Source organism: uncultured Bradyrhizobium sp. (genome assembly GCF_964252615.1).
Lineage (GTDB): Bacteria > Pseudomonadota > Alphaproteobacteria > Rhizobiales > Xanthobacteraceae > Bradyrhizobium.
This window is the reverse complement of the sequence record NZ_CAXUNQ010000003.1, coordinates 54,542-112,212: the sequence shown is the minus strand read 5'-3', so window position 1 is coordinate 112,212 and position 57,671 is coordinate 54,542. Positions and strand designations below refer to the sequence as shown.

General features: G+C 61.6%; 45 protein-coding genes and 1 pseudogene (2 of these 46 running past the window's edge). 18 read left to right on the top strand and 28 right to left on the bottom strand.

Annotation, left to right across the window (positions count from 1 at the left end; all coding sequences use genetic code 11):
* From ACFE72_RS03085 to ACFE72_RS03075, 3 genes are all read left to right on the top strand, one after another.
* A protein-coding gene (locus ACFE72_RS03085) for an NADH-ubiquinone oxidoreductase-F iron-sulfur binding region domain-containing protein (RefSeq protein WP_375411579.1) crosses the window boundary here: on the top strand, positions 1 to 566 show its 3' end. The gene continues 1,144 nt to the left of window position 1, outside the view; only the last 566 of its 1,710 coding nucleotides appear in the window; the start codon falls outside the window, past its left edge; its stop codon occupies positions 564 to 566.
* Positions 567 to 615: 49 nt separating this feature from the next.
* Positions 616 to 3,519 (top strand): formate dehydrogenase subunit alpha, encoded by a 2,904-nt coding sequence (gene fdhF, locus ACFE72_RS03080; RefSeq protein ID WP_375411578.1) that lies wholly within the window; start codon positions 616 to 618, stop codon positions 3,517 to 3,519.
* Between the two features lie 93 nt (positions 3,520 to 3,612).
* Positions 3,613 to 3,834, top strand: coding sequence for a DUF6496 domain-containing protein (locus ACFE72_RS03075; protein WP_375411577.1), 222 nt, complete (start codon positions 3,613 to 3,615; stop codon positions 3,832 to 3,834).
* Positions 3,835 to 3,871: 37 nt separating this feature from the next.
* On the opposite strand, the gene ACFE72_RS03070 is transcribed toward ACFE72_RS03075, so the two are convergent.
* Positions 3,872 to 4,753, bottom strand: a complete 882-nt coding sequence (locus ACFE72_RS03070; protein WP_375411576.1) for a Ku protein — start codon at positions 4,751 to 4,753, stop codon at positions 3,872 to 3,874.
* Positions 4,754 to 4,899: 146 nt separating this feature from the next.
* On the opposite strand from ACFE72_RS03070, the gene ligD reads away from it, so the two are divergent.
* Positions 4,900 to 7,563, top strand: a complete 2,664-nt coding sequence (ligD, locus tag ACFE72_RS03065; protein WP_375411575.1) for a DNA ligase D — start codon at positions 4,900 to 4,902, stop codon at positions 7,561 to 7,563.
* Between the two features lie 234 nt (positions 7,564 to 7,797).
* Here ligD and ACFE72_RS03060 read toward each other — a convergent pair whose 3' ends face one another.
* Positions 7,798 to 7,962 (bottom strand): DUF3309 family protein, encoded by a 165-nt coding sequence (locus ACFE72_RS03060; protein ID WP_375411574.1) that lies wholly within the window; start codon positions 7,960 to 7,962, stop codon positions 7,798 to 7,800.
* Positions 7,963 to 8,124: 162 nt separating this feature from the next.
* Here ACFE72_RS03060 and ACFE72_RS03055 point away from each other — a divergent pair, with 162 nt between their 5' ends.
* Complete coding sequence (locus tag ACFE72_RS03055) at positions 8,125 to 8,436, top strand: polyhydroxyalkanoic acid system family protein (RefSeq protein ID WP_375411573.1); 312 nt, start codon at positions 8,125 to 8,127, stop codon at positions 8,434 to 8,436.
* A 184-nt stretch (positions 8,437 to 8,620) separates the two neighbouring features.
* Here the strand turns inward: ACFE72_RS03055 and treY are convergent, their stop codons facing one another.
* Genes treY through ACFE72_RS03030 form a run of 5 tightly spaced genes read right to left on the bottom strand, consistent with a single transcriptional unit; the run spans position 8,621 to position 20,952 of the window.
* Positions 8,621 to 11,434 carry a malto-oligosyltrehalose synthase gene (gene treY / locus ACFE72_RS03050; RefSeq protein ID WP_375411676.1) on the bottom strand — a complete coding sequence of 938 codons (2,814 nt, stop codon included), beginning with the start codon at positions 11,432 to 11,434 and terminating at the stop codon, positions 8,621 to 8,623.
* Positions 11,435 to 11,453: 19 nt separating this feature from the next.
* On the bottom strand, positions 11,454 to 13,532 hold the full coding sequence (gene glgX / locus ACFE72_RS03045; protein WP_375411572.1) for a glycogen debranching protein GlgX: 2,079 nt from the start codon (positions 13,530 to 13,532) through the stop codon (positions 11,454 to 11,456).
* 2 nt (positions 13,533 to 13,534) lie between these two features.
* Positions 13,535 to 15,679 (bottom strand): 1,4-alpha-glucan branching protein GlgB, encoded by a 2,145-nt coding sequence (glgB, locus tag ACFE72_RS03040; RefSeq protein WP_375411571.1) that lies wholly within the window; start codon positions 15,677 to 15,679, stop codon positions 13,535 to 13,537.
* Positions 15,676 to 18,984: a maltose alpha-D-glucosyltransferase gene (gene treS, locus ACFE72_RS03035; protein WP_375411570.1), complete on the bottom strand. Its 3,309-nt coding sequence runs from the start codon at positions 18,982 to 18,984 to the stop codon at positions 15,676 to 15,678. The genes glgB and treS overlap by 4 nt, the downstream gene beginning before the upstream one ends.
* A 12-nt stretch (positions 18,985 to 18,996) precedes the next feature.
* Positions 18,997 to 20,952 carry an alpha-1,4-glucan--maltose-1-phosphate maltosyltransferase gene (locus tag ACFE72_RS03030; RefSeq protein ID WP_375411569.1) on the bottom strand — a complete coding sequence of 652 codons (1,956 nt, stop codon included), beginning with the start codon at positions 20,950 to 20,952 and terminating at the stop codon, positions 18,997 to 18,999.
* Positions 20,953 to 21,161: 209 nt separating this feature from the next.
* On the opposite strand from ACFE72_RS03030, the gene malQ reads away from it, so the two are divergent.
* Positions 21,162 to 23,138 (top strand): 4-alpha-glucanotransferase, encoded by a 1,977-nt coding sequence (malQ, locus tag ACFE72_RS03025; RefSeq protein ID WP_375411568.1) that lies wholly within the window; start codon positions 21,162 to 21,164, stop codon positions 23,136 to 23,138.
* Positions 23,139 to 23,144: 6 nt separating this feature from the next.
* Positions 23,145 to 24,944: a glycoside hydrolase family 15 protein gene (locus tag ACFE72_RS03020; protein ID WP_375411567.1), complete on the top strand. Its 1,800-nt coding sequence runs from the start codon at positions 23,145 to 23,147 to the stop codon at positions 24,942 to 24,944.
* A 130-nt stretch (positions 24,945 to 25,074) separates the two neighbouring features.
* Here ACFE72_RS03020 and ACFE72_RS03015 read toward each other — a convergent pair whose 3' ends face one another.
* From ACFE72_RS03015 to ACFE72_RS02935, 17 genes and pseudogenes are all read right to left on the bottom strand, one after another.
* On the bottom strand, positions 25,075 to 25,890 hold the full coding sequence (locus ACFE72_RS03015; protein WP_375411566.1) for an HAD family hydrolase: 816 nt from the start codon (positions 25,888 to 25,890) through the stop codon (positions 25,075 to 25,077).
* Positions 25,887 to 26,405, bottom strand: a complete 519-nt coding sequence (locus ACFE72_RS03010; protein WP_375411675.1) for a gluconokinase — start codon at positions 26,403 to 26,405, stop codon at positions 25,887 to 25,889. Before ACFE72_RS03010 ends, ACFE72_RS03015 begins: the two co-directional genes overlap by 4 nt.
* Positions 26,406 to 26,439: 34 nt before the next feature.
* Complete coding sequence (gene pgl / locus ACFE72_RS03005) at positions 26,440 to 27,159, bottom strand: 6-phosphogluconolactonase (protein WP_375411674.1); 720 nt, start codon at positions 27,157 to 27,159, stop codon at positions 26,440 to 26,442.
* 20 nt (positions 27,160 to 27,179) lie between these two features.
* Complete coding sequence (zwf, locus tag ACFE72_RS03000) at positions 27,180 to 28,703, bottom strand: glucose-6-phosphate dehydrogenase (RefSeq protein WP_375411565.1); 1,524 nt, start codon at positions 28,701 to 28,703, stop codon at positions 27,180 to 27,182.
* A 5-nt stretch (positions 28,704 to 28,708) separates the two neighbouring features.
* Complete coding sequence (gene gnd, locus ACFE72_RS02995; RefSeq protein ID WP_375411673.1) at positions 28,709 to 29,737, bottom strand: phosphogluconate dehydrogenase (NAD(+)-dependent, decarboxylating); 1,029 nt, start codon at positions 29,735 to 29,737, stop codon at positions 28,709 to 28,711.
* Positions 29,738 to 29,777: 40 nt separating this feature from the next.
* Positions 29,778 to 32,630, bottom strand: coding sequence for a bifunctional transaldolase/phosoglucose isomerase (locus tag ACFE72_RS02990; RefSeq protein WP_375411564.1), 2,853 nt, complete (start codon positions 32,628 to 32,630; stop codon positions 29,778 to 29,780).
* A 200-nt stretch (positions 32,631 to 32,830) separates the two neighbouring features.
* Positions 32,831 to 33,886, bottom strand: a complete 1,056-nt coding sequence (locus ACFE72_RS02985) for a 2-oxoacid:ferredoxin oxidoreductase subunit beta (protein WP_375411563.1) — start codon at positions 33,884 to 33,886, stop codon at positions 32,831 to 32,833.
* Positions 33,887 to 34,013: 127 nt separating this feature from the next.
* Complete coding sequence (locus tag ACFE72_RS02980) at positions 34,014 to 35,861, bottom strand: 2-oxoacid:acceptor oxidoreductase subunit alpha (protein WP_375411562.1); 1,848 nt, start codon at positions 35,859 to 35,861, stop codon at positions 34,014 to 34,016.
* On the bottom strand, positions 35,831 to 37,630 hold the full coding sequence (locus ACFE72_RS02975; protein ID WP_375411561.1) for an FAD-dependent oxidoreductase: 1,800 nt from the start codon (positions 37,628 to 37,630) through the stop codon (positions 35,831 to 35,833). The genes ACFE72_RS02980 and ACFE72_RS02975 overlap by 31 nt, the downstream gene beginning before the upstream one ends.
* Positions 37,631 to 37,867: 237 nt before the next feature.
* A pseudogene (locus tag ACFE72_RS02970) lies at positions 37,868 to 38,555 on the bottom strand (hypothetical protein).
* A gap of 59 nt (positions 38,556 to 38,614) precedes the next feature.
* Entirely contained in the window at positions 38,615 to 39,634 is a 1,020-nt protein-coding gene (gene pip / locus ACFE72_RS02965; protein WP_375411560.1) for a prolyl aminopeptidase, read from the bottom strand.
* On the bottom strand, positions 39,624 to 40,832 hold the full coding sequence (gene pqqE / locus ACFE72_RS02960) for a pyrroloquinoline quinone biosynthesis protein PqqE (RefSeq protein WP_375411559.1): 1,209 nt from the start codon (positions 40,830 to 40,832) through the stop codon (positions 39,624 to 39,626). The genes pip and pqqE overlap by 11 nt, the downstream gene beginning before the upstream one ends.
* On the bottom strand, positions 40,829 to 41,146 hold the full coding sequence (pqqD, locus tag ACFE72_RS02955; RefSeq protein ID WP_375411558.1) for a pyrroloquinoline quinone biosynthesis peptide chaperone PqqD: 318 nt from the start codon (positions 41,144 to 41,146) through the stop codon (positions 40,829 to 40,831). The genes pqqE and pqqD overlap by 4 nt, the downstream gene beginning before the upstream one ends.
* 10 nt (positions 41,147 to 41,156) lie before the next feature.
* Positions 41,157 to 41,921: a pyrroloquinoline-quinone synthase PqqC gene (gene pqqC, locus ACFE72_RS02950; RefSeq protein ID WP_375411557.1), complete on the bottom strand. Its 765-nt coding sequence runs from the start codon at positions 41,919 to 41,921 to the stop codon at positions 41,157 to 41,159.
* Positions 41,918 to 42,847, bottom strand: coding sequence for a pyrroloquinoline quinone biosynthesis protein PqqB (gene pqqB, locus ACFE72_RS02945; protein WP_375411556.1), 930 nt, complete (start codon positions 42,845 to 42,847; stop codon positions 41,918 to 41,920). The genes pqqC and pqqB overlap by 4 nt, the downstream gene beginning before the upstream one ends.
* Before the next feature lie 121 nt (positions 42,848 to 42,968).
* Entirely contained in the window at positions 42,969 to 43,049 is an 81-nt protein-coding gene (pqqA, locus tag ACFE72_RS02940) for a pyrroloquinoline quinone precursor peptide PqqA (protein ID WP_072824652.1), read from the bottom strand.
* A 2-nt stretch (positions 43,050 to 43,051) separates the two neighbouring features.
* Positions 43,052 to 43,357 carry a hypothetical protein gene (locus ACFE72_RS02935; protein ID WP_375411555.1) on the bottom strand — a complete coding sequence of 102 codons (306 nt, stop codon included), beginning with the start codon at positions 43,355 to 43,357 and terminating at the stop codon, positions 43,052 to 43,054.
* Here ACFE72_RS02935 and ACFE72_RS02930 point away from each other — a divergent pair.
* The 9 genes from ACFE72_RS02930 to ACFE72_RS02890 all read left to right on the top strand — a co-directional run bounded on the left by ACFE72_RS02930 (position 43,338) and on the right by ACFE72_RS02890 (position 50,396).
* Complete coding sequence (locus tag ACFE72_RS02930; protein ID WP_375411554.1) at positions 43,338 to 43,595, top strand: DUF6894 family protein; 258 nt, start codon at positions 43,338 to 43,340, stop codon at positions 43,593 to 43,595. The genes ACFE72_RS02935 and ACFE72_RS02930 overlap by 20 nt on opposite strands.
* Positions 43,596 to 43,724: 129 nt before the next feature.
* Positions 43,725 to 45,032 (top strand): PQQ-dependent sugar dehydrogenase, encoded by a 1,308-nt coding sequence (locus ACFE72_RS02925; RefSeq protein WP_375411553.1) that lies wholly within the window; start codon positions 43,725 to 43,727, stop codon positions 45,030 to 45,032.
* Between the two features lie 107 nt (positions 45,033 to 45,139).
* Positions 45,140 to 45,706 (top strand): c-type cytochrome, encoded by a 567-nt coding sequence (locus tag ACFE72_RS02920; protein WP_375411552.1) that lies wholly within the window; start codon positions 45,140 to 45,142, stop codon positions 45,704 to 45,706.
* 74 nt (positions 45,707 to 45,780) lie between these two features.
* Positions 45,781 to 47,181, top strand: coding sequence for an amidase family protein (locus ACFE72_RS02915; RefSeq protein WP_375411551.1), 1,401 nt, complete (start codon positions 45,781 to 45,783; stop codon positions 47,179 to 47,181).
* Between the two features lie 30 nt (positions 47,182 to 47,211).
* Positions 47,212 to 47,688: a glutathione peroxidase gene (locus ACFE72_RS02910; protein ID WP_375411550.1), complete on the top strand. Its 477-nt coding sequence runs from the start codon at positions 47,212 to 47,214 to the stop codon at positions 47,686 to 47,688.
* Entirely contained in the window at positions 47,685 to 47,948 is a 264-nt protein-coding gene (locus ACFE72_RS02905) for a DUF3297 family protein (RefSeq protein WP_375411549.1), read from the top strand. Before ACFE72_RS02910 ends, ACFE72_RS02905 begins: the two co-directional genes overlap by 4 nt.
* 62 nt (positions 47,949 to 48,010) lie before the next feature.
* Positions 48,011 to 48,850 carry an ABC transporter ATP-binding protein gene (locus ACFE72_RS02900; protein WP_375411548.1) on the top strand — a complete coding sequence of 280 codons (840 nt, stop codon included), beginning with the start codon at positions 48,011 to 48,013 and terminating at the stop codon, positions 48,848 to 48,850.
* On the top strand, positions 48,847 to 49,632 hold the full coding sequence (locus ACFE72_RS02895; RefSeq protein ID WP_375411547.1) for an ABC transporter permease: 786 nt from the start codon (positions 48,847 to 48,849) through the stop codon (positions 49,630 to 49,632). The genes ACFE72_RS02900 and ACFE72_RS02895 overlap by 4 nt, the downstream gene beginning before the upstream one ends.
* Positions 49,629 to 50,396 (top strand): ABC transporter permease, encoded by a 768-nt coding sequence (locus ACFE72_RS02890; protein ID WP_375411546.1) that lies wholly within the window; start codon positions 49,629 to 49,631, stop codon positions 50,394 to 50,396. Before ACFE72_RS02895 ends, ACFE72_RS02890 begins: the two co-directional genes overlap by 4 nt.
* Before the next feature lie 147 nt (positions 50,397 to 50,543).
* Here ACFE72_RS02890 and ACFE72_RS02885 read toward each other — a convergent pair whose 3' ends face one another.
* Positions 50,544 to 51,893 carry a malonyl-CoA decarboxylase gene (locus ACFE72_RS02885; RefSeq protein WP_375411545.1) on the bottom strand — a complete coding sequence of 450 codons (1,350 nt, stop codon included), beginning with the start codon at positions 51,891 to 51,893 and terminating at the stop codon, positions 50,544 to 50,546.
* Positions 51,894 to 52,047: 154 nt separating this feature from the next.
* Here ACFE72_RS02885 and ACFE72_RS02880 point away from each other — a divergent pair, with 154 nt between their 5' ends.
* Positions 52,048 to 53,037 carry an ABC transporter substrate-binding protein gene (locus ACFE72_RS02880; RefSeq protein WP_375411544.1) on the top strand — a complete coding sequence of 330 codons (990 nt, stop codon included), beginning with the start codon at positions 52,048 to 52,050 and terminating at the stop codon, positions 53,035 to 53,037.
* A 114-nt stretch (positions 53,038 to 53,151) separates the two neighbouring features.
* Entirely contained in the window at positions 53,152 to 54,198 is a 1,047-nt protein-coding gene (locus tag ACFE72_RS02875; RefSeq protein WP_375411543.1) for a peptidase M29, read from the top strand.
* A 45-nt stretch (positions 54,199 to 54,243) separates the two neighbouring features.
* Here the strand turns inward: ACFE72_RS02875 and ACFE72_RS02870 are convergent, their stop codons facing one another.
* The 3 genes from ACFE72_RS02870 to ACFE72_RS02860 form a co-directional block, all read right to left on the bottom strand.
* Positions 54,244 to 55,227: a 3-hydroxybutyryl-CoA dehydrogenase gene (locus tag ACFE72_RS02870; RefSeq protein ID WP_375411542.1), complete on the bottom strand. Its 984-nt coding sequence runs from the start codon at positions 55,225 to 55,227 to the stop codon at positions 54,244 to 54,246.
* Positions 55,224 to 56,318 carry an NAD/NADP octopine/nopaline dehydrogenase family protein gene (locus ACFE72_RS02865; RefSeq protein WP_375411672.1) on the bottom strand — a complete coding sequence of 365 codons (1,095 nt, stop codon included), beginning with the start codon at positions 56,316 to 56,318 and terminating at the stop codon, positions 55,224 to 55,226. The genes ACFE72_RS02870 and ACFE72_RS02865 overlap by 4 nt, the downstream gene beginning before the upstream one ends.
* A gap of 112 nt (positions 56,319 to 56,430) precedes the next feature.
* Positions 56,431 to 57,671 carry the 3' portion of a class I adenylate-forming enzyme family protein gene (locus ACFE72_RS02860; RefSeq protein WP_375411541.1) on the bottom strand. 274 nt of this gene lie beyond the right edge of the window, so 1,241 of the gene's 1,515 nt are visible here — the last part of the coding sequence; its start codon lies off the right edge, out of view — the gene reads right to left on this strand; it ends in the stop codon at positions 56,431 to 56,433.

Below are 57,671 nucleotides of genomic sequence, written 5' to 3'. Positions count from 1 at the left end.
GCGCGGACTGGTGGAAGGGCAACGGCCGTAACGACCGCCATGGGCTGCGCAGCTATTCGGTATCCGGCCGTGTGAAAAACCCCGGCATGAAGCTGGCGCCGGCCGGTGTCACGGTGCGCGAATTGATCGACGAGTTCTGCGGCGGCATGGCCGAGGGCCACACGTTCCATGCTTATCTGCCGGGCGGCGCGTCGGGCGGCATCCTGCCGGCGGCGATGGACGACATCCCCCTCGATTTCGGCACGCTGGAAAAATACGGCTGCTTTATCGGATCGGCGGCGGTGATCATCCTGTCCGATCAGGATGATGTAAAGGGCGCGGCGCTGAACCTGATGCGCTTCTTCGAGGACGAGAGCTGCGGCCAGTGCACGCCCTGCCGGGTCGGCACCCAGAAAGCGGCGCTGCTGATGCAGGGCGGCGTATGGAACCGGGAATTGCTGGACGAATTGAGCCAGGCGATGCGCGACGCCTCGATCTGCGGACTGGGCCAGGCGGCCTCCAATCCGCTGACTTCAGTAATTAAATACTTCCCCGAGGAGTTCGCGCCGAAGGAGGCCGCGGAATGACAAGCATCAATTATTTGTCTGCTTCGGTGATTGCCGGTGAGGTTTCGACATGAGCAATGACAGCCCGACGCCGCAGGGATATGGCCACGATGCCAAAGGCAAGGCAGGCGGAACGTCGGCGCCCGATGGAAAAGTCAACGTTGCGCACACCGCGCCGGTCGGCAAGGTCGGCGGCGAGGGAGCCGGGCCAAAAATCATCCAGTTCGAACTCGACGGCAAACTGGTGGAAGCGAAAGCCGGCGAAACCATCTGGCAAGTGGCAAAGCGGCAGGGCCGCGAAATTCCGCATCTGTGCTATTCGCCCGAACCGGACTACCGGCCCGACGGCAACTGCCGTGCCTGCATGGTGGAAATCGACGGCGAGCGCGTGCTGGCGGCGTCCTGCAAGCGAACGCCGAGCGTCGGCATGAAAGTGAAGTCGGCAAGCGCCCGCGCCGTTGCCGCGCAAAAAATGGTGATGGAGCTTCTGGTCGCCGACCAGCCTGCGCGCGAAACCTCGCACGATCCGGATTCGAAGTTCTGGCATTGGGCCGAGAAGATCGAGGTCACGACAAGCCGTTTCCCCGCCGCCGAGCGCTGGCACGGCGATGCCAGTCATCCCGCGATGCGCGTCAATCTCGATGCCTGCATCCAGTGCGGCCTGTGCGTGCGCGCCTGCCGCGAGGTCCAGGTCAACGACGTGATCGGCATGGCCTATCGCAACCACGATTCAAAGATCGTGTTCGACTTTGACGATCCGATGGGAGAATCGACCTGCGTCGCCTGCGGCGAATGCGTGCAGGCCTGTCCAACCGGCGCGCTGATGCCTGCGGTGATGCTCGATGAGAATCAGACCCGGGTCAATTACGCCGACAAAAAAGTGGACTCGCTCTGCCCGTTCTGCGGGGTCGGCTGCCAGGTCACCTATCAGGTCAAGGACGGGAAGATTCTTTACGCTGAAGGCCGCGACGGACCGGCCAACCATAACCGGCTCTGCGTGAAGGGCCGCTTCGGCTTCGACTACATCCACCATCCGCATCGCCTGACAAAGCCGCTGGTGCGGCTGCCCAATGCGAAAAAGGACGCCAACGATCAGGTCGATCCCGCCAATCCCTTCACGCATTTCCGCGAAGCATCGTGGGAAGAAGCCCTCGACATCGCCGCCAGGGGGCTGGTGAGAATCCGCGACGAGAAGGGCGTCAAGGCGCTGGCGGGCTTCGGTTCGGCCAAGGGCTCCAATGAAGAGGCCTACCTGTTCCAGAAGCTGGTGCGCACCGGATTCGGCTCCAACAACGTCGACCATTGCACGCGGCTGTGCCACGCCTCGTCGGTGGCGGCGTTGATGGAAGGTCTGAATTCGGGCGCGGTGTCGGCGCCGTTCGCGGCGGCCATGGATGCCGAAGTGATCATCGTGATCGGCGCCAATCCGACCGTCAATCATCCGGTGGCCGCCACCTACATCAAGAACGCGGCCAAGCGCGGCGCCAAGCTGATCGTGATGGACCCGCGCCGGCAGACCCTGTCGCGCCATGCCTACAAACACCTCGCTTTCAAGCCGGGCGCCGACGTCGCCATGCTGAATGCGATGCTCAACACCATCATCGCCGAAGACCTCACCGACAAGCAGTACATTGCTGGATATACCGAAGGCTTCGACGAGCTGCGGGAGAAGATCCAGGAATTCACGCCGGAGAAGATGGCGCCGATCTGCGGCATCGACGCGGAAACCTTGCGCGAGGTGGCGCGGATGTACGCGCGCTCGCGCGCCTCGCTCATCTTCTGGGGCATGGGCATCAGCCAGCATATCCATGGCACCGACAATGCGCGCTGCCTGATCGCGCTGGCATTGATCACGGGACAGGTGGGCCGGCCCGGCACCGGCCTGCATCCGCTGCGCGGCCAGAACAACGTGCAGGGCGCATCCGACGCCGGTCTGATTCCGATGTTCCTGCCGGACTACCAGCCGGTCGGACGCACCGATCTGCGCGAGCCCTTCGAGCGCCTCTGGCATCACGATCTCGATCCCGTCCGCGGACTGACCGTGGTCGAGATCATCCACGCGATTCACGCCGGTGAAATCGCCGGCATGTATATCGAGGGCGAAAACCCGGCGATGTCCGATCCGGACGTGCAGCATGCGCGCGAGGCGCTGGCAAAACTCGATCATCTGGTGGTGCAGGATCTGTTCGTTACGGAAACCGCGTTTCATGCCGACGTGATCCTGCCGGCGTCCGCGTTCGCCGAGAAATCCGGCACGTTCACGAATACCGATCGCCGCGTGCAGTTGGCGCGTGAAGTAATCAAGCCGCCCGGCGATGCGCGGCAGGATTTGTGGATCATCCAGGAAATTGCCAGACGCATGGGCCTCGACTGGCACTACAACGGGCCGGCCGATGTCTTCGCCGAAATGACGGAAGTAATGCCATCGCTGAAGAACATCACCTGGGAGCGGCTGGTGCGCGAGGGCGCCGTGACCTATCCGGTCGACGATCCCCAAAAGCCCGGCAACGAGATCATCTTTACTGCCGGTTTTCCGACCGCAAGCGGCCGCGGCAAGATCGTGCCGGCGCATGTGATCGCGCCGGACGAACTGCCTGACGATGAGTATCCGATGGTACTGTCCACCGGCCGCGTGCTTGAACACTGGCATACCGGCTCGATGACGCGGCGTTCCAACGTGCTCGATCAGATCGAGCCGGAGGCGGTTGCGTTCATGTCGCCGAAGGATATGCGGCGCATGAAGGTATGGCCGGGTGATCTCATCCGGCTGGAAACGCGGCGTGGCGCGGTCGAGGTCAAGGTGCGTTCGGATCGAGACGTCCCGGAAAACATGGTCTTCATGCCATTCTGTTATGCCGAAGCCGCCGCGAACCTGTTGACCAATCCGACGCTCGATCCGTTTGGCAAGATTCCCGAATTCAAGTTCTGCGCGGTTCGCGCAGAGCGAGCCGAGGTGCGCAGCGCTGCGGAGTAGCAAGCGCGGATGACGGTGGGAGTGCGCGGTGTCTCCATAGATGGAACTTTACTTCACTGTGAAGTTTGTTTTCCGTCACAACGGAGAAACCTCATGGCAAGGAAATATTCCAAGGGCGCGTCAAAGAAAGTCGAAGGCGCGATGAAGAAGCGAAAGAAAGGCACCCTGAAGAGCGGCCGTTCGGGCAAGAAAGTCAAGAGTCGCAAGCAGGCAATCGCAATCGGACTCTCCGAAGCGCGAAAAGCAGGAAAGAAAGTCCCGAAGAAGAAGACCGCAAAGAAATCGAAACGCAAATCGTCGAAACGGAAGAAGTAGTAAAGAGCAGGCGGCCCGAATCGTTCGAGGCCGCCTTTCAACTCGCCTTGCGCTGTCGCGCTGTGGAGCGATGCGCCTTCTTGGCCGGGCGCGTTCGCCGCGCAGTGCCCGACGCAGCATGACCGGATCGTTTTGCCGAAGCCTTGCCCTTGAGGCTTTGCCGAAGTGCGTCCATCAGATCAATGACGTTGTCCGGCTTTTCGTCGCGCTCGGCCACTTTTACCGGTTTACCGGCAGCCTTGCGCTTGACCAGTGCTTTCAGCGCGTTTTCATATTCATCTTCGAATTTCGACGGGTCGAAATGCGCTGCCTTGCTGTCCAGGATGTGGGATGCGAGCTCGACCATGTCCTTCGAGATCTTCGGATTCTTGATGTCATCGAAATAGTCGTCTTCGTCGCGCAATTCATAAGGGTAGCGCAAGGTGGTGCCGAGCAATCCCTTACCCAACGGCTCGATGGCGATGATGTGCTCCCGATTCGACAGCACGATGCGTGCAAGCGCTACGCGATCCTTGTCCTTCATGGCGTCGCGGATCACGGCGAAAGCGTCGATTCCGGCCTTACCGTCGGGCGCGATATAATAAGGGTGGTTGAGGTAGCGCTTGTCGATCTCGTCGCGCGGCACGAAGCTGTCGATGTCAATGCTGTGGTTGCTTTCGATCTGAACCGCTTCCAGTTCTTCGGCTCCGATCTCGACATATTCGCCTTTGCTCAATTCGTAGCCGCGGCCTTTCTGGTCGCTTTCAACGACGTCGCCGGTCTCGGCGTCGATCATCTGCTGCTTCAGCCGATTGCCGGTTTCCTTGTTGATCATGTGAAAGCGCGTCTTCTCCACCGTCGTCGAGGCCGGATAAAGCACCACCGGACAGGACACGAGCGACAGTTTCAACGAGCCTTTCCAGTACGCGCGGGGGGCCATTGCATTCTCCCAAATCGTTGTGCGTTCAATCGAATTCGGTAAAACGCATTCGGGAACTTCAACGGTGATTGAGGGTTTTGGTTCCGGGGCCTAGAGTCTGGTCCCCGCTTCCGGCTTCAACGCTCATTGCCGGGTTAGGATTTTCCGTGACCGACAAGCATCTCGACGTTTACCGAAAGAAGCGCGATTTCGAAAAGACGGCGGAGCCGAGCGGCAAGACCGCCGTGGCGCCGTCGAAGCGGCGGCGGTTCGTGATCCAGAAGCACGACGCCACCCGGCTGCATTACGACCTGCGGCTGGAGTTCGATGGCGTTTTCAAATCCTGGGCGGTGACCCGCGGGCCCTCGCTGGATCCGCACGACAAGCGTCTCGCGGTGGAGGTGGAAGACCACCCGCTCGATTACGGCGATTTCGAAGGCACCATTCCGAAGGGCCAGTATGGCGGCGGTACGGTACAACTATGGGACCGCGGCTATTGGGAGGCCGACGATCCTGAAAAAGGATTCAAGAAGGGCGATCTCAAATTCACCCTCGACGGCGAAAAGCTTCATGGCGGTTGGGTGCTGGTCCGGATGCGGCACGACCGCAGCGGCGGCAAGCGTACCAACTGGCTGTTGATCAAGCATCGCGACGATTATTCGCGGGAGAACAAGGGCGACATCATTCTCGAACAGGACCAATCGGTCGCATCGGGCCGCGCAATGAACGAGATCGCGGCCGGAAAGGGCAAGGCGCCAAAGCCTTTCATGACGGCGAAGGCCGGCCGCGCCAAGGCGGATGCGGTATGGAATTCGAACCGGGGAATGGCGGCCGAGGCACGGGCCGAACGCGAGGCGCCCGAGCCCTCCGAAACAAAAGCAAATGGAAATCGAGCGTCGTCCAAGGCAAAGAAGGTCACGGCCATACCGAGCTTTATTGCCCCTCAACTTTGTGTATCCGTCGAAAAGCCGCCGCAAACCGAAGGTTGGGGTCATGAGATCAAACTGGACGGCTACCGTCTTCAGCTCCGCATTGAAGACGGCAGAGCTACGCTAAAGACCCGCAAGGGGCTGGACTGGACGGAAAAATTCGCCGCCATAGCAAAACAGGCGGGGTCGCTGCCGGATGCGCTGATCGACGGCGAGGTTGTCGCCCTCGACGCAACGGGCGAGCCGGATTTTGCCGCGCTGCAGGCAGCACTTTCCGACGGTAAGACCGGCAAGCTGGTCTTCTTCGCCTTCGATCTGCTGTTCGCAGACGAATTTGATCTTCGCCCCGCGCCATTGTCGGAGCGGAAACATCGGTTAAAGGACATGCTCGGCGACCTGACCCCGCGCAAGGACAGCTTGATTCGCTACCTCGATCACGTTGAGGCGGGCGGCGAGGCGGTGTGGCAGACGGCCTGCAAGATGTCGCTGGAAGGAATCATTTCAAAAAAGCTTGGCGCGCCCTATCAATCCGGACGTTCCGAGAACTGGACCAAGACCAAATGCCGCGCTGGCCACGAAGTGGTTCTCGGCGGTTGGAAAACCACGAACGGAAAATTCCGCTCGCTGATGGCGGGCGTGTACCGCGGCGATCATCTGGCTCATGTCGGAATGGTCGGCACCGGCTTCGGGCAGGACAAAGTCAAGCGGCTGATGCCTGCGTTAAAGGCGGCGGCATCGAATACCAGTCCATTCGGCGGCAAGAACGCGCCCAGGAAAACCCGCGACGTGCATTGGCTGAAGCCGGAGCTTGTCGCGGAGATTGAGTTCGCTGGCTGGACCGGTGACGGAAACGTGCGCCAAGCGTCGTTCAAGGGACTACGTGAGGACAAGCCGGCCCGGGAAGTAACGGCGGAGAAGCCGGTCGTGACGGAGATCGCGAAGCCCGCCCCCGGACGGTCCGCTGCACGTAAGGCGCTTGCCAAAAAGCCCGCCGGCAGATCCGCGGAAGTAATGGGCGTAGTCATTTCCAAGCCTGCCAAGCCGCTGTGGCCTGACGGCGGCGGTGGCGAGCCGGTGACCAAACTGGATCTCGCGCGATATTTCGAAGCTGTCGGTGGTTGGGTTATCCATCATATCAAGGGACGGCCGTGCTCGATCGTGCGCGCGCCCGATGGTATCAAGGGCGAGACGTTCTTTCAGCGCCATGCAATGATGGGTACATCGAATTTGCTGGAACTGGTCAAGGTGTCCGGCGACCGCAAGCCCTATCTGCAGATCGATCGCATCGAGGGCCTCGCTGCTGTTGCGCAAATCGGCGGACTTGAACTGCATCCGTGGAATTGCGCGCCGGACCAGCCAGATATTCCCGGTCGGCTGGTATTCGATCTCGATCCTGCGCCGGACGTCGGCTTTGGAGAGGTGATTGCAGCCGCCAAGGAAATGCGCGAAAGGCTGACCAGCCTCGGCCTCGAAAGCTTCTGCAAGACCACCGGCGGCAAGGGACTGCACGTCGTGACGCCTCTGTTGTATGGCGCCAAGGACAAGGTCGATTGGAAAGAGGCCAAGGCGTTCGCTCAAGGGGTTTGCCAATGGATGGCGAACGACGACCCGGAGCGTTATTTGCTCAACATGGCCAAGAAGCTGCGCAAGGGAAAAATCTTTCTGGATTATCTGCGCAACGACCGGATGTCGACGGCGGTGGCATTATTGTCGCCGCGCGCGCGCGACGGTGCAACGGTTTCCATGCCGCTGACATGGGCACAGGTCCGCAATGATCTTGATCCGAGGCGCTATACCATACGCACCGTGCCGGGGCTGCTGGCAAAAACCAAGGCGTGGGAGGGGTATGACGGTGCTGCGGCCGCGATCAGGCCGGCTATCAAGAAGCTCGCCGCGTCCTGACTGTCTTGCCCGGCTTGACCCTACTGAATTCACGCATCTCGCCCTACGCGGGATGAGCCGCGTATCCATCACCTTTAGAAGGCCTTTTAAACGATGAATTGCCGGGTCAAGCCCGGCAATGCCGATGAGATGGTGCATCCAGTGGGGCTTGACCGGGCGATCCAGAATGTCGAAACGCTGACGCTAGATCGCAAAATGGTCTAAATACCGGACCACCGGCCTGAGCGCGCCTGATTAAAGTTTGCCGAGCAGCAACAGGATCAACAGAATGACGATGATGAGGCCGAGGCCGCCACCGCCGTAATAGCCGGTGCCGTAGAACGGTCCGCCGCCGATGCCGCTAAAGCCGCCGAGCAGCGCGATGACGAGAATGATCAGGATGATAGTTCCGATTGACATGTAATATCTCCTCAGCTCGGCAGCCGGCACCTACTGCTCTGCCGTCAGCGGTGAAAACACACCGGAACTCATAAAGTTCCATTCCCCGCAGACGGGTAGCGGACTGCCCTTTTTTCAGGAAAATCTGTAATTACATGCACTTATGCATTTGAAGGATTGGTAATGCCCGCACCTCTTGTTATCTCCATTCCGCATCGCCTCGGCCGCGAGGAAGCTCGCCGCCGCCTGCAAGCCGGGCTGACCCGCGCAGCCTCGAGCTTGCCGATGCTGAAGGTCGACGAGGAGACATGGAGCGGCGACCGCATGGTGTTTCGTGTTCGCGCGCTGGGCCAAGCGGCGGCCGGTCATGTGGAAGTTGAAGACGATCACGTCCGGGTGGAAGTCAAATTGCCTTGGCTATTGCAGCGATTTGCGGAGACAGCTCAGGCCGCCATCCAGAATCGGGGCCGTCTGCTGCTGACCAAACGCGACTGAAGCGCGGTGCACCTCTGCAACAGTCGGGACCATTTCATGGCAATGCACCGCAAATATCGGCGCGTTAGGTTGATATTAACCAATTTTCGGAGAAGATCGTATTGCGGGGGGAGGGAACCGATACCTCTGAGTCGGCACGACATCCGCTAGGCCGCCCGGCCTTCGATTGATCCCGGGCGGCCTTTCATTTGGAGCCGGCTATTTTCTTGCGGGTCCGGCGTTGCGCCCCAGGTGTCCCTTCAAAACCCGCTTTCAAGACTGCTACGGGCAAATGCCTGAAAATTTCGGAAAGTGGCAGTTTAACCGCGCCCTTCTCCCCATTGATGCCTTCGACCGTGTATCCCTTCACCATGACCGCGCCATCATAGCTGCCTTCAGCGGGCCAAACCCTTCCGCCCTGCGACAGCGGCGCGAAAGATTTTCCGACGGCGACAATAGCGGCCTGGCGGCCGTGGCGCCGTGCAAAGGCTATGACGTGGTCGCGATGCGCCCCGACAACTTCCAGCGGCTGGTAATCGCCATGGGCAAAGACGTCCGCCAGCTCGGTCCGCAGCTTCAGCAGATGCCGGGTCCAGGCGAGCTTGATCCAGCCATCGCTCCAGCGCTGCACGAGGTTTGCCCAATCCGGTGAGCGGACCGATGCAAGCGCCGACGCGCGCGCCGCGAAATCGACCGGCCGCCGATTGTCGGGATCGACCAGCGAAAAATCCCAGAATTCAGTGCCCTGATAGAAGTCAGGCACCCCCGGCATGGTCGCCTTCAGCGTAATCTGGCTCAGGGAATTCAACGCGCCGAGCAGCGATGTCCGTTGCGTGAACGACCGCAGCGAATCGAGAAATTCAGCCGAACGGCTTCGATCCAGAATCCGCTCCAGAAACGTTGCTAACCCCGTTTCATAGGCTGCATTCGGATTGAGCCAGCTGGTTTCCTGCTTGCCCTCGCGTGCGGCCTTCAGCGCATAGGCCTGCATCCGCGCCAGGAATGAATCGTCAGGCTGTTCCAGCGGCCACGCGCCGACCAGGGCCTGATACAGCATATATTCGAAGGCCGCGGAGGGGCTGCGCATGCTGCCCTCGACGATGACATGCGGCGCGTTGAGAATTTTCCATCGGCCGACCGCGCTTGCCCATTCCCCGGAAAGCTCTGCAAGGGCCAGCAGCCGGGCGCGAGCATCCTCGCCGCGCTTGGTATCATGGGTGGCGGTCGCGGTCATGCCGTGCGGCCAGGCCTTGGCGCGCGTCCGCATCAGGTCGTGGAAAGCGTCGTTCGGCCGTGCCTGGGCGGCCGGATCTCCGCCGACCTCGTTGAGGGCAAGCAGCCGGTGGTAGCGGTAGAAGGCGGTGTCTTCCAACGACTTCGCCATCATCGGTCCGGTGAATTGCTGAACCTTCAACGCAAAGCGGCGAACCCGCGGCTTGCTGTGCGGCGTGCGGCCCGAAGCGATCAGGTCCAGCGTCAGCGTATCACGAAGAAAATCGAAGATGCCTTCATCCGCGCCGAACCAGTTTGCCCGTGCCTTGGCGATGGTTTCCGAAATCAGCGCACGGTCGTTGGCGGACGGCCCCGCCGAAGTGATATAGGTGCGATATACCGGGAAATGCAGCACGTAGAGTTCAAGTGCCTGCCGTAGACTGTCGGCGGAAAAATCCCGGGTCGAGTAGTGTCCGCTGGCGATGCGTGTGAGCAGGCGCGTCAGAACGGTAAATTCGCTGGTCAGCAACGTCTCGAGAACCCGGCGTTTGGCCTGCAGCAGCACAGGTTCGAGCTTCGGCGAGGTATTGCTGACCTGACGCCAAGTTTCGTCCAGCGCGTCCAAACCCTTGCCATCGACCAGCGCGTGCGTGATGACGTTCAGCCATTCGTAGCCGGTGGTGCCATGAACGCCTGCGAAACCATGCATCCGCTCGTTCTCGCCGAGGATTTTTTCGACCACCATGTAGAACGATTGCTCGGTGCCGCCTCTGGCGTCGCGGATCAGGCGCCGCAGCCGCTGGAAATATTGCGCGGGGTCACGCAGGCCGTCGATGTGATCCAGCCGCAACCCCTGCAGCTTGTCGTCCGCGATCAGTTGCTTGACCAGGCGGTGGATAGCGTCGAAAGTTCCCGCGTCCTCGACGCGCAAACCCGCCAGCGTGTTGACATCGAAGAAGCGGCGGTAGTTGATCTCGCTGGAGGCGAGCCGCCACTGGCCGAGCTTGTAGTGCTGTCGCTCAAGCAGATGGTGCAGCGCCAGTGTTTGCGAGGCGCGGCCGGGACCGGCACGGTAGGCGTCCAGTCCGCGCGCAATGATCTCCGTACCTGCTGCGATCTTCTTCAATTCAGCCTTGAATACAGGAGCGTTATCCCGCGAGGGATCGCGCGGCCCTGTATGGCGTGCCGCGAGATCCAACAACTGCCTGCCCGCTGACCCGCTTTCGACTCCGGCCTCCTTCACGATTGTACGCAGCATTTCGCCGTAGCGTTCCGGTGCGACCGGCAGGCGATGTTCAAAATACCATGCCGAAAAACTTCCCTCCTCGGCATCGTAGCGCAGTTCGATTTCACCTTTCTCCAGCGCCTCGCCGTAGGAGGAGCCGATAATCGGCAACAGCACGCCGTCGCGGGCACGGTAAGGCAGTGTATCCCAGTCGATGTCGAACGAAACGGCGTGGGGCGAGGCGGGTCCCCATTCCAGCACATCAAGCCACCAGGGGTTGTCGGCAAAATGCACGCCCATGTGATTCGGCACGAAATCGAGGATCAATCCCAGATCATGCCGCTTCAATGCCTGACTCAATCGCTCAAAACCCGCTTCCCCGCCCAATTCGGGGTTAAGAACGGTGTGATCGACAATATCGTAGCCATGCGTGCTGCCCTTCCGCGCCTTCAGGAAGGGCGACGCGTAGAGATGGGTAATGCCGAGCGTCTTTAGATACGGAACGATCGCCGCGGCGTCGTCGAAATCGAAATCCGCGGTCAGTTGCACGCGATAGGTGGCGACTGGAATGGCGGGTGTCATCATTGCGATCCCTGCTTACTCATGCCGAACCGGCAAAAGCGAGCACCGAACGCGGAGGCGCCTCGGTATCCGCGGCGGGGGCAAAGCTCGTCGGGGTCTGCTCCCGCTCGGCCGTGTTGAGTATCTGCTCCCAACTTCGGTATTCAGGCATTTTCGGCAGTTTGAATGCGATGGCTTCCGGCGCCGCGTTCAGCACGATGAATATAGGCGCCTGCCCGTATTCAACCGAGCCCAGCACATAGGCCAGAAACCGGCCTTCCGGAAAATTCCAGTCGCCTTCCTTCATTTCGTCCGCCGATGGCGTCAGCCACAATACGCCGTACGATCCGTCGGTGCGCCGACCGTCGAGCCAGCGCTGCGAGCAGATTTGCGGAAACCGCTTTCGCAACCGGGTCATGTGACCGATGAAGTCGGTGAAGTCGTTCCCTTCGCGATCAAGGCCTTCCCAGCCGACCCAGCCGATTTCGTTGTCCTGGCAATATGCGTTGTTATTGCCCTGCTGTGTGTTGCCGACTTCGTCACCGGCCAGGATCAGCGGCACGCCCTGCGCCAGCAGCAGGCAGGCGAACTGGTTTTTTCGGAGCCGACGGCGCAGCGCCACGATCGCCTCGTCCTCGCTCGGACCCTCCTGGCCGCAATTATTGCTCTGATTGTCGGTCGAGCCATCGCGGTTATTCTCGGCGTTGGCCTCGTTGTGTTTCTCGTTGTAACTGAACAGATCGGCCAGCGTGAAACCATCATGAACGGTGATATGGTTGACCCCGGCGCGGGGCTTGCGGCCGTTGCGGTTGAACAGATCGGAGGAGGCCGTCATGCGACTGGACACTTCGCCAATCAGGCTGCCTTCGCCGCTCCAGTAGCGCCGCATCGCGCTGCGATAACGGTCGTTCCATTCCGACCACTGCGATGGAAACGCGCCGACCTGGTAGCCGCCCATGCCGAGATCCCAGGGTTCCGCCACCAGTTTTACGGAGGCAAGCAGGGGATCCTGGCGGACGGCGATCAAGAATGCGCTGTTGCGGTCGAAACCGTCCGGCCCTCGCGCCAGCGTGGTGGCCAGATCGAACCTGAAGCCATCGACGTGGCAGACCTCGACCCAGTAGCGCAGCGAATCCATCACCATCTGCAGCACGCGGGGATGGGTGAGATTGACCGAACTGCCGCAGCCGGTGAAATCGTCGTAGAAGCGCGGATTGTCCTTCATCAGCCAGTAATAAGAGGCGTTGTCGATACCGCGGAACGACAGCGTCGGGCCCATGTGGTTGCCTTCGGCGGTGTGGTTATAGACGACGTCGAGCATCACCTCGATACCCGCGTCGTGCAGCCGCGCAACCGTGGTCCGGAACGCGTCGAGCGGATTGTCCTGGGCATAGCGCGGCTCCGGCGCGAAGAACGACAAGGTGTTGTAGCCCCAGTAATTCGACAGCTTTTTTTCCACCAGGGTCCTGTCGTCGACCAGTCCATGGACCGGCAGCAGCTCGATCGTGGTGACCCCGAGCCGTTTCAGGTGATCGATCATCGCCGGCGATGAAAGACCGCCATAGGTGCCGCGCAGGCCCGGCGGCACGTCCTCGCGCTGCTGAGTCAAGCCTTTGACGTGGGCTTCATAGATAATGGTGTCTTCCCAGGGGATGTTGGGGCGGACAATCTCGCGGCGTCCCCAGTTGAAAGTTTCATCGACGACGACCGCCTTCGGCATGCCGCGCGCATTGTCGCGACGATCGAACGACATATCCTCGCGCGGGCTTCCGGTGCGATAGGCAAAATGAGCGTCGCTCCACACCAGCCGGCCCGCCAAGCGCTTTGCATAGGGATCGAGCAACAGCTTGTGGGCATTGAATCGGTGGCCATGCTCGGGCGCGTAAGGGCCGTGAACGCGATAACCGTAGAGCTGCCCCGGCGAAACGTCATTGAGGTAGCAGTGCCAGACATCCTCGGTGCGTTCCGGAAGTTCGATGCGTTCCAGTTCGCGGCGGCCCTGATTGTCGAACAGGCACAACTCCACCTTCTGCGCGTTGGCGGAGAACAACGCAAAGTTGGTGCCCCGGCCGTCCCAGCTTGCGCCGAGGCGTGAGGACGTACCAGCAGACAATCGCATCCTCAGCCTTCGGGTACGAGAAATATGGCGGCCAGCGGCGGGACGGTCAGCTTGAGTTCCGGCACGAGACCATCCAAGGTCGTGACTTCACCGACGTTCCCGACATTGCTGCCGCCGTAATGCGCGGAGTCCGAATTGAGCATTTCGCGCCACTTGCCGGCGAACGGCACCCGCACGCGATAGTCGTGATATACGTTCGGCGAAAAATTGACGACGACGAGGCATCGCGCGCGCGCGTCATTTCCTTTGCGTATCCAGGCGAAAACATTGCGGCCGGCATCGTCGGTGACAGTCCATTCGAAGCCGGACTGATCGCAGTCCAGCTCATGCAGCGCCGGCAGTGTGCGATACAGTCCGTTGAGATCGCGGATCAACGATTGAATGCCGGCGTATTTCTTCTGGTCGAGCAGATGCCAGTCCAGCGCCCGGTCGTGATTCCATTCGCGCTCCTGGCCGAATTCGCAGCCCATGAACATCAATTTCTTGCCGGGATGGGCGAACATGAAGGCATAGTAGGTACGCAGATTGGCGAAGCGCTGCCAGTCGTCACCGGGCATGCGGCCGAGGATCGACCGCTTGCCGTGAACAACCTCGTCATGGGATAGCGGCAGAATGAAATTTTCCGAAAAAGCGTAATGCAGGCCGAACAGTATGTCGCCGTGGTGATGCTTGCGATGGATCGGATCCTTGCTGACGTAGTTCAGCGTATCGTGCATCCAGCCCATGTTCCATTTATAGCCGAATCCAAGCCCGCCATATTCGACCGGGCGCGATACCTGCGGCCATGCCGTGGATTCCTCGGCTGCGGTCGTGGCCTGCGGAAATTTGGCATATACCTCGGTGTTGAAGCGGCGCAGGAAGTCGATGGCTTCGAGATTTTCACGGCCGCCATATTTGTTCGGAATCCAGCCGCCCGCGGGCCGGCTGTAGTCCAGATAAAGCATCGAGGCGACCGCATCGACGCGCAGCCCGTCGACGCCATAGCGCTCCAGCCAGAACAGCGCGTTGGACACCAGAAAATTCACGACTTCGGTACGGCCGTAATTATAGATCAGCGTGCCCCAGTCGAGGTGGCGGCCCTGCAGCGGATTGGCATGCTCGTACAGTGCCGTACCGTCGAAGTTGCCGAGGCCGTGCGGATCATCGGGAAAATGGCCGGGCACCCAGTCCAGCAGAACGCCGAGGCCTTCGCGATGACAGGCGTCGACCAGCCTGCAGAAGTCCTCGGGCGAACCGAACCGGCTGGTCGGCGCGTACATGCCGGTCGGCTGATAGCCCCACGAGCCATCGAACGGATGTTCGTTGACCGGTAGAAACTCGACGTGAGTAAAGTTGAGGTCCCGGACATAGCGAGGGAGCACTTCGGCCAGCTCGCGATAGGTCAGCCACTCGTTGTTGTCGTTGCGCCGCCACGAACCCAGGTGGACTTCATAGATCGACATCGGCGCACTCAATGCATTGATGTTCGCCGGCGCCGGCCGCGGATGCGGCAACCTGGTTTCGTCAAGAACGATCGAGGCGGTGTTCGGGCGCACCTCCGCCGCAAACGCCATCGGATCGGCTTTCAGCGGAAGCTGCCCTTGCGGCCCGATGATATCGAACTTGTAATGGTCGCCGGGCGCGGCATGGGGCACAAACAGTTCCCAATAGCCGTTGCCGCGCACCCGCATCGGATGACGCCGAGCGTCCCAGAAATTGAAGTCGCCGACCACGCTGACCCGCCGCGCGTTCGGTGCAAACACGACGAACGCGATGCCGGGAACGCCGTCCAGCGTCATCGGATGCGCGCCGAGCTTGTCGTACAGCCGCTGCTGGGTACCCTCGCCGAGCAGATAAAGGTCGAAGTCGCTCAAGACCGGCGGAAAGCGATAGGGGTCGTCGAGCTCGACCGTCTTGTCCCCGAAGCGCGCTCGCAACTGATAGCGTTTTGATCCGTTCGGCAACGCGCCGGCAAACAGCCCGGCATCATGGATTCGGGTCAACGCCGCGGTCTCGCCATGCTCGCCGATGGCATCGACATCGGAGGCTTCCGGAAGGAAGGCGCGCACCACGGTCTTGCCGTCCTCCTTATGAAGGCCGAGATAATGAAAAGGATCTGAATGGCGGCCTTCCACGATCGCGTAGGCCTCCGAGGACAGTTTGGTCATGAGGCTTCCAATTGCTGTGACAGGATACGGAGCGCCCCCGTAAGCGGCACGCGCAGCCAGTCCGGCCGGTGCGCGAGTTCGTATTCGATTTCGTAAAACGCTTTTTCGAGCAGAAAGAAATTCAACAGCCGGTTTGCGGCTTCCGGATCGGTGGGCCACAATCGCGCGTCGGTCGTGGTTTCACGATAGGCGTCGAAAAACGTTCGCGTGCCAAGATTGCGCCAGCCATCGAGCGCCAAACCGAGCTTGCCATGTTCATCAGTCCCGACCTTGAGGGCGCGCTCCAGCGCCGCAGTCACCGAATAGTCGATCGAGCGAATCAAGCCTGCTACGTCGCGAGCGGCGGGCGCCTTGCGCCGGCGCTCGGCAATGGTGCGGCGCGGCTCGCCTTCGAAATCGATGATGAAAATGTCGTCCTTGGCAATCAACATCTGTCCAAGATGGAAATCGCCGTGATGGCGGATGTTCAGGATCCCGATCGTCTCGGGAAGGAGCATGTCCAGGTGAGCGCGGAGCGCCGACCGGTGCATCAGCAACTCGTCGATCAGGTGCCGGTCGGCGTCTTTCATGGTTTCGCGTTGTTGCTGCAAATCGTCGAACAGGCGCTCGGCGCGCGTCATCACATCCGCGATCCACAGTTTCACGTCTGCAGGGTTGGCGGCATCCGGCTTGAAAGCTTCGTCTTCATCGCGACTGGCGAGGGCCATATGCATTTCCGCCACGCGCCTGCCGGTCTGCGACATGTAGCGCAGATAGGCAATCTGCTCTTCGCTCTCCGAGGAACCATCGCCGTTGCCGAGCACCCGCTGTTCGTCGACAAAGCGATCGAGATAGGCCGCGGTCACGGTCCAGGCGTCGCCTTGATTCTGAACCATCGCATGAACGATGGCCACTGCGCTTGTCTGGTCCCCTTCGACCAGCTCGACGCTTCCCAACAGCGCCGGCGTATTGGCAAAGCCGACGACCTCGGTCAGGAAACGTCCGAGCTCGATCTCGGGATTGATGCCCGGTTCAAGCTTGCGATAGATCTTGATGACAAAATCGTTGTCAACCAGCGCGGTGCTGTTGGACTGTTCGGTGCTGACCGCTCGAACGTGCTCCGGCTGTTTGATCGGCCGGTCCGGCAGCTTTGCGGTCGGCCTGAATTCCAGCCGTGTGCCGTTACCCTGTTCGTCTTCGACGGTCAGGCTGTTGCGGAGATTCCGCAACAAAAGCGCGATGAAGATCTGGTCGGTCGCGACGTCGAGCAAGGTGCCTTCCCGGGCGCCCTGACGCACCGCCGCGAACGCGCGCGGATTATAGCGTTCACGGTCGAAGCGCACCCACTCGATCCGCATCGGCAGGACGTAACGCGTCTTCGCTCCGCGTTGCGTCGCCTCAAAAAAGACGATCCAAGGGCGATTGTCGCCGATATCGCAGAAGGGAATCGCGGAAGTCAGCACCGGTTGTATTTCCTTGGCTGACCTTTCCGGATACCAGCGGGTTCGCGCCAGATAGCTCGGCAATACATCGCGTTCGAATACGCTCCGGGTTCGGGCGAGCGACATCCAGGTGGCGCCGACCGGGATCACCAGCGTTTCGAACTCGGGGACAGCCGCAGTCGCCACGTGCTTCCGCTCTTCCTTTTCGCGCAACTGGAACCAATAAAAACCGTAAGGCGCCAGCGTGATCATGTAAGGCAATTCGCCGATCGCTGGAAAGTTTGTGCGACCCAGCATCTCCAGGGGAACGCGATCTTTCCAGGCGGACAGATCAAGTTCGGTCGCCTGCGCGGACCGCGACAGATTGGCGACGCAAAGAATAACTTCGTCCTGATGCTGTCTGACATAACAGAGCACCGAACGATTGTCCGGACGGATGAATGTCATGGTGCCGCGGCCGAACGCCAGCGTCGACTTTCTCACCGAGATCAGCCGCTTGGTCGCGCTCAGCAATGACGACAGGCTGCGCGACTGCGCCTCGACATTGACGGACCCGTAGCCATAGACCGGGTCCATGATGGTCGGCGCGTACAGCCGCGCGGGGTCGGCGCGGGAAAACCCGCCGTTGCGGTCCGGGGTCCATTGCATCGGCGTGCGAACGCCGTTGCGGTCGCCGAGATAGATGTTGTCGCCCATGCCGATTTCGTCGCCGTAATAGATGATCGGCGTGCCCGGGAACGACAGCAGCAGGGAATTCATCAACTCGATCTTGCGCCGGTCGTTGTCCATCAGAGGCGCGAGCCGGCGGCGGATGCCGACATTGATGCGCGCGCGGGGATCGTTGGCGTAAGTCGACCACAAATAGTCGCGCTCAACATCGGTCACCATTTCCAGCGTCAGCTCGTCATGGTTGCGCAGAAACAGCGCCCATTGACAATTGCTCGGAATATCCGGCGTCTGACGCAGGATATCGGTGATCGGAAAACGGTCTTCCTGCGCGATCGCCATGTAGATGCGCGGCATCAGCGGGAAGTGATAGGCCATGTGACATTCGTCGCTCTGGCCGAAATACTCCTGTACATCCTCGGGCCACTGATTGGCTTCGGCCAGCAGTACCTTGCCCTTCGCATAGGCATCAAGCTCGAGACGGATTTTCTTGATGACGGCGTGGGTTTCCGGCAGGTTTTCGTTGTTGGTGCCGTCGCGCTCGCACAGATAGGGGATGGCGTCCAGCCTGAAGCCGTCCACACCGGTGTCGAGCCAGCGCTTCATCACCTGCACGACGGCGCTGACCACGCGCGGATTGTCGAAATTAAGGTCGGGCTGGTGCGAAAAGAAGCGGTGCCAGTAAAACGCGCCGGCTTCCGGGTCCCAGGTCCAGTTCGACTTCTCGGTGTCGGTAAAGATGATCCGCGTACCCGGATATTTCTGGTCGGTATCGCTCCATACATACCAGTTTCGCGCGCTGGATTTGGGATCGCTGCGCCGCGCCCGCTTGAACCAGTCGTGCTGATCCGACGTGTGGTTGATGACAAGCTCGGTGATGACCCGCAGGCCGCGCCGTTTGGCTTCAACGATGAAGCGGCGAAAATCCTTCATGGTCCCGAAATCGGGATTGATCGCGCCGTAGTCGGCGATGTCGTAGCCGTCGTCGCGCCCGGGCGACGGGTAGAACGGCAGCAGCCACAGCGCCGTGACGCCGAGCTCTTGCAGATAGTCAAGTTTATCGGTCAGGCCTGCGAAATCGCCGATACCGTCATTATTGCTGTCGGCGAACGCCTTGACATGGAGTTGATAGATAATCGCGTCCTTGTACCAGAGGTCGTCGGCATCGACGGGGGCATTGGGCAATTCGCTCGAATCAATCGATGGCATCACGTTCATGGCCGGCCCCCCTCAAGCCAGGCAACGAAAGAGCAATGCCGGGTCTCGTGTCGGATCGATCCGCAAATGGATGCCACCCCATTCCACCGCACGCCGTTCCCCGGTAATCAGGTCTTCAACGGCGGCGACAGGTTTGCGTTCACCGCCGACATCAACCTGGATGTCACCGATCGGGAACCAGAACTCGTGCACATCGCGCGACAAGGCAATCGCGGTGACGACTGTATTCATACCGTCGACGGATGCTTTCACAAAGCCGATGACATTGCCGTCATCCACCGGGATGAAGCGCACGTTGGTGGTTTGCTGCAGCGCCGTGTTGGCCCGCCGCGCGCGATTGAGATCGCGGATGTAAGGTTTTATGTTTCCTGGCCTGTCCCAGTCCCGAATTTTTATCTCGTATTTCTCGGAATCCAGATACTCTTCCTTGCCGGGGATAGGTTCGTGCTCCAGCAATTCAAAGCCGTTGTAGATGCCATAAGTGCTGGACAGCGCGGCGGCGAGTGCTGCGCGGGATTTGAACATCCATGGTTCCCCGCTCTGCAGATGATAGGGTAGGATGTCCGGCGTATTGACGAAGAAATTCGGGCGATAGAAGTCGTGTTCAGGATAGGCCGTCAGCTCATTCAGATATTGCTCAAGTTCCCATTTCTGGGTGCGCCACGTAAAATACGTGTAAGACTGTGTGAATCCGAGCTTGGCGAGACCTTTCATCAGTTTCGGGCGCGTAAAGGCTTCGGCAAGGAAGATCACGTCCGGGTGCTGCAGTTGAATCTCATGGATCAGCCATTCCCAGAACCGAAATGGTTTGGTGTGCGGATTGTCGACACGGAAAATCTTCACGCCCTGATCGATCCAGAACAGCACGACGTCGCGCAGCGCATTCCACAGCGCCCCGGCGTCTTTCGAAGCGAAGTCAGGGTTGACGATGTCTTCGTATTTCTTGGGCGGATTTTCCGCATAGCGCATCGAGCCGTCCGGTCTGCGCTTGAACCACTGCGGGTGCTGCTTCAGCCACGGATGATCGGGCGAGCATTGCACCGCAAAGTCGAGTGCCACTTCCATGTCCAGCGAATTGCATGCCGAAACGAATGCGCGAAAATCTTCCAGGGTGCCCAGTTCCGGGTGCACCGCATCGTGGCCGCCTTCGGCCGCACCGATGGCGTAGGGGCTGCCGGGATCGCCGGCTACCGCCGTCACCGCATTGTTGCGGCCCTTGCGGTTCTTTTGGCCGATAGGATGAATCGGAGTAAAATACACGACATCAAAACCCATCGCCGCCACATCCGGCAGCCGCGCGATGCAATCCTTGAACGTGCCGTGCTGTCCCGGCGTCCGGCCCTGGCTTCGCGGTACCATCTCGTACCACGCGCCGGTCCGCGCCCGCGGACGGTCCACCATCAATGGAAAGAGCTGCGAACGCGTCAGGTCGGAGCGCAGCTGGCTCTCGGCCATGGCGTCCTTGAGTTCGGTTGTCAGCAGCGGCGCGACTTCCCCGGTCTGAAGGTAGGCTTCGCACTGGCGCAGAATCACCGTGGCTGCCCCTTTGCTCCCGGCCTGGGCCTTGGTGAGCATGCCCGCACCTTCGATTGCATCGAGGGTTAAATCGGCACCGGCCTTCTGCTTGAGCTCAAAACCATGGCGCCAGGTTGCGAACTCATCAGTCCAAGCCTCAATGGCATAGACATAGCGGCCAATCGCGTCGGGAACGAAGGATCCGCCCCAGCGGTCGTTGCTGTGAAGCGTCATCGGAACGCGCCGCCAGTCACGGTCGCGCTCGCGTCGCCAAACCAGCGCCGCGGTGATCACGTCATGTCCGTCACGATAGATGTCGGCCCAGACGTCGATCCGCTCGCCGACGACGCGCTTCACGGCAAAGCGCCCGCCATCGATGACGGGATACACGTCTTCAATATGAAAAGCCCCGCCGGCTGCGACGCTCTCGACAATTTGGGTTGTTCTGTTCACGCTGATGCCACTGACATGAGACGACGTCCCAATTCATTGCGGGAAAAGAGACGGTCCGGACATAGTACAAAGCATCGCGGAGGTATTGGTTCCCCCGGAACCGTTTGAGGCTCGATGGAGTTGAACACGCCTATCCTCTTCCTGTATCTCGACAATTTCTACAGAATTTCGCAACGCTTGCCACTCGTTGCGTGCAAACAGCGTGCCGAATGGACCTTTTCGCCAAAGCTGCCGAACGCGGGATCCAGACCGAATTCATCGACGGTCAGGGTAACCGGCGGGTCACCGATGCTGCCGCGCTGGAAATCGTCCTGGATGTCCTACCGGCTCGAGCCCCGCACCGCCTGCTGGGCCGGCCGGTGGTGGTACGGGCGGGGCAGTCCTCGCACACCCTCCTTCCCGAAGCTGTCATATTCCCGCTACGCTGGAAAATCGTTGCCGATCTTAAGGTTATTGCCCAAGGCGAAACCGGCGACCGGGTCATGACATGGCCGTCCGATCTCCCGGTTGGAACTTATCGCCTGCAACTGAGCGATGCGTCTCCATTAAGCGACGAGGTAGCATTTATCGTTGCGCCGGCCCAAAGCTTCGATGGAGACTTCGACCGCTCCTGGCTACTGGCGGTGCAACTCTACAGCGTGAGATCGTCGCGTAACTGGGGAATCGGGGACTTTACCGACCTCGAAGGGCTGATCGACCTGGCCTCCGGGCTGGGAGCAGGCGGGGTCGGCCTCAATCCGTTGCATGCGCTGTTCGATGATCGGCCGGGCGACTGTAGTCCCTATTCGCCGAACAGCCGGCTGTTTCTTAACGCGCTGTATATCGACATCGAAAAGCTCCCGGAGTTTTCGCAGCGTAAGTTCGCCGGCGTCGATGCGATCGCGCGGGTCAGGCAAAGCGGCATCATCGATTACGCCGCCGTTGCGGAGCTGAAATGGCGCGCGCTGCGATCGGTTTTCCCAGCGTTCAAGGCGGGTACGAAAACCGAACGCCATGCAGCCTTTGCGCGATTTTGCGCGGAGCGCAGCCCTTTGCTGTCGCGTTTTGCCTGTTTCGAAGTCCTCAGACATAAATTCAACCGGCCCTGGTGGGAATGGCCGGCAGAGTGGCGATATCCGGACGATGCGCAATGCGCGAAGCTTCGCGCCGGCCCCGACGCCGTCGAAATCGAATTTGTCGAATTCGTCCAATGGATAGCGGACCGGCAGTTGCAGGGATGCCGGGATTTGGCAGCGCGGCGGGGCATGAAGGTCGGGCTGTACCTCGACGTGGCGGTTGGCGTGCAATCCGACGGATTCGACGCATGGAATGAGCAGGTGGCGATTTCCCGCCATCTTGCGGTCGGCGCGCCTCCGGATGCGCTCAACACCGCCGGCCAGAATTGGGGGCTGGCCGGATTCAATGCCGCGGGCCTGGAAGTTCAATCGTTCGAACCATATCGAGAAATGCTGCGCGCTTCGATGCGCCATGCCGGCGCCATCAGGCTCGACCACGTTCTCGGTCTAAAGCGGCTCTATCTCGTACCGCACGGCTTTGCCGCCCATAACGGTGTCTACGTGCAGATGCCGTTCGAAGCGCTGCTGGCGGTGACGGCGCAGGAAAGCGTAGCCAGTTGTTGCGTCGTGATCGGAGAAGACCTCGGCACCGTGCCGGAAGGCTTTCGCGAGCAGATGGCGGAGTGGGGCATCTGGTCGTATCTGGTGATGATGTTCGAGCGCGACAACCGCGGTTCGTTTCGCGGGGTCGATCACTATGCGCCCAACGCCCTTGTTACTTTCAATACCCACGATCTGTCGACCTACGCGGGTTGGCGCGGCTTCAGCGATCTTGCGCTGAAACGGTCGCTCGGAATCGATCCCGGCGAAAGCGACGATGCGCGATGGCATGCGCTGGGGATGCTGACCGATACGCTGCGCCACCATGCCATCGACCATGATGACCTGTACGCGGTTGTGAAATTTCTTGCGCGGACCCGGTCCCGCCTCCTCGCAGTCTCACTCGAAGACCTGCTCGGGGTGATCGACCAGCCCAACATCCCCGGTACGGTCGACGAGCATCCGAACTGGCGCCGCCGGCTGCCGATCGCGGTCGAGGAGATGGCGGCTGCGATCGACGTCGCCGCGCTGAAGGCTGCGACGGGCGGGCGGACGCAGGAAACAACGGTTCAATTCGCAGATCGCCGGTGATCAGATTTGTCCAGCAGGATTGAAGACTACGGCTTGATCGGCGATTGCGAAACTGCCGCGCTGGTCGGCCGCGACGGCTCGATCGATTGGCTGTGCTGGCCCGCGTTCGACTCCGATGCCTGCTTCGCCGCGCTGCTCGGAACGCAAAAGCACGGCCGGTGGAAGATTGCGCCGTGCGATGCTGCAAAGACCACCAGGCGGTATCGCGCAGACACGCTCATTCTCGAAACCCGCTTCGAAACCGCAGGCGGGGCTGTCACGCTAATCGACTTCATGCCGCCGCGCGGGCAGGCCTCCGACATTGTGAGACTGGTTCGCGGCGAAACCGGCTGCGTGAAGATGCGGATGGAGCTGATCATCCGTTTCGGATTCGGCCGCGACATTCCCTGGGTGAAACGCACCGATGAAGGGGCGCGGTTGGCGATCTGCGGTCCCGACATGCTGGTACTTCGCACGCCGGTCGAAACCCATGGCGAAGACATGACAACGGTGGCCGACTTCGAGGTCGGCGCCGGCCAGACCGTGCCGTTCGTCCTTACCTACGGTCCGTCGCACCTGCCCGTGCCGGCGCCGATCGACCCCGAGCAGGCGCTGCGCGACACCGAGGGATTTTGGTCGGAGTGGTCGGGCCGCTGCAGTTATCAAGGCGGCCACCGCGACCTCGTGATGCGCTCGCTGATCACACTGAAGGCGCTGACCTACGCGCCGACCGGCGGCATCGTCGCGGCGCCGACCACCTCGCTGCCCGAAAAGCTCGGCGGCGCACGCAATTGGGATTACCGCTTTTGCTGGCTGCGCGACGCTACCTTCACGCTGCTGGCGCTGATGAACAGCGGCTACACCGAAGAAGCCCTGGCGTGGCATAACTGGCTGCTGCGTTCCGTGGCCGGATCGCCGGCCGATATGCAGATCATGTATGGCATCGCCGGGCAGCGGCGGCTGTTGGAATGGGAAGCGACCTGGCTGCCGGGTTATGGCGGCGCGCAGCCGGTCCGCGTCGGCAATGCCGCGCATGCGCAATTGCAGCTCGACGTCTATGGCGAGCTGATCGATGCGTTTCACCAATGGCGCATGGGCAAAATCGAACTCGATCAGGGAACGTGGGCGCTGGAATGCAAGGTGCTGGATCATGTCGCGGAAGTCTGGGACCAACCGGACCACGGCGTCTGGGAGCGCCGAGGCGACGGCAAGCATTACGTTTCGTCGAAAGTGATGACCTGGGTCGCATTCGACCGCGCCATCAAGAGTGCTGAGAAGTTCGGCCTGGAAGGGCCGCTCGACCGATGGAAGATGCTGCGCGACACCATCTGCAAGGACGTCTGCGATAAGGGTTTCGATGCCGGGCAGAATACATTTGTCGAATCCTATGGTTCGAAACTGTTGGATGCGAGCATTCTGCTGCTGCCATCGGTGGGATTTTTGCCGCCGCGGGATCCCCGGGTCAAAGGCACGATCGAGGCGATCGAACGCCATCTGATGCGGGACGGTTTTGTGCTTCGCCACGATCCCCGCGAAAATTCCGATCCGCAGCGGCCGAGCGAAGGCGCGTTCCTCGCGTGCAGCCTGTGGCTGGCCGACGCCTATGTACTGGCGGGAGAACTCGGCAAGGCGCAGAACCTGTTCGACCGCGTCGTTGCAGTAGCGAACGATCTTGGTCTGCTGGCCGAAGAATTCGATTCAGGGGAGGGGCGCCAGACCGGGAATTTTCCACAGGCGCTGACTCACATCGCCTTGATCAATACGGCACATAATCTCAGTGGCGCTAAGGAGGTGGTTGAGAAGCCGGTTGTGCAGCGAGCGAAGTGATCGCATCATCCTGAGAGGATGCAAGTGTGAATTCCAGAACAGGCTTGCTCAACATGAGGCAATCACATCGCCGGCGATGCGCCCCACACGCTTGCGACCATTCTTCGAGAAACCGCCAAGAGGCCGCTCGTCAGGATGACGTCGGAGTTTGTTTCAAGATAAATTCGATCGCACCGGCAAAACCTTCCTCCTCGTTGGATCTCGTGACATGCGATGACTGTTGCTTGACGTCCTCGGTCGCGTTGCCCATCGCTATGGAAAGACCGCTCTTCTTGAACATCGCAAGATCGTTCTGCATGTCGCCGATGGTAGCTATTGCGTCCGTCGATATGTTCAGACGTCCGGCGATCGTCTCGACGAACGTACCCTTGTCCCGGCCGGGCGGCGTGATATCGAGATAGTAGCTCTGTGACCGGATTGCGGAGGCCTGCGTACCCAGCGCCTTCTGCATTGCGGTCTCGCAGCGTTGCAGCAGCGTCGCGTCGGCGCTGGCGCCGACGATCTTGCAAGCGGTTGCCATGAACGGCGCAAAATCATTCGCGAACGTCGGATCGAATTTGATGGTGTCGCGTTCGTGCGGCACGTATCTGCCGTCGTCGCGGCGAACGATCCACCGCTCGCTGGTGAACAGCCAGACATCGACGCCAAATTCGTCCAGCACCTCGATGCTGCGGCGAACCGCGGCATCAGGGATCAGATGCTGCTCGATCGGATTCAACTGCGAATCGACGATCGAGCTGCCGTTGAACGGTCCAATCGGCAGTGTAATCCCGAGCGGCTCGATCAGAAACCGCATGCCGCCCGGCGGCCGGCTGCTGGTGATAGTGAAGCCGACGCCGCAATCGTGCAGCCGCCGGACCGCACGCCGGGCGCCGTCGGTCAAACGCTTGTCGTGGGTCACCAGCGTGCCGTCGACGTCGGAGACGACCAGCGCGATGCGGTTCATGATTCGCGCCCGTCGCGGGAGCGCTGATTTGTGGGACCGGGCTTCAGCTTGCCGACAATGTCCTCGACGATCATGTCAACCGGGGCGTCGATCGGCGCGTCGATGACATTCTCATCCGGGCTCGGCGGCTCCAGGGTCCTGAACTGGCTGTCCAGAAGTCCGGGCGGCATGAAATGATCCTTTCGTACGGCAAGGCGGCGCGCGATCAACTGCTGCGTTCCATTGAGAAAGACGATGCGCACGTCGTCCCGCCCCCGCGTCAGGACATCGCGGTATGCCCGTTTAAGCGCGGAACATGCGATCACGAGGTGGCCAGCGTCTCCGCATACCCGCTCGATCTCATCGGCGATGGCGTTCAACCAGGGCCAGCGATCGGCATCGGTGAGAGGATGCCCGGCGCTCATCTTCTCGACGTTGCTTTTCGGATGAAACCGGTCGCCGTCCTCGAAGGTCCAGTGCAATCGCTCCGCAAGCCTGCTCGCAATGGTCGTTTTGCCGGAACCGGATACGCCCATAACGACCAAAGCGCATGGCGGCTTGTCGCATTTTTCAGCCACGGAAATTCTCCGGCAACGCCGCGCGATCTGCCAGCCAGGTCGTCTCGCCGACGGAAGCCGCACGCCCTGCCGGGAGGTCTTCGCCCGCCAACACCCGGCTCACAATGGCGCGCTTGTCCTTGCCGCTCACTTCGAACAGCATTTCGGCGCAGGAGGCGAGCGCGGGCAGGGTCAGCGTAATCCTCGGCACGAACGGCTCGACATGGGCCTCAGGGACACTCACCACCCAGCGCTCCGTTTCCGCCACAGCGGGATATCCCGGAAATAATGACGCCGTATGACCGTCGGGACCTATGCCCATCAGCACGGCGTCGAACAAGGGGCGCGCCGGATCGAGCCGATCGGCGGAATAAAAGGACCTGAGCCTGGCTTCGTACAGCCGAGCCGATTGCTCCGGAGTTGCGGCGTCGGTAGGGATGGCGTGGATGTTGGCAGGCGGTGCGCAGTGGTCGAGAAAAATCCGGCGCGCCGCACCCATGTTGTTGAGGGGGTCGTCCGCAGGTACAAAGCGTTCGTCTCCGATAAACCAGTGCACGCGATGCCACGGGATCCTCGTCCGATAGGCGTCGGTTCCGAGCAGTTCATAAAGCCGTTTTGGAGTGGCTCCGCCGGTCAGGCAAATCGCGATGCGGGCGCTGTTGAAGTCGATCCTGGCGATCACGCGTTCCGCGGCAATGTTGGCAAGCGCCTCTGCATCGGCAACCACGATCATCCTGCGACTGTCATCAGCGATCATGCGATCCGACCGAACTTCCGCCAGTTACGGCCGTCGCGCGTCAGCAAGGCTTCAGCATTGGCCGGCCCTTCGCTGCCGGCCTCATAGCGTTCCAGTCCATCGGCACCCGCCTTCTTCCATGCATCGAGGAACGGTTGCACCGCCTGCCACCCGGCTTCGACGCTGTCGGCGCGCTGAAACAGAATATTGTCTCCGATCATGCAGTCGTAGATCAGCGTCTCATAGCCAGTGCTCGGTTCGGCTTTGAAGTAATCCTTGTAGCGAAATTTCATCTCGACGCCGTCGATGGAAATCGTCGGGCCCGGCACTTTGGTGTTGAACTGCAACGCGATGCCCTCGCTCGGTTCAATGCCCAGCACGAGGTAATTCTGCGACAACTGCTCTACCGGCGTATTGCGGAACATCGCGAACGGCGCCTGCTTGAATTTGATCGCAACCTCGGTGCGCTTGGTGCCCAGCGCCTTGCCGGTGCGCAGATAAAACGGTACGCCGGCCCAGCGCCAGTTGTCGATGACGAGTTTCAAGGCGACGTAGGTTTCGGTGGTGCTGTCGGATTTGACGTCCTTAGTGCTGCGATAGTCGGTAATGTCGGCGCCGCCGATCCGGCCGCCCCAATATTGGCCGCGTACCGAGTTCTGCAGCGCATCCCGCTCGCTCCAGGTGTGGATCGCCGCCAGCACTTCGGCCTTCTCGGAACGAACCGCATGTGCATCGAACCGTGCAGGAGGTTCCATCGCGACCAGCGACAGCAGTTGAAACAGGTGGTTGGGCACCATGTCGCGCAGCGCACCGGTGGCGTCATAGAAGCTGCCGCGATGCCCGACGCCCAGTTTTTCGTCGACCGTGATCTGGATGTGATCGATGTGATTGCGGTTCCAGATCGGTTCGAACATCCCGTTGGCGAAACGCAGCACCAGGATGTTTTGAACGGTTTCCTTGCCCAGATAATGGTCGATGCGGTAGATCTGGTGCTCGTCCATGATCGTCAGCAGTTCACGGTTCAACGCTTTTGCAGATTCGAGGTCGGTCCCGAACGGTTTCTCCACTACCAGCCGCCGCCATGTCTGCCCGTCTTCCCGGAGCAGGCCGGCGCGTCTGAGTTCGCGCGCGACCGGCGCGAACGCATCAGGCGGGGTTGCCAGGTAGAACAGGCGATTGCCGCCGGTTTGTCGAGTGGCTTCGAGTTGTTCGATCTGCGCTCGCATCCGATCGATCGAGCCGGGATCGGTTGGATCGCCAGCAATACAGGTTACGCATTCCAGCAGGCGTTCAGCAACGGCGTCATCGACCGGGCGGGTTGCGAATTCGCGCAGCCCTTTCATCAGGCTGTCGCGCAGAGCCCCGCTTGACATGGGCTTGCGCGCAATTCCGACGACACAGAATTTGTCGGGCAGCAGGTCGGCGGCCGCCAGATTATAGAGCGCGGGCGTCACCAGGCGGTGGGTAAGGTCTCCGGTAGCGCCGAAGATGATCATGGAACAGGGTTCGGGTTTTCGCTGATTCGAGGGATCGGTGGTCATAAGCGTTAAGCCTTTGGCTTGATAATCTCGGGCGCAGACTGGCGCGCCGCGTCGGGATGCTGCTGCGGCTCCTTATGGCCGCCAAAGCCGGCGCGCATTGCCGAGAGAATCTTTTCTGCGAAGGTGTGCTGCTGCCGCGAACGGAATCGCGCGAACAGCGCCGCCGTAAGCACTTCGGCCGGCACCGCTTCATCGATCGCGGCGTTGACGGTCCAGCGGCCTTCGCCGGAATCCTCGACAAAGCCAGAATAACTATCGAGCGTATGGTTTTCGGCAAGCGCCGATGCGGTGAGATCGAGTAGCCATGACGGAATCACGCTGCCGCGCCGCCATACTTCCGCAATGTCGGCGACATCGAGATCGAAGCGATGCTCCGCAGGCAACGCATCGATGCCGGCGTTCTTCAGAATATCAAAACCCTCGGCGTAGGCCTGCATCAGACCGTATTCGATGCCGTTATGCACCATCTTGACAAAGTGGCCCGCACCAACCGGGCCGGCGTGGATATAACCCTGCTCGATGCGCGGATCTCGTCCCGTGCGTCCTTGCGTGCGCGGGATATCGCCTGGCCCCGGTGCCAGCGTCGCGAAGATCGGATCGAGCCGGTCGACGACGGCCTTGTCACCGCCGATCATCATGCAGTAGCCGCGATCGATCCCCCACACGCCGCCGCTGGTGCCGACATCGAGATAGTGCAGACCGAGCTCCTTGAGCGCCTTGCCGCGCCGGACGTCGTCCTGCCAGAAGGTATTGCCGCCATCGATGACCGCGTCGCCGGTTTGCAGCAGGTTGGACAACGCATCGATGGTTTCTTCCGTGATCCGGCCCGCCGGCAGCATCACCCATACCGTCCTTGGCCTGTCCAGTTCGTCAACCAATTTCTCGAGCGTGGCGGTCCCAACCGCGCCGTCGGCGGCAATCGTCGCCACCGCCTTCGGGTCCTTGTCATAGACGACGGTACGGTGCCCATTTTTCATCAACCGCCGGACGATATTGCCCCCCATCCGGCCAAGGCCGATCATGCCAAGCTGCATTGCCGCGCTTCCTCGTTTCATGGAGCAAACCTGGACCGCTCTAATTCAATGCGCTGATGATCGCGGCGTTGAGCATTGCGAGTCCGGATTTCAGGTCGCCTTTCAGATGAACTCGCAGTGCGCGCCGGCCGCGGTCCGTCAGTACCTCGAAATCGCCGCGCGCCTGCGCCGCCTTGATCACGCCGAAGCTCGCTTTCTGACCCGGCACGGCAAGATCCGCGGCATCGTCGGCGGTGATTTGCAGGAACACGCCGCTGTCGGGCCCGCCTTTGTAGGCTTGCCCGGTGGAATGCAGAAAGCGCGGCCCGAATTCCGCGCAGGTCGCGACCCGGCGCCGATCGCGAACCGCAAGCCGCATGTGCTGCAGCAGCTCGATATGGCGGGGATTACGTTCGATGTAGGCGAGCAGGGCGACATAGTCGCCCGGCCCGGACCGGGCGAACTGCGCTTGCAGCCAGGAATCGAGATCGCCGTCGGCGCCGGCCTTGCGCAACGCGATTGCATTGACTGTATCGGTGTAGAGGTCGGCCTGCGCCGTAGACAGGACCGGCTGTTCTGCGGGCAGCGTGCCGGCCTTCTCGAATGCGGCGACCAATTCGCGGGTCTTGATCTTGGCGGCTTCGACATCGGGCTGATTGAAAGGATCGATGCCGATAATGGAGCCGGCAACCGCGGTCGCCATCTCGAAGCGGAAAAACTCCTGGCCGATATGGTCGATCGATTTCAAGTCGATGCGGACAATCGGATGCCCCGCCTTTTCCAGCTCGGCGAGCCTGCCGTCGTGTTTCGGGTCGTTTTCGCCCTCGGTGCGCAAATCGATGAAGAACCGGTCGTTTCCGTAAACGCTGGGGTCGCCAAGCTCTTCGCCATCGATCGGAATCAAACCCTTGCCGTCCTTTCCGGTCGACTCGGCGATCAACTGTTCGGCCCAGGCGCCGAAATCGGCAATTTTTTGCGACGACAAAATCGTCACCTTGTCGCGGCCTTCAAGCTCGGCCGCGCCGAGGGCGAGGCCGAGCTGTACGCCTGGGTTTTCCTTTGGCGGTACGTCGGACCCGCACGACCGCACCATCGCCAGCGTTGCGTCCAGTATCTTCTTAAGATCGACGCCGGCCGCGGCGGCCGGCACCAGTCCGAATGGCGACAATACCGAATAGCGCCCGCCGATCGTCGGATCGCCGCGAAAGATGCGTGCAAATCGCAGATCTCTTGCGGCCTTTTCAAGGGAAGAATCCGGATCGGTAACCGCAACGAAATGTCCCCCGGCGGCGCCGGCGCCGATTGCGTTGCTCACCTGCGCGAAGAAATAGTCCTTCATCACGTTAGGCTCGGTAGTGCCGCCGGATTTGCTGGAAACGATGAAGAGCGTTTTGGCCGTATTGACCGCGTCGCCCATCGCGCGCACCTGCGCCGGATCGGTCGAATCCAGCACATGCAGCTTTGGGAAACCGGGCCTTTGTCCGAACGTTTTCGCGATCACTTCCGGCCCCAGGCTCGATCCCCCCATTCCGAGCACGACCGCGTCGGTAAAACCCTGCTGCTTTACCCAGTTTGCAAACCCCTCGTAGTCCGCCAGCTTGTTTTGGCTGGCGGAGGCGCTGTCCAGCCAGCCCAGCCATTTGTCTTCATCGCTTCCAGTCCAGACCGACCTATCGTGCTGCCACAGCCGGCGGATCTTGCCGGAGGCGCGCCATTGTTCGGTGCTGGTTTCAACCGCTTTGGCAATCGTCGCGCCGAGGGCAAGTTTTTGCTGATCGATCCTGCCGGCGATCGCCGCCGCGCGTTTGTGGGCCACCGCGCCGTACAGCTTGTCGGCGGCGTCGGCAAACTGCTTGACGCCGTCCTTGACCAGATCGGCGGCGATCGCATCGAGCGAGATACCGGCCTTTTCGAGGCCTGCGAGCGTCTGCCTGGCGCTCTCGATGTCCTCTTCCAGGCTGTCGCGCACCTTGCCGTGATCGCGAAACGCATCGAGCGTCGCGGGCGGCACGGTATTGACGGTGTTTTTGCCGATCAGTTCCTCGACATAGCGTACGTCGCGATACTCCTTGTTCTTGGTGCCGGTCGAAGCCCACAGCAGCCGTTGCGGTTTTGCGCCTCTGGCTTGCAGCTTCTGCCAACGCGGTCCGGAGAATAATTCCCTGTAGTCTTGGTACGCCATTTTGGCGTTTGCGATCGCGACTTTTCCCTTCAAGGCCTGAAGCCGCGCCTTCTCGGTCGGATCATTGGCTTTCGCAATCCTCTCGTCGAGCTGCTTGTCGACGACGCTGTCGATGCGGCTGACAAAGAAGCTGGCGACGCTGGCGACACGAGACGGATCGCCGCCGCCGGCAATGTACCGTTCGAGGCCGGCAAGGTAGGCTTCGGCGACCTGTACATAGACCTTTTGCGAAAACAACAACGTGATGTTGATGCTGATGCCCTCGCCGATCAGATGCTCGATCGCAGGAAGCCCCTGCGGCGTCGCAGGCACTTTTACCATCAGATTATCGCGCCGGACTTCCTTCCAGAGACGCTCGGCTTCGCGGATCGTCTCCTTGGTGTCGAGGGCGAGATACGGCGAGACTTCGAGACTGACGAACCCGTCGTCCCCCTTCAGGCGATCGTAGACCGGCCGCAATACGTCGGCGGCGTGCTGAATGTCCTGGACTGCAAGCTGCTCGAACAATTCGGCGACCGGACGGTCGCCGCTTCCCAGCGCTTCGCCGATCGCGCCGTCATATTCGTCCGAACTGCCGATCGCCTTTTCGAAGATCGACGGATTGGACGTGACACCCTTCACGCCGTCGCTGTCGATCAGTTTTTTGAGGTCACCCTTGGCGATGAAGCCGCGGGCCAGGAAATCCAGCCAGACCGCCTGGCCGTGCGCTTCGAGTGCTTTGACGGAATTCATGGTGCCTTGTTCTGTTCGATGTGATGCAGGGCTGCTTCGGTCCCGCCAGGGAAACGCTGGCCACGGATGATGCGGCTGTGGTGTTACGCGTCAGGTGCGCACGCGTTCCATCATGACGCGTTTTTGAACACGCGTCACCGTCTGTGCCGCTTTTCGATGCGGCTGGCCCGGCGGTCTCGGCGCAAACCGGCGGAACGCAATCAACGCAGGCTGGCGTTGAACCTGTCCAGTGCCGCCGAGCCCGGACAAAGTGCCGCCTCGTCCAGTTGGTTGAGCGGCGTCTGCACCGTGTCGAGGTGCGCATGCAGGTCTTCCGCCTCGGGGTCGACGTAGAGCAGGCCGGTGACGACTTGGCCCTTGGCGGCGTGCTTTTGCAGGAACGCCAATGCCGCAAGACGGTCATGCGCCTCATAATCCGCATCGAGCTTGCGCAGCGCCAGCCGGGTGCCGTCGTGCTGTTCGACGATCTGTACCGATCCCGGCGCGTAGTCGACGGTGATCGGATCGCGGCCGCTGATGACGTCAAGACGGTTCACTGCGTCGTTATGCTCCCGCACATAATCGAAGCTTTTGGTCGACCCGGCATGGTTGTTGAAGGCGACGCACGGGCTGACCACGTCGATGAACGCCGCGCCCTTGTGCCGGATGGCCGCCTCGATCAGCGGCACCAGTTGGGCCTTGTCGCCGGAAAAACTCCGCGCCACGAAGCTCGCGCCAAGCTGCAGCGCGATCGCCACCAGGTCGATCGCGTTGTCGGTATTCATCACGCCTTTCTTGGATTTCGAGCCGCGGTCGGCGGTGGCGGAAAATTGCCCCTTGGTCAGGCCGTAGACGCCGTTATTCTCGACGATATAGGTCATGTTGACCCCGCGCCGGATCGAATGCGCAAACTGGCCGAAGCCAATCGATGCCGAGTCGCCGTCGCCGGATACGCCGAGATAGATCAGGTCGCGGTTGGCAAGATTGGCGCCGGTCAGCACCGACGGCATGCGGCCGTGAACCGAATTGAAGCCGTGCGAATTGCCGAGGAAATAATCGGGCGTCTTTGACGAGCAGCCAATACCGGAAATTTTGGCGACGCGATGCGGCTCGATCGAAAGGCGGAAACAGGCTTCGATGATCGAGGCGGTGATCGAATCATGGCCGCAGCCGGCGCACAGCGTCGAGACCTTGCCTTCATAATCGCGATGGGTATAGCCGAGGTCGTTCTTCGGCAGGCCGGGGTGCTGGAATTTCGGTTTGGCGATGTAGGTCATGACAATACCTTCCGTCCATGTTTCGTTATGGCGGGGCTTGTCCCGGCCATCCGCGTCCTGGCCGCGAAGCAAGACGTGGATGCCCGGCACAAGGCCGGGCATGACGACTGATAAACCGAGCCCGTCGTCACGACTTTACCTTCCGCAGCGGCCTTACCTTGAGCTGGGCCTGGTGGTCGCCTATGGCCCCGGCGATGAAGCGCGCGGTGATCGGCGTGCCGTCGTAATGCAGGATCGGCACTAGCCGGACCGGGTCGATGCCGTTTTCATTAACGATCAGCGAGCGAAGCTGGGCGTCGCGGTTCTGCTCGACCACATAAACAAAATCATGTTCGGCGAGGAAGCTCGCGACGCTGGAGTGGAACGGGAAGGCGCGGATGCGCAGGCGGTCGAGCTGGTGCCCGCGCGCCTCGAGCAGCCCGATCGCCTCGTCCATCGCCGGCGAGGTCGAGCCGTAGTAGATCACGCCGTATTTGGTGGGCTTCTGCGCATTGGCCTGCAACGGCCGCGGCACCATATCCTGGGCGGTTTCGAATTTGCGTAACAGCCGCTGCATGTTGTCGGCGTAGACCGCGCCTTCCTCGGAATAGCGTGCATAACGGTCGCGCGAGGTGCCGCGGGTGAAGAACGAGCCCTTGGCGGGATGGGTGCCGGGATAGGTGCGGAACGGGATGCCATCGCCGTCGACGTCGAGATAGCGCCCGAAGTCGCGGCCGTCGTCCAGCATCTCGGCCGTCATGACCTTGCCGCGGTCGTACTGCCTGGCATCGTCCCAGCGCAGCGGATGGCAGAGCCGGTGATTCATTCCGATGTCGAGGTCGAGCATCAGGAAGATGGTGGTTTGCAGGCGTTCGGCGAGATCGAACGACTGCGCCGCGAATTCGAAGGCTTCAGCGGGGTCTTCCGGAAACAGCAGCACGTGCTTGGTGTCGCCGTGCGAGGCGTAGGCGCAGGCGATCACGTCGCATTGCTGGGTGCGGGTAGGCATGCCCGTCGACGGGCCGGCGCGCTGAACGTTCATGATGACGGCCGGAATCTCGGCGAAATAAGACAGGCCGATGAATTCCGTCATCAGCGAGATGCCCGGGCCGGAGGTCGCGGTAAAGGCGCGGGCGCCGTTCCAGGATGCCCCGATCACGATGCCGATGGAGGCAAGTTCGTCCTCGCCCTGCACGATGGCGTATTTCGCCTTGCCGGTTTCGGGATCGTGGCGCAGCTTCTTGCAATGGCTGGCGAAGGCGTCGGCGAGCGACGACGACGGCGTGATAGGATACCAGGCGCAGACGGTGGCGCCGCCATAGACCGCACCGAGCGCCGCAGCACTATTGCCCTCGATGAAGATGCGGTCGCCGACCTTGTCGGCTTTCCTGATCCGCACGCCGATCGGACACTTCAGGTTCTTCAGCGCCCAATCGCGCCCGAGGTGCAGCGCATGGACGTTTGAGGACAGCAGCTTTTCCTTGCCCTTGTACTGCTCGGCGATCAGTTGTTCCACCAGCTTCGGATCCATGTCGAGCAGGGCGCACAGCGCGCCGAGATAGATGATGTTCTTGAACAGCTGGCGCTGGCGCGGATCGGTGTAGGTCGAGTTGGTAATGGCGGTGAGCGGTACGCCGATCACGGTAATGTCGGCGCGGAACTTCGACGCCTGCATCGGCTTGGTCGAATCGTAGAACAGGTAGCCGCCGGGCTCGATCGAGGCGACATCCTTTTCCCAGGTCTGCGGGTTCATCGCCACCATCAAATCGACGCCGCCGCGCGCGCCGAGATGATTATCCTCCGTGACGCGAACTTCGTACCACGTCGGCAGGCCCTGAATGTTGGAGGGGAATACGTTGCGCGGAGAAACCGGCACGCCGTGGCGCAGGATGGAGCGGGCAAACAATTCATTGGCGCTCGCCGAACCGGAGCCGTTGACGTTGGCGAAGCGAACGACGAAATCGTTTACGCTGCTGATCGGGCTTTGGACTGACATGATGGTCCCGCATGAGTCATATCGATGAGATATTTTTGCATATCCCACGCGCCGGTAGGACAACGTTCGGCACACAGGCCGCAGTGCAGGCAGACGTCCTCGTCCTTCACCATCACCCGCCCGGTTTTGAGGCCGTCGGCAAGATAGAGGGCCTGCTCGGGATGTGGCGAGGGCGCCTTCAGCCGCTGCCGCAGGTCGGCTTCCTCTCCATTCTCGGTGAAGGTGATGCAATCCATCGGGCAGATGTCAACGCAGGCGTCGCATTCGATACACAGGGGAGCGGCGAACACGGTCTGGATGTCGCAATTCAGGCAGCGCTGCGCCTCGCCGAGCGCGAGCTTGACGTCGTAGCCGAGTTCGACTTCGGCCCGGATGTCTTTCAGCGCGACGACCTTGTCACGATGCGGCACCTTGAAGCGTTTGTCGCCGGAGATGTCGTTGTCGTAGCTCCACTCGTGGATGCCCATCTTCTGCGATGAGATGCGCACCTCGGGAAGCGGGCGCTCGGTGATGTCCTCGCCGGAGAGCAGCTTGTGGATGGAGAGCGCGGCGTCATGGCCGTGCGCCACCGCCCAGATGATGTTTTTTGGTCCGAACGCGGCGTCGCCGCCGAAGAATACTTTTGGGTTGGTCGAGGCCATTGTGGTCTTGTCGACCACCGGCATGTTCCACTTGTCGAACTCAACGCCGCAATCGCGCTCGATCCACGGGAAGGCATTCTCCTGGCCGACGGCCACCAGTACGTCATCACAGCCGATGGTCTGGTCCGCTTCCCCTGAGGGCACCAGCTTGCGCCGGCCGTTGGCGTCGTATTCGGCCATCACCCTTTCGAAGGTAACGCCGGTGAGCCTGCCGTTGTCGTGCGTGAAAGCTTTCGGCACCATGAAATTCAGGATCGGAATGTCCTCGTGGATGGCGTCTTCTTTCTCCCACGGAGAAGCCTTCATCTCCTCAAAACCGGAGCGGACGATCACTTTGACGTCCTCGCCGCCGAGACGGCGCGCGGTACGGCAGCAGTCCATCGCGGTGTTGCCGCCGCCTAGCACGATCACGCGGCGGCCGATCTTTTCGACATGGCCGAACGATACGCTGGAAAGCCAGTCGATACCGATGTGAATGTTTTTCGCAGCTTCCGTGCGGCCGGGAATATCGAGTTCGCGGCCGCGCGGCGCGCCGGAGCCGACGAAGATCGCATCGTAATTTTCGCCGAGCAGTTTTTTCAGGCTGTCGACGCGGTGGCCGCCTTTGAACTCGATGCCGAGGTCGAGGATGTAGTCAGTTTCTTCGTCGATCACCGAATCCGGCAGGCGGAACTTTGGTATCTGCGTCCGCATCATCCCGCCCGCCTTGGGGTCGGAGTCGAACACTGTGCAGTGGTAGCCGAGCGGCGCGAGATCGCGGGCGACGGTGAGGGAGGCGGGCCCGCCGCCCACGATCGCGATGCGCCTGCCATTCTTCGGCGACGGCTGCGGCATGAGATGCCTGACGTCATCCTTGAAATCGGCAGCGACGCGTTTCAGGCGGCAGATCGCAACCGGTGTTTCCTCGACGCGGCCGCGGCGGCAGGCCGGCTCGCAAGGCCGGTCGCAGGTGCGGCCGAGAATTCCCGGGAACACATTTGATTTCCAGTTGATCATGTAGGCGGCGCTATAGCGACCTTCGGCGATCAACCGGATGTACTCGGGCACGGGCGTATGCGCGGGGCAGGCCCATTGGCAATCGACAACTTTGTGAAAGTAATCGGGAGCCGAAATATCAGTCGGTTTCATTCCTACCTTGCCCGCGAGGATGTGACGATCGACGCGGCCCTTGATGTTTCCTGAACGCTCATAACCGGCGTTCTTGTTGTGCTAAGCTATATCATGGGGTTACTGAATCGGCGCCATTCAATATGATCGGCGCCGCACTTGAAAGCCATTTTTACTTAATTGTCATTTCGCCGTTGGTCTGGAACCCTGCGTTAATACCGGCCTGTTCATGTGGCAGTGCAATATATTTGTGATGCTTCACCCGCAAGCTTCGATCGGGATGTCGGTCTTCGCCAGATCCCACATCAGATGGTAGATGCCTGACGAAATCACGGTTGCAGGGTTGAAACCGGCGGCATCGGCAAAGCGCGTTGCAACAATCGCCGAGACGGTACTCATATGCGTCCCGTCGACCAGGATATACCAGTCGCCCGGCGCCTGGGCTGATGGTCGACGATGTGTCGTTGATTGGTTTGGAAAGCTCCGGATCGCTTTCGATCAGGTGCATGGAGATGATGCCGTCGAGCCCGGCCGGGTCGAGCTGATCCGTCAACACCGCGCGCAACGTGTCCTTGCTTTCCGCGGAGGGGCGAAGGCGGACGATGCCCAGCGCCGCGCCGCGGCCCTGTCCGCGGCTGATCGTGACATGGGCGACGGCGCGAATCGTGTTTTTGAAATGCGCCAGAGTCGTTCTCGACCAGGGGGTTGGATTCGCCAGTACGGTGCGATAGGCCGGACTGTCCAGCACGGCAAAGGTTTCGGTGGAATAGAGGCAGAGATATTTCGGGCTCGCCGCGTGCGCGACGTAGCGCCGGGCTTCAAGAAAGCCGTCGATCGCGACGCGCTCCTGAAGATGCTCGCCATCGTACCAGAGATTGAAGTCGCGCTCGTTGGCCGGATCGACGTCCATCGACGTCAGCAGCATTCCCTTTCCGGCCAAAGGCATTTGCGAACTCCTGGTCATGCTCAAACCGTCATCCTTCGAGACGCGCGCAAGCGCGGTCCTCAGGATGACGGTGTTGCGCGTTGCTGCAAACTCCCGCCGGGCTGCGAAGCGAGGTCGGCAATGGCTTTCACCACCGCGTCCCTGACACCGGAATCGTACAGCGAGTGACCGGCGCCTTCGACGATGCGAATCTCAGCATCCGGCCACGCCGCCGCCAGCCCATGCGACGTCGACGGGGGGCACAGCAAATCATAGCGGCCCTGCACGATGATGCCGGGAATGCCCTTCAGCATTCCAGCGTTCGCCATCAGCTGACCTGGATCCATGAAACAATCATGGTGGAAATAATGCGCTTCCATGAACGGGGTCGAAGGTAACGGGCGGGTCGATCTGAGAGAAGCAAAATCGAGCCGCGTCCGTGAAGGCGCATGTTCGGATAGAATCCGCTCAGTGTCATGCCATGCGCGGGCAGCCGGGCCATGCACCGCAGGATCGGGGTCGAGAATTCGACGCCAATAGGCGTCGAGCGGTCGCTTAAGTTCCGCCGGCGGCAACAAGCCGAAGAAATCGGCACCCAGACCGGGATGCAAACGGGGCAGGGCCTGCAGAAAGGCCTGTTCCAGTTCGGCCCGGGTGCCGAGAAACGTCGCGCGCAGCACGAGGCCGCTCACGCGCGCCGGATGTGCTTCGGCGTAGGCCAGCGCCAGCGTCGCACCCCATGAACCACCGACGATCATCCATTGTCGCAATTCCAGACTTTTGCGGATCGTTTCCATGTCCGCGATCAGATGAGACAACGTATTCGCTTCAAGGCGTCCCTTCGGCCGGCTGCGTCCGGCACCGCGCTGGTCGAACAACACCGCATGAAAGCGCTCGGGGTCGAACAGCCGCCGGTGATCCGGCTGGCAACCGCTGCCGGGCCCGCCGTGCAGATAGACGGCGGGAATACCGTCGCCGCGTCCAACGGTTTCAACATAAATCTCGTGGCCGTCGCCGACCGGGAGAAGCTGCGATGTCAGCGGCGCGAACGGATCGGGCCGGTTGCTGGCGGATTTACCCGCCTCGGCGTCAGGCGCCATATTCGCCGCCTGGCTCGGGGCTGCCGCCGGCAAAATTGCGGTAGATGAAACGGCTGTTATCGGCGGCAGCCTCGAACTCGGCGGCCTTGAAAATCTGCTCGTGCATCGGCGACAGCGTGCAGGCCGGATCGGTATTGCCGGCATCGCCGGTCAGCGCAAAAGCCTGGCAGCGGCATCCGCCGAAATCGATTTCCTTGAATTCGCAACTCCGGCACGGCTCGGGCATCCAGCCGGTGCCGCGATAGCGGTTGAAGGCTTCCGAATTCTGCCAGATCCAGGCGATCGAATGATTGCTCCGTACCGACTCGAATTCGAGACCGGTGATGGTTTCGGCGGCATGGCAGGGCAAAATCTTGCCCGACGGCGAAATGTTGAAGAATTGACGTCCCCAGCCGCCCATGCATTTCTTCGGCCGCAGCGCGTAATAATCGGGCACCACATAGTCGATCGCCAGGATGCCCTTGAGCCGTATCTGCGCTTCTTCGACGATGCGGCTGGTTTCCTCGATCTGTTGCAGCGTCGGCATCAGCGCGGCGCGGTTCTTCAACGCCCAGCCGTAATATTGCACATTGGCGATTTCGAGCCGGTCCGCATCAAGGTCGACCGCCATCTGGATGACGTCGGACAATTGATGCAGGTTTTGCCGGTGCATCACGGCGTTGACCGTGAGCGGCAGATCGAGTTCGCGGGTCCAGCGCGCAACTTCGAGTTTTTTCTGGTGGGAATTCTTCAGGCCGGCGACGCGATCGGCTACCACGGGCTCATTGCCCTGGAAGCTGATCTGCACGTGACATAATCCGGCATCGGCCAGTGCCTTCAGTTTTTCCTTGGTCAGCAGCACGGCTGAGGTGATGAGATTGGAATACAGTCCGACATCGCTGGCGTGCTGTACCAGTTCAACCAGATCCTTGCGCGCGGTCGGTTCGCCGCCGGAAAAATGAATCTGCAGCACGCCGATCTCGGCGAGTTCGGTAAGAACCTTTTTCCATTCCGCGGTGGTGAGTTCGCTGCGGCCGCGCTCCAGTTCCACCGGATTGGAGCAATACGGACATTGCAGCGGGCAGCGGTGCGTCAGCTCGGCCAGCACCGCGAGCGGAATGCCGAACGTTTCCGCCGTCGAACCGCCCCGCTCCATGATCGCCAGCCCATCCGAAGGATCGACGGCGACAGGGCTGGCATCGGTCAGCGTCGGGCTCATGACGTGTTCTCCCGCGCCTCGGTCAAAAATCCCTTGTCGGCCAGATCCTGCAGCATGGCGATGACGTCGGCGCCGATCGCCGTGCGATCGGCGGTGTATTTGCCCGCGAGCTGGTCGATCATTTGCGCGACGCTGCGCGCTCCGTCGCAGAGCTGTAGGATTTCGACTGCAATCTCGTCGGGCGCAAGCACGCGCTCGGGCGCCAGGATCACCCAGCGCTGCCTGACCTCGTCGAACCGCAGCTTGGCGTGGCGGGGCAACACCGGCCGGCTGGTCTCATCGACGCTGAGGTTGCGGCTTCGTAAGCCTGGCATCGGTTCGCCTTCAGTTTGCCGCGGGAACGAATGCGCCCGGCGGGACGTGGCCGTCGACATAGGCATGATACAGCGCATCGAGCTGAACCCATAGCACGTTGGTCTTGAAGATCAGAGCGTTGCACACCGCCTCGCGTTCCGCCGGCGTGGTCGCATGCTCCCTGACATATTTCAGGGCAAAATTGGCGTCGCGCGGAGCCTGTTCCAGGCGTCGGCTGAAATAGCGCATGATGTCGGGATTGACGAAGCTGTAATGCTTCAACATTCCCGAAATCCGCTCTTCATGCAGGTTCGGCGCGAACAGTTCGGTAAGGGAGGAGGCGATGGCTTCGAGCGGCGTCTTGTCGCGGACGAAGTGGACATATGCATCGACCGCGAAACGCGTCGCCGGCAGGATGCCTTCGGCGGACTCGACGTAAGCGCTATCCAGCCCCAGCCCTTCGGTCAGTTTCAGCCAGCGCTCGATGCCGCCTTCGGTGTCGGCGTCTCCGTCGTGATCTTCGATTCTGTGCCGCCATTCGAGGCGGATGCCCCGGTCGCGGAACCGCGAGATCACCACTGCATCCTTGATGGGAATTGTACTCTGGTAGTAGTAGCGGTTTAGCGCCCAGGCCTGGACCTGTCCCTTGTTGAGCTTGCCGCCGTGCAGCAGATGATGGAACGGATGCAGGCTGTGATAACGGGTCGCGCCGATGTGGCGCAGCCTCGCCTCGAGCTGTTCCGCGTTTTGCAGCGGCACGCGTTCGGCAGGCGAGAGGGCGATCGTTGCGTTCAAAGTGCGATCTCCATGCCATCGGTGGGAATCTCCCAGCCGGCGCCTTCGGCAGCCCTGCGTTCGGGGGAGTCGTGCAGCAGCGCCGGGTTGGAATTATTGATATGTAGAAAAATCTTCCGCTCGATGCCGAGATCGGTCAACGCCGCGATTGCGCCGTTTTCTCCGGACATCGAAATGTGTCCCATGGCCTGTCCGGTCTTGGCGCCGAGGCCGGCCGCAATCAATTCGTTGTCGCGCCAAACCGTGCCGTCGAAGAAAATCAGCGATGCGCCGCCAAGGCGCTGTTTCAACTCCGGCGTTACCTGCGCGCAGGCGGCCAGAAAATAGAAATGTCTGCCGGTCGCTTTGTCGCTGATGCGCAGGCCGAGCGTGTCGCCTTCTCCGTCATCTCCAGCCGGGTGGGTTTTGCCTTCCAGGTACCACGCGCGCTTGCCCGCGACCTCAAAGGGTAGAATTTCGATGCCGGACGGTCCGCCATTCGGCAGGACCGGTTCGAACACCTCGCCGATTGAAATGGGTTGGCGCTGCACGTTTTTCTCGCTGAGCACGTTGAAGATACTATTGGCCTTCAGGATCGAGAGTACGCGCGGATGGGCATAGATTGCGAATGGCGAGCCTTCGCGCATCGACAGCAGTCCGGCGACCGCATCCACTTCGCCGTTGGTCAGGACGACGCCGGCGATCGGGCTATGACGAAGGCTTCCGGCGCGTGGATGAAGCTGCCGCGTCGCGGTCAATTGCTGGCGCAAGTCAGGCGAAGCGTTGATGAGGAACCAATGTTCGCGGTCGGCGCTGATCGCAATCGAGGCCTGACTGCTTTGAAGCTCGGGCCGCGCGGTCCGCGATGCGTTACAGACCCGACAACCGCAATTCCACTGCGGAACACCGCCCCCTGCCGCGGCTCCCAGAACGACGATGCGGAGCATGACCCGTCTCCGGGGCGGAGAAAGCATTTCGGAGGTGGGCTGCCGCCTGGGTGCAATTCCGACGAGGAATATCACCGCAAGGTGCAGACCACCTCCGTTGAATGCGTTCTAACGCAGGCGCCTACTTGCGAGCCGCGCAGGCATACATGTTGATTTCCATGCCGACCGGCACTTCGACGATCTTCGGCGTCTTCCAGGACATTTTCAGTCTCCTTCTTCTTGATGGGGAACGATGTTCGCCCTCTCAGATAAAGTAATGCGCTTCTGGAAGTTCGCCAGTGAATAATTTTGTCGCAAGGTTTTATTGCGTTGCAAAATAAATTGCTGCTGTCTTGACGATTTCCCTGTGTAGTCAACCAGTTCCATATTATAATGCTGCGTTGCGATAATTTCTGCGGTTCCAGCCGCGGCCATATGACCGACAATGAATACCTGAATGTCGTATTCGGTGTCCCGCGCGGCAGTTGTTGGCTCGAACCTGGTGTCCCTGATGCCGCGATATTTCTTCAACACCCGTATCGACAAGGAATTGATCCTCGACCCCGAAGGGGAAGATCTACGGGATCCCGATCATGCCTGGCACGTGGCGCGGACCACGATTCGAGAGATCCTGAAAGCCGAAGGTGGGCAGGCGAGCCTGCTCAATGCGATTCTGGAAGTGACGGACGACGACGGCGAGATCGTCATGGAATTTCCGTTTGCCGAAGCCATCCTCAATCCGTCTGAAGATGCCGAGACCAGGCACTGAAGATGGCAGCGCGTGCCCGCTTTGATGTTTTCATTGCACAGCAACGGCAAAATATTGGAGAGTGCGAACAGGAAGGCCACTGCCGTTCGTTCGGCCCGGATAAGGACTTCCACGCAAGGGAGGATTGACATGATCTACTCGACCGCAGGCCGCGCTTTGCTCGCGGGTGCTTTTCTCGGTGCGTTTACGCTCGGAGCCGCGGCGCAGCCCGCGGCTCCGGCTCCGGCTGCGGAACCGGCGCCGGCAGCGGTTGCACCGGCCGCAGCGCCTGTACCGGCCGCGGCGCCTGCGCTTCCCCCTGGCTCGCCACTGATCGGGCGTCCGGCCGACAATGAAGCGGCGGCCAAACTGGCGCCGGTCGCTCCGCCTCCGATCGCCGCCGCTGCGGACAAGCTGCCGACGGCGAAACTCAAGGTCCCCTCCGGCTTCAACATCGAGGTATATGCGGCTGGGATGGCGAACGCGCGTTCGCTGGCCGAAGGCGACAAGGGCACCGTGTTCGTCGGCAGCCGCCTCGTCGGCAACGTCTATGCCATCTCCAACAAGGACGGCAAACGATCGGTCAAGACCCTGGCCTCGGGTCTTTATCGGCCCAACGGCGTCGCTTTCAAGAACGGCACGCTTTACATCGCCGAACTCTCGAAGGTCTCCAAGATCGAAAAGGTCGAGGACAATCTCGACGGTTCGCCGAAGCCGACGATGATCTATGACGACCTGCCCAAGGATGAAGCCCATGGCTGGAAGTTCATTGCTGTCGGGCCCGACAACAAGCTCTATGTTCCGGTCGGCCAGCCCGGCAACAACGTGCTGCATGACGACGCCCATGGCCAGATTCGGCGAATCAATCTGGATGGCAGCGGCGCAGAAGTGATCGCGCGTGGCGTTCGCAACACCGTCGGCTTCGACTGGAATCCGGAAACCAAGCAACTCTACTTCACCGACAACGGCCGCGACTGGATGTCCGAAGACGTTCCCGAGGACGAACTCAACCGCCTCACCAAGGTCGGCGAACATTTCGGCGCGCCGTATTGCCTGCAGGGCAATATCGTCGATCCGGAATTCGGTTGGGGAAAATCCTGCGCCGACTACACCGCGCCGGTCGGCCTGCTGGGTCCGCATTCCGCAGCCCTCGGCATGCGGTTCTACACCGGCAGCATGTTTCCGAAGACCTATAAGAACGCCATTATCGTGGCGCGGCACGGGTCGTGGAACAGGTCAAAGAAAGTCGGCGGCGACGTCATGGTCGTCAAGCTGAACAAGGACGGCACGGTGAAATCCATGGAGCCGTTCATCACCGGCTTTCTGGAAGACAACAAGTACATCGGCCGGCCGGTCGACGTGATGCAGATGAAGGACGGTTCGCTGCTGGTTTCCGACGACTGGAACGGCGCGGTGTACCGCGTCACCTACGGCAAGCAGAAAGTGGCGGCGCATTAGGTGGCCAAGATCGTCATTGTGAGCGAAGCAAAGCAATCCGGCGGCCGCAAAACTGGATTGCTTCGTCGCCTCGCTCCTCGCAATGGCGGAATTGCCGGGACCGACCGATGAAAAAGATGATAACGGCGCTGGCGTTGGTGGCGTTTGCTTTCGCCGCATATGCCGAAACGTTCGAAGAACGCGTGGCGCCGTGCCTTGCCTGTCACGGCGAAAAGGGGCAGTCCGAGACGGAAAATACCCCTTCGCTGGGCGCGCAGCAGGCGCCTTATGCGCTGATCCAACTGTTCATGTTTCGCGAGAAGCTGCGCGTTTTCGAGCCGATGAATGAGATGGCGAAGCCGCTTACCGACGACGACCTTCGCACATTTTCCGACTTTCTCGCCAAATTGCCGAAGCCCGCGCTGTCGGCCGATCCCGGCGATCCGGCGCGGATGGCGCGCGCACAGGCCTTGGCGCAGCAGCATCGCTGCAACACCTGCCACAACGCCGACTTTTCCGGCAAGGACAATGTCCCGCGCATCGCCAACCAGCGCGAGGATTATCTCGCCAAGACGCTCGGCGAGTACAAGGACAACCGCCGCCACGGCTATGACGGCAGCATGGCCGACGTGATGGCCCCGGTGACCGCAGCGCAGATCGCCGATCTGGCCTATTTCCTCGCCCGGCTGCGCTGACATCGCCGTCGCGGCCGCCGCTGGCGCTGTCGTCGGCGCGACGCTACAACTCGGGCCGATCACGGAGTTTTTCGATGCAGGATATCTGGCGTCTGCCGGCTCAAGAACTTGCCATCCTGGTCAGGTCGAAAAAGCTGTCGGCGATGGATGCGGCTACCGCAGCGCTGGCCCGGCTTGATGCAGTCAACCCAAAGATCAACGCCGTCGTCGACCACTGGCCGGAAGACGTGCTGGCACAGGCCGAGGCCATCGACGCGGCGATCGCGCGTGGTGAACATGTGGGTCCGCTGGCGGGCGTGCCGGTCACCGTCAAGGTCAACATCGACCAGCAGGGCTTTGCCACCACCAACGGCCTCAAGCTTCAGCGCGACGTCATCGCCAAGACCAACAGCCCTGTGATCGACAATCTGCGCAAAGCGGGCGCCGTGATCCTTGGCCGCACCAACTGTCCGGCGTTCTCCTATCGCTGGTTCACCACCAACCTGATCCATGGCGACACCAAGAACCCGCGCGATCCCGGCATCACGCCGGGCGGTTCATCCGGCGGCGCCGGGGCCGCGGTCGCGGCCGGCATCGGCCACATCGCGCATGGCACCGACATTGCGGGCTCGATCCGTTATCCGGCCTATGCCTGCGGCGTGCATGGATTACGCCCGACGCTGGGCCGCGTCGCCGCCTTCAATGCGTCGCTGCCGGAGCGCACGATCGGTCCGCAGATCTCGGCGGTATCGGGCCCGCTTGCGCGAACCATCGGCGATCTTAAGGTTGCGCTCGCGGCGATGTCGGAACAGGACGTGCGCGATCCGTGGTGGGTGCCGGCACCGCTCGAAGGGCCGGCACGAGCGAAGCGGGCGGCGCTGTGTCTTGCACCGGACGGTCTTGAGCCCGTAGCTGAGGTAAAGGCTGCCGTCGCCGATGCCGGCAAACGGCTGGAGCGCGCCGGATGGACGGTTGAGAAAATTCAAAATACGCCGCCGCTGCGCGAAGCGGCGGAGCTGCAAACAAGGCTGTGGCTCGGCGATGGTTATGAGGCGCAACTGGACGCGGCCGAGCGCGAGGGCGATCCCGGCGCGCTGGCGTGCTTGCGGGGCAACCGCGCGAAAGTTCATCCCTTCGATGCGGCCGCCTTCTCCAGGACGCTGGTGCGGCGCGCGACGTTGACGCGGGAATGGCAGCTATTCTTCGAGACCTACGCCGTGCTGCTGATGCCGGTATCCGGCGAACTGCCATTTACCGATGGGCTCGACCGGCGCGACGAGACGTCGTTCGCGCGGGTATGGCGCGCGCAGATGCCGCAGATCGGCATTCCCTTCATGGGGCTGCCTGGGCTGACGGTCTCCACGGGACTGGTCGGACGCGTACCGGTCGGCGTCCAGGTCGTTTCCGGCCGCTACCGCGAGGATCTTTGCCTCTCGGCGGGCGAGGCCATCGAGGCTGCGGGAACGCCGGCGTCGCCGGTCGATCCCGCCGGCTAAATTTGTACCGATGCGGGATGCAGGAAGACGATGACGACGGTTTTTGATTTTTTGGCTGTGACACTTGGCGGCCAGGAAGCACCCCTCCGGCAGTTCGAGGGTCAGGTTCTGCTGATCGTCAATACCGCCAGCGCTTGCGGATTCACGCCGCAATACAAGGGTCTGGAACAGCTTCATAACGAATTGTCACCGCGCGGCTTTTCGGTGCTCGGGTTTCCGTGCAATCAGTTCGGGGGTCAGGAACCCGGCAATGCGGAGCAGATCGAACAATTCTGTACGCGCAATTATGCCGTCACGTTTCCGGTGTTCGCGAAAATCGATGTAAATGGCGTCAGCGCCCACCCGCTGTATAAATATCTGCAGAGCGCGAGGGCAGGATTGCTCGGCCCCTCGATCAAGTGGAATTTTACCAAATTTCTGATCAATCGTCAGGGCAGGGTTGCCGGACGATATGCGCCGACCGTAAGACCTGAAAGTCTCACCAGAGAAATCGAGGCACTGCTGTGAACGAAAACAACGACGCGACGAATGACCAACTGCCGGATCGCCTGTCGACCGACCCCAAAAGCCCGTACTACAACGCCGACCTGCTCGCGCGCGACATCGGCATCCGCTTCAAGGGCATCGAGAAGACCAACGTCGAGGAATATTGCGTCAGCGAAGGATGGGTGCGCGTGACCGCCGGATCCGCCAAGGACCGCTACGGCAATCCGCTCACCATCAAGGTCCACGGTCCGGTCGAGCCGTATTATCGCGGTGAGGGTTGACCCTGTTATTGCAGCGCCGCGGCAGTTATGGTCGGTCCAGATCAGCCAAAAGAGACGCTTGAATGAACGTGCTGCCGCTGCGCCCTGACGTCGAGACCAGGTCTGCGTCTGAGACAGCGGCTGCCATGATCGAAATCGATCATGTGTCGCAAATTTTTAAGGCCTCCGGCCGCCAGAGCCACCTTGCGATTTCCGATATTTCGCTTGTTATCGGAGAGGGTGCCTTCGTCTCGATCCTCGGACCATCCGGATGCGGCAAGTCGACGCTGCTCTATATTGTCGGCGGTTTTGTCAGTCCGACCGAGGGTGTGGCAAAGGCCAAGGGCGCTGCGATCACCGGTCCCGGTCCCGATCGTGGACCGGTGTTTCAGGAATTCGCGCTGTTTCCCTGGAAAAACGTGCTCGGCAACGTCATGTACGGCCTGCGCCAGCAGGGCGTGCCGCGCGCGGAAGCAGCAGCGCAGAGCCGGCGGCTGATCGAGATGGTCGGCCTCAAGGGGTTTGAGAACTTCTACCCAAAGGAATTGTCCGGCGGCATGAAGCAGCGCGTGGCCATCGCGCGCACCCTGGCCTACAAGCCGGCGGTGCTGCTGATGGACGAGCCGTTCGGCGCGCTGGATGCGCATACCCGCACCCGGCTTCAAAACGACCTGCTCAACATCTGGGAGCGCGATCGCAAGACCGTGCTGTTCGTCACCCATTCGGTCGATGAAGCCGTATTCCTGTCGGACAAGGTCGTGGTGATGACGCGGGCGCCGGGCCGCATCAAGGCGATTGTCGAGATTGAATTGCCGCGCCCGCGCCGCCGCGCCGAACTGCTGCTCGATGCGCGCTACCAGAAATACGTCGTCGATATCGAGGGGCTGATCGACGACACCGGTGTCGACGAGATGCATCCGTGATCGCCACGCGCGCCCTGGTCTTAAAGTCGGCGCCGCTGCTCGCCGTCGCCGGGCTGCTCGGCATCTGGCAGGTCGCCGCACTTGTCCTTGCGGCCGACAGTTTCCCGTCGGCATTGGACGCGATCCGCGCCATCCCGGCGATCCTCGGCGACCGCGGCGACCTGATCAACATTCTTGCATCGCTTCGGCGCATGGCGATCGGTCTCGGCCTTGCGGTGATCCTCGCGATTCCGCTGGGGCTGATGATGGGGCGCAGCCGCGCCGTGGCATCGTTCTTCAATCCGCTGCTGATGGTGATCTATCCGGTGCCGAAGGCGGCGCTGATGCCGGTGATCATGCTCTGGCTCGGCGTCGGCGACGTCTCCAAGACGCTGGTGATCTTTCTCGGCGTCAGCCTGCCGATCATCTATCACAGCTTTCAAGGCGCGCGGGCGGTGGAAGAGAAGATGCTGTGGTCCGGTGCTGCGATGGGAATGTCGGCGGCGCAGCGCATGGCGCGCATCGTGCTGCCGGCGGCGCTGCCGGAAATCCTCACCGGGTGCCGCACCGGACTTGTGCTGGCGCTGATCACCATGGTGACCAGCGAAATGATCGCGCGGCAGTCCGGCGCCGGAAATATTCTGTTCAATGCGCTGGACATGGCGCAGTACGACACCGTGTTCGCGATGATCATCATCATCGGCGCCATGGGCATCTTTCTCGATGCAGCCTTCGAAAGGCTGCGCCGCGCCTTGGTCAAATGGTCCGAGCCGCGCTTCGACCTTCCCGTGAGCTTCTCGTGAATGCGCGCAGGTTGTCGGCCGATGTTTTGCTCGGCGTCGCGCCGATCGCGTTGCTGGTCGCGCTGTGGCAGGCGATCACCGCATTCGGCTATGCGCCGGCGTCCCTGCTGCCGCCGCCCGGCCTGGTATTCATGCGCCTGGCGCAGCAACTTGTCTCCGGTGGATTCCTGCACGAAATCGGCGCGACGCTGTTTCGACTGTTCGCGGGATTCTCGATCGCCGTGGTGCTCGGCGTCGGTATCGGCCTCGCTGCGGCGGTGAACCCCGCCATCAATGCCGTGGTCAGGCCGGTGGTGCGGGTGCTGGCGCCGGTGCCGAAGGTGGCGCTCTATCCGGCGCTCTTACTGCTGCTGGGTTTCGATCACGCGTCCAAGATTACGCTGGTCGCCGCCGACGCTTTGTTTCCGATCCTGCTGTCGACCTACTACGGCGCCTCGACGGTGGAACAGAAGCTGATCTGGTCGGCGCTTGCCGCGGGAACGCCGCGCGGGCAGATATTGTTCAAGATCGTTCTTCCCGCGGCGATGCCGTCGATCCTAACCGGCTGCCGGATCGGCCTCGTGATCTCCTGCATCGTGGTATTTCTGGCCGAGATGATCACCTCGACCGACGGCCTCGGGCACCTTCTGGTCGCCGCTGCACGAACGTTCCAGACGGTAGACATGTTCGTGCCGCTGATCACGATCTCGCTGTTGGGACTGATCCTCAACGGCCTGCTGCACGGCGTGCGGACGGTTCTGCTGCGCGGCTTTCCGGAGGCGTGAGCGGCGCCGGCCCCAACCCATCGTCCCTGTGCAGGCAAGGCCCCATAACCGGCGTTTATGATCGAACAGGCGTTGCAACAGCTCCGCTTGGGGCCGATGCGCCGGTGGCTATGGACCCCGGCCTTTGCGGGACGACAATAGGAAGGTCTACGACGACCGCATATCCAGCAAGCGCCGCTCGCCCCTGAGCAGCTTCTTTACCGCGCTCGACGCCGCGACCTCGCCCTGGTTTGCATAAGCTTCGTGGTTTTTCTCGATATCCTCGAGACGATAGAGATAGTTGACCATGATACCGGCGGACTCGCGCAATCCTTTCGGCGAGACGTCGCCGAGCCAGTCGATCCGTTCCAGCCTTGCGCCGTTGCCGAGATGAAACCGCGCCACCGAATCGATCAGCCGGCCTTTCGCCGTGCGGGCTTTAAGAAAATAATACGCGGCAAGCGGCTCAAGCAGGGAACGCAGTTGCGCCGCCAGTTGCGGGTCGGCGGCCCAATCGGGCTGCGCCAGCTTGTCGAGCAGCAGCCGGTCGTCCTCGGACAGCGGAAGGTCCTCCGCATTTTTCAGCCATTGCATGAAGCCCGGCACCGGCGAAAGCGTCACGAAAATGTCGAGCTTCGGCAGTTCGCGCCGCAGTTCTTCCACCACCTGCTTGATCAGGAAATTGCCGAAGGTAATTCCGCCCAACCCGCGCTGGCAGTTCGAGATCGAGTAGAATACCGCGGTACGGGCGCGCTCGATCGGAACAGGCTGCCGATCTTCGGCAAGCAGCGGCGCGATGGCGCCGGGAATCTGCTCGGTCAGCGCGACCTCGACGAAGATCAGCGGTTCGTCGACCAGCGCCGGATGAAAGAATCCGTAGCAGCGCCGGTCGACCGGATCGATACGGCGGCGCAGATCGTCCCAGTCGCGGATTTCATGCACCGCTTCATAACGGATGATCTTTTCCAGAATGATGGCCGGCGTCGACCAGTCGATCTTTCGCAGCACCAGAAACCCCCTGTTGAACCACGATGACAGCAGATGCACGACGTCGCGGTCGAGCGCGGCGAGATCCTTATGGCCGTCCTTGACGTCGAGCAGATCGGCGCGGAGCGCGACCAGTTGGCCGGTGCCGCCCGGCGCACGATTGAGGCGGCGGAACAACTCCTGCCGGCGCGGTTCCGACGCAAAGTGCAGGTCGCTGGCGCCGTCACCGGTCGGCCGCGCGCGCCAGGCCTCGATCGCTTGTCGCAATCTTTCCTGGTCGGGGCCATAGGCGTGCGCCAGGGTCTTGAAAAACGAAATGCGGCTGGCCTCGTCGAGGTCGCCGTAACGATCCAGCACCTCACGCGCCATCGCGGTGCCCGACGCTTCGCCGGCGCCGGACAGCAGCGCGTCGCACAGTTCGATCAGATCGGACGCGTCCTGCCCGGCGTCCGACGGACCGGCGCGGCGCAGCAGCGTGCGGCCGCGTTCGGAAATCGAGGCGAGGAGGTCGGAGAAGAAGTCGTTGCTCATGAGCACCAATCCCGAGTGGCCGGCAGCGCGCCACGTCAAGCCAATATACCGCACTCGAAAGCGTATTGCGCGAGCATTTGAGGCATGAAAGAGTTGCTGAAGGCAATTCCCAGCGAGCGACCATCGCGGGGAAATGGAATCTGGGGGATTTAAGATGATCGGATACGCATTCAAGCGTGGCATCGCGGCCGGTGCGGCGATATGTGCGCTGATGGTCGCCACCTCGGCCAGCGCGCAGCAGACGATCCGCGTCGGCTGGACTATCCCTGCGGAAGAATCGAAATACTGGATGATGAAGCGGCCGGCGGAATTTCCGGACATCGGCAAGACCTACACTATCGAATGGGTGCAGTTCCAGGGAACGGCGCCAATGACGCAGGCGCTGGCGGCGGGAGCGCTGGACTGCGCCACGCAGTCGCCGCTGGCACTGGCGCAGGGAGCGGTAAACGGAAACCTTAAAGCATATATCGTGGCCCAGCACGTGTTCGAAAAGCCGGGCGGCTTCTCGGTGTACTGGGCGGTCAAGGATGATTCGCCGATCAAGACCATCGGCGATCTCAAAGGCAAGACGATGTCCATCAACACGCTCGGCTCCGGCATCTACGGGCCGATGGCGATCCTGCTGAGGCAAAACGGCGTTGATCCGGAGAAAGACATCAAGCTGGTCGAAATCGGCTTCTCGCTTTCGGAGGACGCGTTGCGCTCGGGCCGTGTCGATTCGGCCGTAATGAACCAGCCGTTCGCAGCCCGCGCGGAAGCCAAGGGCGGGGTGCGCAGGCTGTTTTCACTGTCGGAGCAGCAAAAGAACATCGTTCACATCCTCGAGGCCTGCCGCGCGGAGTTGGTCGACCAGAATCCGGCCGTGGCAAAGGCCTATGTCCGCGACATCACGCTCGGCATGAAAAAGGCGCTGGAGAATCGCGATGAAACCTTGAAGGTTGTCAATGAGGTGATGAAGGCGCCGCTTCCGGTGCTGGAAACCTACCTGCTCAAGGACAATGATTTCGGCCGAGACCCCGGCGCCGCGCCGAATTTTCCCGCGATCCAGATCATGTACGATACTTTCACCGAAACCGGACTGTTGCCAAAGAAAATGGATGTCGGGCAGTTCAAGCATCCGACCATCGTCGCGCCGATTAAGTAGGCGCAAGCGGCGAACGTAGGATGGGTTGAGCGCAGCGAAACTCATCGCAACACGTCACCTAGAATGACGGATTTCGCTGCGCTCAACCATCCTACGCGCGAATTGGAGACACCCATGCTTGCGGATCGCATCGAGGCGAAGTGGATCGACGCCTTCTGCGAGATCTTCGAGCGTTGCGCGGTCAGGCGCGGCGACACCGCCGCGATTCTGTCGGAAACCCAGTCGCGCGCGCTCAACGTCCATCTCGCCGAACTGGCATTGCTGCGGCTGGGCGCAAAACCGTTTCACATCGTCGTCCCGACGCCGCGCAACAGCCAGATCGTGCCGGTGCGATCTACCGGCGCCTCCGAGGCGATCCAGCGCCTCGCGCCGGTGGTCGCGGCGCTGGGACAGGCGGGCTTCGTGGTCGATTGCACCATCGAGGGGCTGATGCATGCGGCGGAAACGCCGGAGATACTTAAATCCGGCGCGCGCATTCTGGTGATTTCCAACGAACATCCGGAAGCGCTGGAGCGGATGCGGCCCGACCCGGCGCTCGAGACGCGAGTGCGCGCGGCTGCGAAGATGTTGCGGGCCACGCGCCGCATGCGCGTGACGTCCAAGGCCGGTACCGATCTGGACATCGACATGACCGGCGCCTCGACGGTCGGCGTGTGGGGGTGGACCGATAGGCCTGGCACGCTGGCGCATTGGCCGGGCGGCATCGTGGTCAGCTTCCCCAAAGCCAGGACCGTCAACGGCACGCTGGTGATGGCGCCGGGCGACATCAACCTCACCTTCAAGCGATACCTCACCTCGCCGATCAGGATGACGTTGACAAACGACTACGTTACCGAGCTTGCGGGCGAAGGTACCGACGCCGAGCTGATGCGCCGCTATCTCGCGGCGTGGGGCGATCGCGAAGCCTACGCAGTGTCCCATGTCGGTTTCGGCATGAATCCCGCAGCGCGCTACGAGGCGCTGGCGATGTACGACCAGCGCGATACCAACGGCACCGAACTGCGCGCGGTTGCCGGAAATTTCCTGTTCTCGACGGGAGCCAATGAATTCGCCGGCCGCTACACCGCGGGACATTTCGATTTGCCGGTGATGGGCACCACCATCGAGCTCGATGGCACTGCGGTCGTGCGCGACGGCGTGTTGCAGGATGCGTTCGAGTGAACCCGCAAGTTCGCATGGCCGGGACAAGCCCGGCCATGACCAAAGTCAGAGCACCGGGGGCCGCGCCAGGCCGAAATGCCGGAGCATATCGACCAGCGCCGCGAGACGCTGCTCGCGATAGGCGTCGATATCCTTGCCGGCATAATCGAGGAAACCGGCGCCGGTGCGCATGCCGATGCGGCCTTCCTGCATGTTGCGTGAAATCACCTCGGGCGCGCGATAGCGGTCGCTGTGCAGCGCGCCTTCGAGATAGCGGCTGGCATAATAAAGAATATCGCCGCCGCCCCAGTCGATGAATTCCAGGAGGCCCATGGTCGCATAGCGGAAGCCGAAGCCATACTTGATCGCCTTGTCGATATCCTCAGGACTGGCGACGCCTTCCTCCACCATCCGCGCGGCTTCGTTCATGGCGAGCGCCTGGATTCGCGGCACGATGTAGCCCGGCGTCGCTGCGCACACGACGGGCACTTTGCCGATGCCTTCGAGCAATGCCTTGACGCGCCCGATGATCGCGGGATCGGTCGCGGCGCCTGGCGACAGCTCGACCAGCGGGATCAGATAGGCGGGGTTGAGCCAGTGTACGTTGAGAAAGCGCCGGGGACGCTCGACGGCGCTGGAGATGTCATCGACAAGAATCGTCGAGGTGGTGGACGCAATGATGATTTCGGGGCGGACAAGTTTCGAGGCCGCCGCCAGTACCTCGCGCTTGAGCTCAACCAACTCTGGGACGCCCTCGAACACGATCGCGACGCCGCCAAGCGCAGCGGCGCTGTTTTGCATGGGCGCCACTGTGACTCGTAAAGCGACAGCATCAGCGTCGCCGTCGGTCAGAAGACCCAACCGCGCGAGACTTCCGAGCGTTCGGCGGATTTCGCCAAGCGCCTCGCTTTCGAGTTTTGCGAACTCTTTTGCAGACCGGGGCTTGACGTCGATCAGCATGACCTGGTGACCGGCATAAGCGAATGCCACCGCGATGCCGCGGCCCATGCGGCCGGCGCCGAGGCAGGCGATGGCGGGGCGGGCGGTCATCGGCGAAAACCCTCGCGCAGCAGCTGTTGCAGGCTGCTGCGATCGAGGCCCCCGAGCCCGAGACTTTGCAGCGTCCGTCCGCTCCGCATGAAATCCTCGCCGCAGATCGCGCCGCCGAGTGCGAGGAACGATCTTGCCAGCGGCGTGGAGACGCCGGCAAGTCCGGCAACCGAAACCAGGAATGATAGGCCGAGGCGCAGGTCTTCGCGCATATAGCGATGCTCCGCCAACACGATGCGCTCGCGCCAGTCGCCGGAATCGGTGAGCCGGCCATGCGAGTCGCGGCCATACATCCATTCCTCTCCTTCGCGGGCGTAATGATGCGCCAGCGGAAAGTGCGGGGCGCCATAACCGAGACCTTCGCGCACCGCGATGCGCTCGGCGTCGAGCGCGTCGGTGACGCGGCGGATCGATGCTTGCGTGCCTTCCTTGTGGATATCCCAGCGCTCGAAATGCTCGATCGGTCCGGCATTCATCACGATCAGCGGCGGATGGATGATCGGCCCGGCATTCATCAATGCGCCGGACAGCGCGTCACCGCAGGGTTCGACGACGCCGGGAAACGCACGTCCGATGACACCGAGCGCATGATCGGCATCTGTTAGCGGGAACACGCCGACCGGCAGCCGTTTGGCGCGGACGGCGATGGCGACTTCGAGCGGGCCGTGCTTGCGCGCCAGCCAGGGCAGGGTGCCGGTTTCGGCGAATGCGACGGTGGCATGATTGCCGGCGTCGTGTGCGGCTTTCGCAAAAATGACGGAGCCGAATGTCGCGGGCGGCAGGAATACGACCTGTCCATCGCTGAGATGCGGAGCAAGCCGGGCCGCGATATCCTGCTGCGCAAAAGCAGGGGCGGGGCACAGGATCATCTCGGTGCCGCGGACCGCCCCGGCGATGTCGGTCGTGGCCAGCGCGAGCCGTACCTCGCGGCGGCCTTTGGCATCCTTGACGACGATGCGCGAGCCGGCATCGCGATGCGCGTCCACTATATTGCTATCGCGCCGCCACAGCCGCACCTCGTGGCCCTGCAGCGCAAGATCGCCCGCGGCCGCGAACGAGCCGTTGCCCCCGCCGAGCACCGCGATGCGCATTTGCCTCGTCATGGCCGGGCTTGTCCCGGCCATCCACGTCTTTCACTTCGCGAAACAGAAAGACGTGGATGCCCGGCACAGGGCTGGGCATGACGACCGTGGGTTAATGCAGTCATTCCTCGCCCGCCATCTCTTTCAATCTGAAATGCTGTACCTTGCCGAGCGCGGTGCGAGGCAGTTCCTTGACGAACACGAATTCGCGCGGCACCTTGAAGCGGGCGAGCTGAGCCGATAGGTGCGCCGTCAGCGTCGCCGCCTCAACTTGGCGTCCCGCGCGCCGGATCACATAAGCCACCGGCACTTCGTCCCATCTGGGATCGGGCCTGCCGATCACGCCGCAATCGGCGACATCGGGATGTTCGAGCAGCGCGCGTTCGATTTCCGCCGGATAGATGTTCTCTCCGCCGGAGATGATCATATTGTTCTTGCGGTCGTGCACGAAGAAATAACCATCGGCGTCGCGGCGGCCGATGTCGCCGGTGCGAAACCAGCCGTCGCGGAGCGCCTTCCGCGTCGCCGCCTCATTGCCCCAGTATTCGAAGAACACGTTAGGGCCGCGCACTGCGATTTCGCCGGGGGTATCCGGCGGCAATTCGATGCCATTGTCATCGAACACCGCCGCCTCGCAGCACAGGCCGGGGAGGCCGGCGGAGCCGGCACGACTGAGATCGCCGCCGAGCGGGGTATAGACCGCGATCGGGCAGGTTTCGGTCGAACCATAGACCTGCAGCACCGGCACGCCGCGCGCAACAACGCGTTCGATCAGGTGCGGCGGCACGATAGTCGAGCCGGTGGAAACCGCTTTCAGGGAGGACAGGTCGGTGGCTGCCCAGCCCGGGTGATCGGTCATGGCCTGGATGGTCGCGGGTACCAGCACCGTCAGTGTGGGTCGCGCGCGCGCGATCGCCGCAAGTGCGGCGTCGGCCGTGAAACGCGAATGGATCGTCACCGTGGCGCCGGCATGCAGCGCCGGGGTGGTCTGGATGTTGAGCCCGCCGACATGAAAGAACGGCAGCACCGTCAGCACATGATCGTCCGGATTAAGGCCATGCATGTGCTGACTCATCACGCCGTTCCAGAGCAGCGCCTCCTGCCGCAGCACCGCGCCCTTGGGCCTTCCGGTGGTGCCGGAAGTGTAGACGATCAGCAGCGGGCAGCAGAGATCGACCTGCGGACCGCGGCTGGCGCCATGCGCCTGCGCCGGCAGCACGCCGAACCTGTAACCCTGCGGCGGGGTGAAATCCAGGCCGACCGCGAGGGTGCCGGGCAAGCTTTGCGCGAGCGCGGGCAGAATTTCCGCGAACGCCTGTTCGAGCACCAGCACCTTTGGCGAGGCGTCGGACAGGATGAACA

What these genes read in the sequence shown, in the direction of transcription:
- treS (WP_375411570.1), bottom strand. Translation starts at nt 18,984, where the DNA reads ATGAACGTGATGCCATCGATTGATTCGAGCGAATTGCCCAATGCCCCC.
- zwf (WP_375411565.1), bottom strand. Translation starts at nt 28,703, where the DNA reads ATGACCACCGATCCCTCGAATCAGCGAAAACCCGAACCCTGTTCCATG.
- ACFE72_RS02930 (WP_375411554.1), top strand. Translation starts at nt 43,338, where the DNA reads ATGCCGCGATATTTCTTCAACACCCGTATCGACAAGGAATTGATCCTC.
- malQ (WP_375411568.1), top strand. Translation starts at nt 21,162, where the DNA reads ATGGACCTTTTCGCCAAAGCTGCCGAACGCGGGATCCAGACCGAATTC.
- ACFE72_RS02865 (WP_375411672.1), bottom strand. Translation starts at nt 56,318, where the DNA reads ATGCGCATCGCGGTGCTCGGCGGGGGCAACGGCTCGTTCGCGGCCGCG.
- ACFE72_RS02870 (WP_375411542.1), bottom strand. Translation starts at nt 55,227, where the DNA reads ATGACCGCCCGCCCCGCCATCGCCTGCCTCGGCGCCGGCCGCATGGGC.
- ACFE72_RS02900 (WP_375411548.1), top strand. Translation starts at nt 48,011, where the DNA reads ATGAACGTGCTGCCGCTGCGCCCTGACGTCGAGACCAGGTCTGCGTCT.
- ACFE72_RS03070 (WP_375411576.1), bottom strand. Translation starts at nt 4,753, where the DNA reads ATGGCCCCCCGCGCGTACTGGAAAGGCTCGTTGAAACTGTCGCTCGTG.
- ACFE72_RS03055 (WP_375411573.1), top strand. Translation starts at nt 8,125, where the DNA reads ATGCCCGCACCTCTTGTTATCTCCATTCCGCATCGCCTCGGCCGCGAG.
- ACFE72_RS03075 (WP_375411577.1), top strand. Translation starts at nt 3,613, where the DNA reads ATGGCAAGGAAATATTCCAAGGGCGCGTCAAAGAAAGTCGAAGGCGCG.
- ACFE72_RS02880 (WP_375411544.1), top strand. Translation starts at nt 52,048, where the DNA reads ATGATCGGATACGCATTCAAGCGTGGCATCGCGGCCGGTGCGGCGATA.
- ACFE72_RS02885 (WP_375411545.1), bottom strand. Translation starts at nt 51,893, where the DNA reads ATGAGCAACGACTTCTTCTCCGACCTCCTCGCCTCGATTTCCGAACGC.
- pgl (WP_375411674.1), bottom strand. Translation starts at nt 27,159, where the DNA reads ATGATCGTGGTTGCCGATGCAGAGGCGCTTGCCAACATTGCCGCGGAA.
- pqqA (WP_072824652.1), bottom strand. Translation starts at nt 43,049, where the DNA reads ATGTCCTGGAAGACGCCGAAGATCGTCGAAGTGCCGGTCGGCATGGAA.
- treY (WP_375411676.1), bottom strand. Translation starts at nt 11,434, where the DNA reads ATGACACCCGCCATTCCAGTCGCCACCTATCGCGTGCAACTGACCGCG.
- gnd (WP_375411673.1), bottom strand. Translation starts at nt 29,737, where the DNA reads ATGCAGCTTGGCATGATCGGCCTTGGCCGGATGGGGGGCAATATCGTC.
- ACFE72_RS03015 (WP_375411566.1), bottom strand. Translation starts at nt 25,890, where the DNA reads ATGAACCGCATCGCGCTGGTCGTCTCCGACGTCGACGGCACGCTGGTG.
- fdhF (WP_375411578.1), top strand. Translation starts at nt 616, where the DNA reads ATGAGCAATGACAGCCCGACGCCGCAGGGATATGGCCACGATGCCAAA.
- ACFE72_RS02910 (WP_375411550.1), top strand. Translation starts at nt 47,212, where the DNA reads ATGACGACGGTTTTTGATTTTTTGGCTGTGACACTTGGCGGCCAGGAA.
- ACFE72_RS02990 (WP_375411564.1), bottom strand. Translation starts at nt 32,630, where the DNA reads ATGAATTCCGTCAAAGCACTCGAAGCGCACGGCCAGGCGGTCTGGCTG.
- ACFE72_RS02925 (WP_375411553.1), top strand. Translation starts at nt 43,725, where the DNA reads ATGATCTACTCGACCGCAGGCCGCGCTTTGCTCGCGGGTGCTTTTCTC.
- ACFE72_RS02875 (WP_375411543.1), top strand. Translation starts at nt 53,152, where the DNA reads ATGCTTGCGGATCGCATCGAGGCGAAGTGGATCGACGCCTTCTGCGAG.
- pqqD (WP_375411558.1), bottom strand. Translation starts at nt 41,146, where the DNA reads ATGCCAGGCTTACGAAGCCGCAACCTCAGCGTCGATGAGACCAGCCGG.
- ACFE72_RS02985 (WP_375411563.1), bottom strand. Translation starts at nt 33,886, where the DNA reads ATGACCTACATCGCCAAACCGAAATTCCAGCACCCCGGCCTGCCGAAG.
- glgB (WP_375411571.1), bottom strand. Translation starts at nt 15,679, where the DNA reads ATGACCAAACTGTCCTCGGAGGCCTACGCGATCGTGGAAGGCCGCCAT.
- pqqB (WP_375411556.1), bottom strand. Translation starts at nt 42,847, where the DNA reads ATGCTCCGCATCGTCGTTCTGGGAGCCGCGGCAGGGGGCGGTGTTCCG.
- ACFE72_RS02980 (WP_375411562.1), bottom strand. Translation starts at nt 35,861, where the DNA reads ATGTCAGTCCAAAGCCCGATCAGCAGCGTAAACGATTTCGTCGTTCGC.
- ACFE72_RS03010 (WP_375411675.1), bottom strand. Translation starts at nt 26,405, where the DNA reads ATGGGCGTATCCGGTTCCGGCAAAACGACCATTGCGAGCAGGCTTGCG.
- glgX (WP_375411572.1), bottom strand. Translation starts at nt 13,532, where the DNA reads ATGCGATTGTCTGCTGGTACGTCCTCACGCCTCGGCGCAAGCTGGGAC.
- pip (WP_375411560.1), bottom strand. Translation starts at nt 39,634, where the DNA reads ATGGCGCCTGACGCCGAGGCGGGTAAATCCGCCAGCAACCGGCCCGAT.
- ACFE72_RS02915 (WP_375411551.1), top strand. Translation starts at nt 45,781, where the DNA reads ATGCAGGATATCTGGCGTCTGCCGGCTCAAGAACTTGCCATCCTGGTC.
- pqqE (WP_375411559.1), bottom strand. Translation starts at nt 40,832, where the DNA reads ATGAGCCCGACGCTGACCGATGCCAGCCCTGTCGCCGTCGATCCTTCG.
- ACFE72_RS02920 (WP_375411552.1), top strand. Translation starts at nt 45,140, where the DNA reads ATGAAAAAGATGATAACGGCGCTGGCGTTGGTGGCGTTTGCTTTCGCC.
- ACFE72_RS03060 (WP_375411574.1), bottom strand. Translation starts at nt 7,962, where the DNA reads ATGTCAATCGGAACTATCATCCTGATCATTCTCGTCATCGCGCTGCTC.
- ACFE72_RS02975 (WP_375411561.1), bottom strand. Translation starts at nt 37,630, where the DNA reads ATGAAACCGACTGATATTTCGGCTCCCGATTACTTTCACAAAGTTGTC.